This is a genomic window from Sphingobium sp. RSMS (assembly GCF_005406185.4).
Lineage (GTDB): Bacteria > Pseudomonadota > Alphaproteobacteria > Sphingomonadales > Sphingomonadaceae > Sphingobium > Sphingobium fuliginis.
In genome coordinates, this window is sequence record NZ_CM191258.1 from 813,015 (window position 1) to 869,874 (window position 56,860).

Consider the following 56,860-nt stretch of genomic DNA (forward strand, 5'->3'; position numbering starts at 1 on the left):
GACCAGGCAGAGGCGGCAGGAACCGAAGCTTTCGACATTGTCGGTCGCGCACAGCCTGGGGATCGAACAGCCGGTCAGCGAGGCCGCCCGCATGATCGACGTGCCTTCCGGCATCGTCACGGTATCGCCGTCGATGGTGAGGGTCACGCTCCTGCCGGTCGATATGGCGGGCGGGGTTCCATGGTCGGTTTCGCGCGTGTAGCTCATTCCGCAGCTTCCTTCACCGGCGACTTGGCACCGAAATCCTCGGGGAAATGATCGAGCGCGCTCAGCACCGGATAGGGCGTGAAACCGCCCAGCGCGCAGAGCGAGCCATGTTTCATCGTGTCGCAAAGGTCGCGCAGCAAGGCCGTCTGCGCCTCCAGCCCGGTATCGATCCGGTCGGGCGTGCGGGAATTGAGCGCTTTCTGGAGATGCCCCTCCCAGTTGCGTCCGGCCTGAACGACGGTCGCGCTGTCCCGCGCCGCGATGATCCGGTCCATCACCTCGACGCCCCGCGTCGACCCGATCCGGCAAGGGGTGCATTTGCCGCAGCTTTCGACCGCGCAGAATTCCATCGCGAAGCGGGCCATGTGCGCCATGTCGACGCTGTCGTCGAACACGGTGATCCCGGCATGGCCGATCAGCCCGCCAGCCTGCGCGAAAGCCTCATAATCGAAGGGCAGGTCGAACATGCTGGGCGGGAAATAAGCCCCAAGGGGGCCGCCGACCTGCACCGCGCGGACGGGCCGCCCGCTGGCAGTGCCGCCGCCGATGTCGTTCACCAGTTCGCCCAGCGTGATGCCGAAGCCGATCTCATAGAGGCCGCCATGCTTCACATTGCCCGCAAGCTGCACCGGGATCGTGCCGCGCGACCGGCCGAAGCCGACGTCCGCATAGGCCTTCGCCCCTTCCGCCAGGATGAAGGGGACCGCCGCCAGGCTGAGCAGATTGTTGATCACCGTCGGTCGTCCGAACAGCCCCGCCAGCGCCGGGAGAGGCGGCTTTGCCCGCACCTGCCCCCGCTTGCCCTCGATGCTTTCAAGCAACGCGGTTTCCTCGCCGCAGACATAGGCGCCCGCCCCGACACGCACTTCAAGCGTGAAAGGCGCGGTCCGTTCGGCGGAGAGTTGGATCGCTTCCCGCATGACGGCGATGGCGAAGGGATATTCGCTGCGGATATAGATATAGCCGTGGCTTGCTCCCACGGCATGACCGGCTATCGTCATTCCTTCGATCAGGCAGAAGGGATCGCCTTCGACCAGCATCCGGTCGGCAAAGGTGCCGCTGTCGCCTTCATCGGCATTGCAGACGATGAACTTGGCGTCCGAAACCGCATCCAGCACCGTCTGCCATTTGATGCCGGTGGGAAAGCCCGCTCCTCCCCGCCCGCGCAGGCCGGATGCCTTCACCGCATCCACCACCGCCTGGGGCGTCATGCCGCGCGCCGTTTCCAGCCCGCGCCAGCCGCCATGTTCGGCATAGTCCTTCAGGCTGAGCGGATCGATCACTCCGCAGCGCGCGAAGGTGAAGCGTTGCTGCCCGGCGAAGAAGGGCAAGGCCGCCACGTCGCCCAGCCGCGCTTCATGGCTGCCGTCCAGTACGGCCGCTATGTCGGCGGGGCCGACCGGCCCGAAGCCGATCCGCTTCCCCTCGCTTTCGACCTCGACCAAAGGCTCGATGGAAAAGAGTCCCCGGCTGCCGGTGCGCACCACCTCGCATCCTGCGGCTTCGAAGGCGCGGGCGACCTCATCCGCGCCGAGGGCGACGGAGGCCATGTCCCGGCTGACATAGACCCGCTTCATGCCGCGATCTCCTGCGCGATCCGGTCCAGGGTGGCCGCATCGATCCGCGCGACCGGCCTTCCGTCGACAAGGGCGTTGGGACCGACGGCGCACAGGCCGAGGCAATAGACGGGTTCCAGCGTGACCTGTCCGTCCGGGCGCGTCTGGCCCATGGGGACGCCCAGCCGATCGGTTGCGACCTTCTCGATTGCCGTGGCGCCGCGGGCCTGGCAGCTTTCGGCGCGGCAGAGTTTTACGACATGCCGGCCGGCGGGGGTTCGGCGGAAATCATGGTAGAAGGTCACAACTCCATGAACGTCTGCGCGACTGAGGTTGAGTGCGGTGGCGATGACGGGGATGGCTGCATCATCGATAAAGCCTATCTCCTCCTGCAACATGTGCAGCAGCGGGAGCAGGCGGTCGCGGGTGCGGCCATGGGTCCGGGTCCAGTCCTCTATCAGCCTCGTTGCGTCTTCCTGCTGCATCTTTTCCGCCCTTTCCTGCGCGCCATGCTGCGCGCTGGCGGGAGTGGCGTCAAATCGAAGACGATCATGTTTGATAGAGATTATCTATCAAACCGCCGTCACGATCATTCCGTCTTCGACCGTCACGGGCCAAGGGGTCAGTGCTGCCCCGGCGCAGGGACCGCCCCGGCATGCGCCGTCGGATGGCGCGAAGAGGGCGCCGTGCCAGCTACAGGCGATCAGGGCGCCGTCCGGCGTCAGATAATCGTCCAGCTTCTGCGCCAGAGGCAGGCCCATATGGGGGCAGCGGTCGACATAGCCGCGGACTTCGTTCCCGATGCGCAGGACGAAGCCGTGAAAGCGGCCCTTGCGCATCTGGATCACGAAATTGCGCGCCTTGCCGTCCGCTATGCTGTCGAGCGGAGCCAGGGCCACGCCCGGCGGGGTCGCGGTCAGCCGTTCGTCCTCGCTCATGGATCGGCGTCGGGCTGGACGGACGGATGGGCCATTGCAAAGGCGTCCAGCGCCCGCGCCTTTTCCCCCGCCGCGACGAGGGCGGGAAAGGCGGACAGGTCGACATGGAAGCGCTCCGCCGAATAGAGTTGCGGCACCAGATAGCAGTCCGCCAGCCCCGGCCGATCGCCAAAGGCGAAGCCCCGGCCATGGCGCGTCACCAATGCCTCCAGCGCGGCGAAGCCGTCCGTGATCCAGCGGGCGATCCATGTGTCGAGGGCGGGCTGGTCCGCGCCGAAATCCTGCTTCAGCGCCTGAAGGACGCGCAGATTGTTGAGCGGATGGATGTCGCAGCCGATCAGCGCCGCCATGGAGCGCACGATTGCCCGCCCCTCCGCATCGCGCGGCAGCAGGGGCGGTTGCGGCCAGCGTTCCTCGATCCACTCCAGAATGGCGGGGCTTTGCGTGAACGCAAAACCCTGCGCCTCCACGGCGGGGACCAGCCCTTGCGGGGACAGGGCACGATAGTCCGGTTCCCGCTGCGCGCCGGTACGCAGGTCGTGCGTGACCTGATCATAGGCCACGCCCTTCAGGTTCAGCGCGATCCGCACGCGATAGGAACTGGTCGAGCGCCAATAGCCGTGGAGGGTGAGCGCGCTCATCGCGCCGGCTCGATCAGGGCGCGGCATTCCCCGAAGCCGATGGACACATGGCCCTCCGCCCGCGCCACCGCCTTCAGCGCCAGTTCGTCGCCATCCTGCAAAAAGGCGCGTTCCTCGCCGGTCGGCAGGATGATCTTCGTCTTGCCGCCCTCGGTCAGTTCCATGAGGCTGCCATAGCTGTCCGGCGTCGGGCCGGAGAGCGTGCCCGTCCCCAGCAGGTCGCCGGGATTGAGGTTGCAGCCGTTGGAGGCATGATGGGCGACGATCTGCTGCGCGGTCCAGTACATGGAGGAAGCGGGGCCGCGCGAGAGGCGCATGGGCGCGAGGCCCTGCGCCCGCATGTTTGCGCTCGACAGATGGACCTCCAGATCGACGGACAGCGCGCCATGGGCCTGATCCTGTTCATCCCACAAATAGGGCAAGGGTTGCGGGTCGCCCTGCGGCCTTGGAGGCTGGGCGATGCGGAAGGGGGCCATGGCCTCCGCCGTCACGACCCAGGGGGAGATGGTGGACTGGAAATTCTTAGCGAGGAACGGGCCCAGGGGCACATATTCCCATGCCTGGAAGTCGCGCGCCGACCAGTCGTTGAGCAGGCAGAAGCCCGCTATATGGTTCGCCGCCTCGGCAATCGGCACGCGCTCCCCCAGCGCATTGCCCGCGCCGATCCAGATGCCCAGTTCCAGCTCATAATCCAATCGTTGGCTGGGCCCCACCACCGGAGCATCGGCATCGGGGGCCTTGCGCTGGCCCTGCGGGCGGATCACCGGCACGCCTGACGGCCGGATGGAGGATGCCCGTCCATGATAGCCGATGGGGACATATTTATAATTGGGCAGCAGCGGATAGTCGGGGCGGAACAGCTTGCCGATATTGGTGGCGTGGTGAATGCCGACATAGAAGTCGGTATAATCGCCTATCGCGGCGGGCAAATGCAGCGCGCAGTCCGCCGCCCGGTGCAGCAGGGGTTCGACGGCGTGGCGCTGCCCTTCATCGCTGAAGAGGGCGCTGAGCCAGCGGCGCAGCGCCAGCCGGTCCGCCGCCGGGAGCGCCATCAGGGCGTTGAGGGTGGTTCCGTGCAGGACAGCGGCGGCCGCGGCGGGCAGCAGGCCCGCTTCGGCGGCGGCGCGCAGGTCGAAAATCCGCTCCCCTATCGCCACGCCCGCCCGCGCCGTTCCGCCGGGGGGCGAGAAAATGCCGTAGGGCAGGTTCTGGACCGGGAAGTCGGCATGGCCGTCGGCTCCCTCGACCCAGCTCGACCGGGCGGGGTCATGGGTTTCGTCTATCTGCGGGAAGCTCATGCCCCCTCCTCTTCTCTTGAGCCGGCCCCTTGCGGCAGTTGCGCCTTGGTGAAGCCCGACCAGCAGTCGTCATAATCCAACTGGCCCAGCGGCGTTTCCATCGCGAAGCGGGTCGGGCGGAAGGCGAAGCGGCTTTCGAACATGAAGGCCATGGTGTCGGCAATCCGGCGCGGTTTCAACTCGGCGGCCAGCGCGCCTTCATAGCTGGCCTTGTCCGGTCCGTGGCCTGCCATGCAATTGTGCAGCGACGCGCCGCCGGGCGCGAAGCCGCCTGCCTTGGCATCATAGACGCCGTGGATCAGGCCCATGAATTCGCTCATCACATTGCGGTGAAACCATGGCGGGCGGAATGTGTCCTCCGCCACCATCCAGCGCGGCGGGAAGATCACGAAGTCGCAATTGGCGGTTCCCGCCCGGTCGCTGGGGGAGGTCAGCACGGTGAAGATCGACGGATCGGGATGGTCGTAGCTGACCGTGTTCATCGTGTTGAACCGGCGCAGATCGTAGCGGCAGGGGGCGAGATTGCCGTGCCAGGCCGCCACGTCGAAGGGGGAATGGTCCTGCGTCGTCGTCCACAGCCGGCCGGCGAATTTCTGGACGATTTCGTGGGGGCTGTCGTCATCCTCGAACCAGGCGGCGGGGGTTTCGAAATCGCGGGCGTTGGCGAGGCCGTTGGCGCCGATGGGGCCGAGGTCGGGGAGGCGGAACAAGGCCCCGTAATTTTCGCAGACATAGCCCCGCGCCGTTCCATCGGGCAGGTCCACCCTGAACCGCACGCCGCGCGGGATCAGCGCGATCTGTTCCGGCGCGACGTCCATCACGCCCATTTCGGTGGTGAGGCGCAGCCTGCCCTGCTGCGGCACGATCAGCATTTCGCCGTCGGCATTGGTGAAGGCGCGCTTTTCCATCGGGCGGTTGGCGGCGTAGAGATGGACGGCCAGCCCCTCGCCCGCCGCCGGGTCGCCCGCGCCGCAATAGCTGATGAGGCCGTCGAGGAAATCCACCGGTCGTTCGGGGAGCGGCAGGGGGTCCCAGCGCAGGCGGTTGGGCGTCGGGGGAGCTTCGTCGAAGGGGCCGCTGCGCAGGAGGGTTTCGGCCTCATAGGGGCGATAGGGCGGGTGATTGGCCGCTGGGCGCAGGCGGTAGAGCCAGCTTCGCCGGTTTTCCGGGCGCGGCGCAGTGAAGGCGGTGCCGGACAGTTGTTCGGCGTAAAGGCCATAGGGGGCGTGTTGCGGAGAGTTGCGGCCCACCGGTAGGGCGCCGGGCGCCGCCTCCGTCGCGAAATGATTGCCGAAGCCTGTCAGCATGGCGGCTGCGAATGGCCTGCTCTCTCCCATTTCGGCGCGACTCCTATGGTATCAATTGTTACCATCATAGCGCTTTGCCGATGAAGTATCAAATGTTACCAGTTGCGGATGACCGCCAAGACGCTGCGCCTCGATCAGTTCATTCCCTATCGCCTGTCCTTCACGGCGGCGTTGCTGAGCGACACCATCGCGCAAAGTTATGAGAGGCTGTTCGGGATCAGCATTGCGGAATGGCGGGTCATCGCCTGGGTGGCGGAGCTTGGCGGCGTTACGCAGCAGCAGATCTGCGCCCGGAGCCGCATGGATAAGGTGACGGTCAGCCGGGCGGCGATTGCGTTGAGCGGGCGGGGGATTGTTCAGCGCTTGCCCAATGCGGAGGATCGGCGGTCGCATCTGCTGGCGCTGACCGAGGAAGGGTGGCGGTTGCATGGGGCCATCGCGCCCAGGGCGCTGGAGCTGGAGAGCGGGATATTCTCGCATTTCAGCGCGCAGGAGGTGGAGGCGTTCGTCGCCATGTTGCGGCGGATCGATGCTATCCTGCTGAGGGATGGGGAATAATTTTTGTCCGGCCGCTCTACGGGATCAGCCGATCCCGTTCGGGTCGGGCGCGCTGCGTTTCAGCCCAGCCCCATTCCGTCCGAAATGTCCCGCGCCACGGTCAGGACCGCTTGCGCCAGCGGGCCCAGCGGGGCGCGGTCGGAGACGATGACGCCGATCCGGCTCCCCTCCTCCGCGTCGGGCAGGGCGAAGGTGCGCACCCAGTCCAGACCGTCCAGCAGCATCGCATGGCTGTCGGGCACGATGGAGCAGAGCCGCCCCTGCCGCACCAGCGCGAACAGGGCGACATAGCTGTCCGCCGTCACCACCGGGCGCAGCGCGAGGCCCCGCTCGCCCAGCCGGGCGTCCAATATGCGCCGGTTCTGCATGCCCTGATGGAGCAGGCACAGCGGCAGGGCGGCCACATCCTCCCAGTCCGGCGGGCGCTTTTCATCCAGCACGCCGCGCGCCGCCACCAGCATGTAGCGCTCGACATAAAGGGGCGCGGCCAGCATGTGGGAGGGCGGCTCGAAATCCAGATAGGTGAGGCCCGCGTCCAGTTCGAACGCGGCGAGCTCCCGCTCGATCTGGCGCGAGGTCAGCGCCCGGACCGAGATGTTGAGGCCGGGATGCCGCTCCAGCAGCGCCTCCACCAGCGGGCCGACGGCGGGCATAGCGGCCGGGATCGCGCCCAGGCGCAATTCGCCCTGCAAGGGGCCCTTGGCGACCGCCGCCGCCTGCATCAGATTGTCCGCCGCCGCGACAAGCTGCTGCGCCCAGGGGAGGATCGCCCGGCCTTCGTCCGTCAGCCCGGCGTAGCGGCGGTTGCGCTGGATCAGGCGCTTGCCGAGTTGCGCCTCCAGCGCCGAAATGCCGGCCGAGAGCGTGGGTTGCGAGACATGGCAGGCGGCGGCGGCGCGCGCGAAATGCCCTTCCCTCTCCAGGGCCAGGAAATATTGAAGAAGGCGGGTTTGCATGCGCGCTTTGCTCTCTTTTTTCCGGCTGATAGGGCAAAGTGGCGCTCCGTAGAAGCCGGGTCTGGACGATGGGCGCAACTCTCACTATATACCGCTCGGTATGGAAACACAGACTCAGACAGCGAGGGGACGCCCGAGGGAGTTCGATCCCGAAGAAGCGCTCAGTGCCGCGCTGACCGTCTTTTGGCGGCGCGGCTATGAAGGCGCGTCCATGGCGGAACTGACCGAGGCGATGGGCATCACCAAGCCCAGCCTCTACGCCTGTTTCGGCAACAAGGAATCGCTGTTCCGCAAGGCGCTCGACCTCTATGAGCGCGACAAGCTGTGCTACATCAAGTCCGCGCTGGACGAACCCACCGCAAAGGGCGTGGCCGAACGGCTGCTGCGCGGGTCGCTGGCGATCCAGACCGGGACGACCGATCCGCATGGCTGCCTGGGCGTGATCAGCGCGGTTGCCTGCGCCACGCAGGCCGAGTCGATCCGCGACGAGGTCATCGCCCGTCGCGCCTCCTCCGACGCGGCCCTGGTGGCGCGGCTGGAACGGGCGCGGGAGGAAGGCGACTTTCCCGACACGATCGAGCCGAAGGCGCTGGCCACCTATCTGACCGCCGTGGTGCAGGGCATGGCCGTGCATGCGAGCGCGGGGATGTCGCGCGAACTGCTGGAGCAACTGGTGGAGACGACGCTGGCCGTCTGGCCGGGGAAGTGACGGAAAACCGGGCTTTCCGGAATTCCATACCGAAAAATTACCAAACGGTATAAAAAGCCTGTTGACCCTGCTGCTGCACCGCATTATATACCAGTCAGTATTGAATAGACCTGCTCTCCAAAAGGGGTCACATGATGCGGACGTTTCTCAAACCCTGTCGTCGCTGACGACCTGACGCTACCAGCCCAACAGGGCGGCGCGACCTGACCATCATTCCATTGTTCGACGCGCGGCCCGCCGGTCGCGCGGCGGAGAGGTTTTTTTCCACGTTCGGCCGGGATGGCTCGCAGCGGACGACGATGCGTCGGCCCGATTCCCGGTTGCGCGTCATGCACAGGGGAATTGCCATGGCATTTCTGCAACTTGCCACGCTGGCCGAAGATGGCGGAGCGATTGGCGTCAAAAGGGCGGCGAACGCCGGTTTCGCACCCGTCGAATGGCAGATCATCCAGCTTGCGCGGGGGGACGGCCTGTCGTCGCTGCGCGCGCCTGACCGTTGGGACCGGGTGAAAAGCTGGATTTTTGGGGAGCGGGCCAATCCGCGCCTTGCCAACAAGCGGCTGGAGAGCCTGCGCCGTCTGGCGGTCGACGCCTGGCATCGCGGCTATGCGGTCCGCCCTTCCTTCCTGAAGGCCTTTTTGAAGGCCGGATTCAACGAGGGCCAGCTCGAAACATTGCTGGCCAGCATCAGCGCGCAACGGCGCTTCCAAGGTTCCCGGAGCTGACACCATGAACATGCACACCCCCATCGACGTCGACACCAGGTCGGCCACCCCCCTCGCCCGCTGGCGGAAGCGCCATGTTTCGCTGGGCGTGATCGCGCTCGCGATCCTGGGCGGCGTGACGTGGAAGCTGATCGACAGGCCCGAGGCGCAGGCCGCCGCCACCCCGCTGGTCACCGTGGGCGTCTCCGCCCCGCTGACCCGCGCGGTGACGCAGTGGGACGATTATGTCGGACGCTTCGCTCCTAGTCAGACCGTCGAGATTCGTCCCCGCGTGTCGGGGTCGGTGACGGCGATCCACTTCAGGGACGGCGATTATGTGAAGGCGGGGCAACTGCTCTTCACCATCGACCAGCGGCCTTTCCTCGCGGCTCTGGCGGAGGCGAAGGCCAGCACGGCGAGCGCTCGCAGCGCCTTGCTGCTGGCGCAGAATGATTATAGCCGCGTCCAGCGTCTGACGGGGGATGAGGCGGTTTCGGCAAGCGAGGTCGACTCGCTCCGGTCGCGGTTGCAGGCGGCGCAGGCCGCGCTGGCGGGGGCGCAGGCGCGGGAGCGGCAGCGGGCGTTGGATGTCGAGTTCACGCAGGTCCGCGCGCCGATTTCGGGGCGGGTTTCGGACCGGCGGGTCGATATCGGCAATCTCGTCTCGGCGGGTGAAGGGGCGGGCGCGACATTGCTGACGACGGTCAACAAGCTCGATCCCATTTATTTCAACTTCGACGCTTCCGAGGCGCTGTACCTGAAGTCGCAGCGCGACAGGGGCGCTGGCGGGGCGGTCGAGGTGCGGTTGCAGGATGAAGCGGATTATCGGCACAAGGGCCGTCTGGACTTCACCGACAATGGGCTGGACCCGCGTTCGGGGACGATCCGGGTGCGCGCGGTGTTCGACAATCCGGACATGTTCCTGACGCCGGGGCTGTTCGGCAATATGCGGCTGGCCAATGGCGGCAAGGTCAATGCCTTGCTGGTGCCGGATGAGGCGATCCAGTCCGATCAGGCGCGCAAGACCGTGCTGGTGGTCGGGCGGGACGACAGCGTCGCGACGAAGCCGGTGGAGCTGGGTCCGGTGGTGGACGGGCTGCGCATCATCCGCGCGGGGCTGACGCCCGGCGACCGGGTGATCGTGTCGAACATTCAGGCGGCCATGCCGGGCGCGAAAGTCGCGACGAAGCCGGCGGCGATCAAGGCGGCTCCGGCGCCGGTTGCGGCGGTGGATAGCGCCGCTCCCATCGCTGCGCAGGCGACCTTCGCTCGCTGACCGAACGCCGTAGGAAGACCTGCTCCTGCGCGGGCAGGAGCACGCAATGATATAGCCGGTCCGTCTGCCCCGGATCGCGAACCCCTTTTCACGCCATCGAGGAATTCGTCCGATGCGCCTCTCCCGTTTCTTCATCGACCGGCCGATCTTTGCCGCCGTGATCGCGGTGATCATCACCGTGGTCGGCGCGATCGCCTTTGTCGGTCTGCCCGTCTCGCAATATCCCGACATCGTGCCGCCCACGGTCACGGTCTCCGCCCAATATCCCGGCGCATCCGCCGAAACCGTCGCGTCCACCGTCGCCGCGCCGATCGAGCAGGAGATCAACGGCGTCGACGACATGCTCTACCAGAGCAGCCAGTCGACCGGCGACGGCAAGGTCACGATCACCGTCACCTTCAAGGTCGGCACCGATCTGGACGCCGCGCAGGTGCTGGTCCAGAACCGCGTCGCCGTCGCCATCCCGCGCCTGCCCGAAGAGGTGCAGCGGCTGGGCGTCGTCACGCGCAAGACCACCCCGGAATTCCTGATGGTCGTGAACCTCCAGTCGCCGGACGGGACGTTCGACCGCGATTATATCTCCAACTATGCGCTGACGCAGGTGCGCGACCGGCTGGCGCGGCTGGACGGCGTGGGCGACGTGCAGCTTTTCGGATCGCGCGACTATGCGATGCGCATCTGGATCGACCCCGACCGCGCCGCCGCGCTGAACCTGACGGCGGGCGAGATCGTGCAGGCCCTGCGCGCCCAGAATGTGCAGGTGTCCGCCGGTTCCATCGGCCAGCCACCTTATGATCGCGGTGAGGCCTTCCAGCTTGGCGTCGAGATGCAGGGCCGCCTGACCGAGCCGCAGCAGTTCGCGGACATCGTCATCCGCACCGATGCGGACGGCCGTCAGGTCCGGGTGGGCGACGTCGCCCGCGTCGAGCTGGGCGCGCAGGATTATGGCATCAACACCTATCTGTCGAATAAGCCCACCGTCGTCATCGCGACGATGCAGCGCCCCGGCTCCAACGCGCTGGACGCGGCGGAGAAGGTGAAGGCGGAGATGGAGCAGCTTTCCAAGCGCTTCCCCAAGGGGCTGGAATATAGCGTCATCTACAATCCGACCGAATTCATCGCCCAGTCCATCGACGCCGTCTATCACACGCTGTTCGAAGCGGTGATCCTGGTCGTGCTCGTCATTCTGGTCTTCCTCCAGAACTGGCGCGCGGCGGTCATCCCGATCATCGCCATTCCGGTCTCGCTGATCGGCACGGCGGCGATCCTGGCGGGGCTGGGCTATTCGCTGAACAATCTGTCGCTGTTCGGGCTGGTGCTGGCCATCGGCATCGTCGTCGACGACGCCATCGTCGTGGTCGAGAATGTCGAGCGCAATATCGAGCATGGCATGTCGCCGCTGGAGGCCGCCCGCGTGTCCATGGATGAGGTGTCCACGGCGCTGATCGCCATCGTCCTCGTCCTGTGTGCGGTGTTCGTGCCGACTTTGTTCATCACCGGCATTTCGGGCGCTTTCTACCAGCAGTTCGCCGTCACCATTTCGACCGCGACGATCATTTCGCTGATCCTCTCGCTCACTCTGTCTCCGGCGGCGGCGGCGCTGTTGCTGAAGTCGAAGCCCCATGCCCAAAATGGCGGGCATGATCTGGACAATGCGCCGCGCTGGCGCCGGTTGGCCGGGCAGGCGGCCGACCGCTTCAATCGCGGCTTCGACCGGCTGAGCGCTGGCTATGCCCGCCTCACCCGCTTCCTCGTCGCGCGGCCCAAGAAGATGCTGCTGACCTATTCGGGGCTGATCGCCGCCACCATCGCCCTGTTCTGGGTGACGCCCGGCGGCTTCATCCCCGCGCAGGATCAGGGCTATTTCCTGGCCGTGGTGCAGTTGCCCTCCGGCGCTTCGCTGGAACGCACCGACAAGGTGACGCGGGAGGTCGCGGCGAGAATCCTGCCGGTAAAGGGCCTACGCGGCGCGGTGATGTTCGCCGGTTTCCATGGCCCTTCGCAGACGCAGGCGCCCAACAGCGCCGCCATCTACTTCCCGTTCAAGACCTTCGCCGAGCGTCGGCAAGAAGGCGTCACCTATGCCGGGATCATGGAGCAGGCGAACAAGGCCGTCGCCGGTTATGACAAGGCCCGCATCCTGCTCGTGCCGCCGCCGCTCATCCAGGGCATCGGTTCGGCGGGCGGATACCGCCTGATGGTGCAGGATCGTGAGGATCATGGCTATGCCGGGCTGAACAAGGTCGCCCAGGACTTCATCGCCAAGGCGAACCAGACGCCCGGACTCAACATGGTCTATACGCTGTTCGATGTCGGCACGCCCCGCGTCTATGCCGATGTGGACCGGCGCAAGGCCGACCTGCTGGGCGTGCCGCCGGAGCGCGTGTTCGAAGCGATGCAGGTCTATCTGGGCTCCGCCTTCGTCAACGACTTCAACCTGCTGGGGCGCACCTATCGCGTGACCGCGCAGGCCGATGCCGACCATCGCGGCACGGTGGCGGACATTGCCAATCTGAAGACCCGGTCGAACAGCGGGCAGATGGTGCCCATCGGTTCCGTCTCGACCTTCAGGGACAAGACCGGCCCCTATCGCGTGGTGCGCTACAACCTGCTGCCGGCGGTGGAGATCGACGGCGATACCGCGCCCGGATACAGTTCGGGCCAGTCGCTGACGACGATGGAGAAGCTGGCCGATTCCACCCTGCCCGCCGGTTATGGCAAGGAATGGACGGGCGTCGCCTATCAGCAGGTGATCGCCGGCAATACGGCGGGCGTCGTCTTCGCCATGGCGGTGTTCTTCGTCTTCCTGGTGCTGGCGGCGCAATATGAAAGCCTGACGCTGCCGCTGTCGATCATCCTGATCGTGCCGATGTGCCTGTTCGCGGCCATGCTGGGCGTGAACCTGCGGGGCATGGACAATAATATCCTAACGCAGATCGGGCTGGTCGTGCTGATCGCCCTGGCGGCGAAGAACGCGATCCTGGTGGTCGAGTTCGCCAAGCAGGCCGAAGAGGAACAGGGACTTTCGCCGGTGGATGCCGCCGTTCAGGCAGCGCAGACCCGTCTGCGTCCGATCCTGATGACCAGCTTCGCCTTCATCCTGGGCGCGGTGCCGCTGGTGATCGCGAGCGGGGCGGGCGCGGAGCTGCGGCAGGCTTTGGGCACGGCCGTCTTCTTCGGGATGACCGGCGTGACGGCTTTCGGCCTGCTCTTCACCCCCACTTTCTATGTCGTGTGCCGCGCATTGGGCGACCGCTTTTCCCGCAAGGGCAAGGGTCAGGCCCCCGCCGCGCTGCAACCCGCCGAATAAGGAACGGCATGATGATCAAGACACTCCTCCCCCTTCTGCTCGGCGCGTCGGCCCTGACCGCTTGCGCCGCAGGGCCGGACTATAAGGCCCCGGCTACCCCGACCGCTGCTGCCGGGGCCTTTATCGGCGCGGCCAGTCCGGCGGCCAGCACAGCAGTCAGCACGGCGCAGGCCGACGAGCATTGGTGGCGGCTCTACAGCGATCCGATGCTGGACGGGCTGGTGCAGGACGCGCTGAAGGCCAATAGCGACATCCGCGTGGCCGTCGCCCGGCTGGAAAAGGCCCGCGCCCAGTTGCGCGGCGCCCGTTCCGACAGGCTGCCGCAGACGACCCTGAGCGGTTCGCCCAGCTATGGCCGGGCGTCGGCCGCGCAGACGCTGCCGGGGGCCGACCGCGAGAACTGGACCGTCGATGCGGGGTTGAACGTCGCCTATGAGGTCGACCTGTTCGGGCGGGTGAAGCGCAGCATCGAGGCGGCGAAGGGCGACGTCAACGCCGCCGCGGCCGACGCCGACGCGGTGCGCGTGGCGGTGGTCGCGGACACGGTGCGCGCCTATGTCGACGCGACCAGTTCGGCGGAGCGGATCGCCGTGGCGCGGCAGACGGTGGCGCTGCTCGACAACAGCATCCGCATCACCAATGCGCGGTTCGAGGTGGGCCGGTCGGACCGGCTGGACGTGATCCGCGTGACGGCGCTGCGCGACCAGCAGGCGGCGATCATCCCCAGCCTGATCGCGGACCGGGACAGCGCGCTGTTCCGGCTGGCGACGCTGACGGGGCGGACGCCGCAGGAGCTGCCCGCGCCGGTGCAGGACCAGAAGACGACGCCCGGCCTCAGCCAGCCCATACCGGTGGGGGACGGGCGCGCCCTGCTGGCCCGGCGTCCGGACGTGCGGGCCGCCGAGCAGCGGTTGGCCGCCGACACGGCGCGGATCGGGGTGGCGACGGCGGACCTTTATCCGCGCATCACGCTGGGCGGATCGATCGGCACGACGGCGGTGGGCGGCGGCGATATTTTCGGCGGCGGGCCGTTCCGCTGGCTGCTGGGGCCGCTGATCAACTGGGCCTTCCCCAATCAGGAGGCCAATCGCGCCCGGATCGCAGCCGCCAGGGCCGATGCCGACGGGTCGCTCGCGGCGTTCGACGGCACGGTGCTGCAGGCGCTGGAGGAAACCGAGACGGCGCTGTCCGTCTATGCCCATGCGCTGGAGCGCCGCGATACGCTGAAGCCCGCGCGGGAGGCCGCCGGGCGGGCGGCCCGCATCAGCCTTGCCCGGCAGCGGGAGGGGCAGATCGATTTCCTGACCGTGCTGGACGCGCAGCGGACGCTGGCGGCGGCGGAGAGCGATCTGGCGACGGCGAACCGGGTGGTGGCCTTCGCCCAGGTCGACCTGTTCAGGGCGCTGGGCGGCGGCTGGACCAGCAGTTGAGCCCGCAGCGCGGCGGCGGTCAGAAGCGCGCCGAAACGCGCCCATAATAAAAGCCGCCGCTCAGCCCGAACGGCGCGAAATTGCCGTAGGCGCCCGATCCGTCATAGGCGATCACGCCATGGCGGTCGGGATAGACGTCGAACAGATTGTTCGCGCCGACCGACAGCGTCAGCCGATCGCTGATGTCATAGCCGACATCGAGGTCCGCGATCCATTTCGCGCCGAAGCGCCGGTCGCCGGTCGCGACATTGCTCGATTCCACATAGCGGCCGAAGCGGGTCAGCCGCGCCAGCGCATGCAGGCGGCCCAGCGACCAGTCGTTCGTCAGCACCAGCTTCGTGCGCGGGGTCGCGGCGACGAGGTCGCGCTGCGCCTGGCGCCCGAACAGGGTGACGTTGAGCGAGGCGAGTTCCGGCGGCGTGTCGACGACATGGGTGATTTTCGTGCGGTTATAGCTATAGGCCGCGTTCAGGCGGAAACTGCCGAGCGCGCCGGTGCGCAGCGTATATTCCGTCACGACGTCGATGCCGCGCGTGCGGGTGTCGATGGCGTTGGCGAAGAATTGGGCGCTGTCGACATCGTCGATGCCGTTGGCGACCAGGATGGCGCGGATGGCCGCCCCTCCATTGGCCGCCGTGCCGAGGAATTCGGTCTTGACGATGCGGTCGTCCACCGCGATCTGATAGGCGTCGACGGTGAGGCGGAACGGGCCGCGCTCAAAGGACAGGCCGGCCGTATAGTTGAGCGACTTTTCCGGCTTCAGCGGGGTGGCGCCCAGCGCCTGCGCGGCGATGCTGCCGACCGGCAGGAATTTCGATGTGGTGCTGACCCGGTTATTGCCGATGATCGTCGCCGTGTTCTGCGTGGTCGAAAAGCCGCCCTGCGCCAGCGAGGGAGCGCGGAAGCCGGTGTTGACGCCGCCACGGACGGCAAGGCCGGGCGCGAATTCGTAACGGGTCGAGAATTTGCCCGACACCGTGTCGCCCGCGCTGTCGTCATAATGTTCGAAGCGTCCGGCGACGCCGACGAACCAGCCGGGCGTCAGATCGGTCGACAGGTCGACATAGGCCGCGATGTTGTTGCGGCTGAGCGTCGCCTCGTCCGCCGGGGAGGTTCCGGTGAAGGAAACCAGTCCCGGCGATGGCGACCGCCCGCCATAGGCGTTGCCGAAGGGCGTTCCGTCGGCGGGGATCACATAGCCGCCGTCGCGATAGCTGTCCGGCTCCCCCGCGCGGTTGCGGAACTTCTCCCAGCGATGCTCGAACCCGATGGCCACGTCGAGCGGACGGGCCGTGCCGATGTCGTAGCCGCGGGTGAATTCCAGATTGTTGACCCAGAGGTCCTGTATCTGCTTGCCCATGAAGAAGCTTGTCGGGCTGGACGGGCCGAGCGAAGGGTTGAGAGTGCCTTCGGCGCCCAGCTTCACATGGTCGCGCCCATAGCTGGTGGAGAGGTCGAACGACCAGCCTGCCGTCAGATCGCCGCGCAGGCCGATGGCGGATTGCCAGTCCCATTCCTCGATGCGCCGGCGCGCCTGGAAGCCGGAGGGATAGAGGCCGGGAAGGGATGTCTGGCCCTGCACATTCGCCTGCCCGCCATAGCCGGTGGTCGCCGGGAAGATCGCGCCGCGCTTGTCATCGATGTCGCGATAGCTGAGGGTGGAAAAGCTGTAGGCGGTCAGCGCGCCGAGGGGCAGTTCGGCATTGACCGATCCGTTGACGATCTTGTCCCGGTTGGACCGGCCATAGCCGCCCGCGATCAGATGATCCGCATGGGCCTCGCGCGGGTCCGGGGCGCCGTTCACGAAGGGATAGACATAGGGCACGGGTTCGGCGGAGCTGTCGGCGCGGTCGTGATACTTCCCCTCCACGGCGATGCGGACGAAGCCGTCGCCGCCGATGCGGGTGCCGTAGCTTAGCCCCTGCTGCACCAGTGCGCCGCCCTTTTCGTAAAGCTGCCCGGCGGTGGCTGAGAAGGAGCCGCCCTCCGGCGCGTCGTCCAGCAGGATGTTGATGACGCCGGAAATCGCGTCCGACCCATATTGGGCGGCGGCGCCGTCGCGCAGCACCTCGATCCGGCCCACGGCGTTGGTGGGGATGAGGTCGATGTCGACGGGAGTGGAACCGCCCGATATGCGCGAAAGGTTATTGATGAGCGCGGTCGTGTGCCGCCGCTTGCCGTTGACCAGCACCAGCAGATAGTCGCCCGACAGGCCCCGGATGGAGATGGGGCGCACGCTGGCCGAGGTGCCGCCGCCGCCCAGCGCCGGCATGGTGAGGGAGGGGATGATGTTGCCCAGCACTTCCTTGAGGCCCGTGCGGCCGGTGGCCTGCAATTCCTGGGGACTGATGACGTCGATGGGCACGGGGCTGTCCGCCACCGTCCCTCCCCCGCCCCGGCGCGTGCCGGTGACGACGATGGCCGATCCGGCGGCTTCCGCATCGTCGGCGGCGGCAAGCTCCTGCGCGGCGGCGAAGGATGGAAGGACGGCGCCGGAAAGTGCGGCGCCGGCGAGAAGCAGGCTTTTCATCGGAGATCCTTCGAAATGAAAAAGAGGGCGTCAGTCCCGCCGGGCCAGGGTCGTGGCGTTGAAGGACGGGTCATAGGCGCCGCGAATGTCGGGCAGCGCGGGGATGATGCCGGCGCGGCGGTAACGGGCAAAGATTTCGGCCTGTTCGCGAACCAGAGCATCGTTTATCGGTTCCGCCGTGCCGATATAGGCGGTGATGGAGAAACGGGCGACCTTGAAGGGCAGGCCGGTCTCCTGCGCCAGCGTCCGGGCGAAGGCGTCGGGATGCGCCGCCGCCCAGCGCCGCGCCCGGCTCAGCCGCGCCAGGAAATCGGCCAGTATCGGCCGCTTACCGTGGATCGCGGAGTCCGATGCCGCAAAGAAACCCGTCTGGGCGGGAAGGCCGCTGGCATCGGCCAGCACCCGGTCGCCATTTTCCATGACCGCGATGCCGACATAGCTGCCCCAGGTCGACCAGGCGTCGATCGCGCCGCTTTCCAGCGCCGCCTTGGCCGCGCCGTTGTCGAGATAGGTCCAGCGGACATCGGACGACGCAAGGCCCGCTTGTTCGATCAGGCGGAGCGCCAGATCCTGCCCGGCCGAACCGCGCACGGTGGCAAGCTTGCGCCCCTTGAGCTGCGCCACGGACCGGACCGGCGAGTCCTTCGGCACGACGATGGCGGAGGCGCGGCCAACGCCGGGGCCCTGCGGGCGATAGGCGAAGACCGCCTTGATCTTCGCGCCGCCGGCATAGGCGAAGGCGAAGGGCGGAGCGCCGACGCCCCCCACATCGATCGCGCCCGCCGCCAGCGCCTCCAGCAAGGGAGAGGCTGCCGGAAACTGCGCCCATTCGATCCGGTAGGGCAGATCGTCCAGTTCGCCGGCGGCGCGCATCAACGCCTGCGCGCCGCCGCGCTGATCCCCGATCTTCAGGACGGGGCGGCCCGGATCGCCCCCGCCATGCGGGCGGAGCGAGGCGAAGCCGATGGCGGCGAGCGCGATCAGGGCGAAGAGGACGATCCAGGGAAGAACCCTGCGCCGGGAGAGGATGGTGCGCGTCATGGCGTCTCCGGGACCGGCGGCGGCGGCAGCCGCAACCGGCCCGCCAAGGATCAGAGGTTCGCGTAGAGCGGTTCGTCCGCGATCAGGATGCGTTCCAGCACGCGCGGGAAATCGCCATAGTTGCGCACGGCATAGTGAACCGCCGCCCGATTGTCCCAGAAGGCGACCGAGTTGGGACGCCAGGAAAAGCGGACCTGATATTCGGGCCGCTTATATTGCCGGACGATCTCCTCCAGCAATTCGCGGCTCTCCGCCAGTTCCACGCCCAATATCTGCGGCCGCTGGGTATAGTTGACCCAGAGGATCTTCTGCCCGGTTTCGCGATGGGTGCGCACGACGGGATGCGCGACGATGGGATAGTCGTGCCCGGCGCCGACCAGAGCTTCCCGGAAGTCATGGGTGACGTGCAGCCCCTCCAGCCGCGCCTTGACGTCGTCCGACAGCCCTTCATAGGCGAGATGCGCGTCGACCCAGATGGTGTCCCCGCCAACATCGGGCAGGGTGACGGCGCGCAGCACGGCGCCCCAGGTCGGCACCAGCCGCCAGCTCGTGTCGCTGTGATAGGCGTCGCCCGGCCTTACGTCCCGATGGATGCGCTTTTCATATCGGGCCGCGTCGGCCGCCGCGATCTTGTGGATGGGCGCGATCCTGGAATCGGCGGTGGTGCTGGGATGGGTGTAGAGCGGGCCGAAGGCCGCGGCGAAGGCGGCATGCTGTTCATTGGTCAGCGGCTGGTCGCGGAAGAACACGACCTTGTAGCGCAACAGGGCGGCGCGGATCGCGTCGCGCTGTCCGGGGGAAAGCGGCCTGCTGAGATCGACGCCGTCGATTTCGGCGCCGATGGTCGGTTGCAGGGGGCGGATGCCGATGATCCCATCGGCGCGGTCCAGAATATCTGCTGCTGCGGAGGACATATCATCACCTTTCAAGGTCGCCGGACGATTTCCGTGCAGGACCATTGCTAAGGGATGGATGCGCCGTCCGGTTATGATGATTGGTCGGCATGCTTTGAATATCCGAATATTATTGGCAATACTCATCCATGTGGAAATACGGGTCCTTCAATATCATTGCCTTGGCGGAACAATTGATCGGTCCTCCTATTCCAATCATTCATGGTTCTTCGGGCAGAGAAAATAACTGTTCGCCGTCCGAAGCCTGTAGATCGGAACGGAAGGAGCGTCGCCACATCCGGTCGGGATCGTGGCAATTGCCGGAATAACGGAGATCGCGCCCATGGATTATGTGACGATCGATTTCGAAGCGAGCTGCCTTCCCCGTCATGGCCGGTCCTTTCCAATCGAGGTCGGGATAGCCGATGCGAAGGGCGCCCGGTCCTGGCTGATCCGTCCCCTGACCGACTGGCGCGCATGGGACTGGACGCGGGAAGCGCTGGACCTGCACGGCATAAGCCCGGAGCAGCTGGAGCAGGAGGGCATGCCGGCCGATCGGGTCTTCGCCGAACTCGACCGGGCGGTCGGCGGACGGCGCCTTGTCGCGGACAGCGGCATCGACGGTTATTGGTGGGATATGCTGGCGAAGGCCGCCGGCCGGGAAAGCGCCCGTCCGATCGAGCATGTCTCCGCCATCCTCGACGCGCTGGCGGTGACGAGCGAGGACATATTCGCGGCGCAGCGGCATGCGGACCGGCTTTGCCCGGCCCGCCATCGCGCGGCGAACGATGCGCTGTGGCTGTGGACAGTGTTGGCGAAGCTGGAACCGCGCGCCGGGGAGTTGCCGCATCCGGCATATTTGCCGTCGCTGCCCAATTACGAGCCGCGCTCAATGGTTTTGCAAAATCGATAAATGGCCGACCATTATGCGTTGGTCGGCCGATGGGCGGAATAATAGACCGGTCCGCGCCAATCATTGAGCGAGAACCGATCATGTCCCAGCACCGTCATATCAAGCTCGGCTTCATCCTGCACGGCGTCGGCCGCACCTGGAACGACTGGCGGCACCCCGGCCGCGACGTCAATGCCAGCACCAGCCTGGCCTTTTACCAGAAGCAGGCGGCCACCGCCGAACGCGGCAAGTTCGATTTCCTCTTCGTCGCGGACAGCCTGTCGATCACGGAGAAGTCCAGTCCGCATTATCTCAACCGCTTCGAGCCGATCACCATCCTGTCCGCGCTGGCGGCGACCACATCCCGCATCGGGCTGGTGGGAACGCTGACGGTCAGCTATTCCGAGCCGTTCAACGTCGCGCGCCAGTTCGCCTCGCTCGACCATCTGAGCGGCGGCCGGGCGGGATGGAACATCGTGACGTCCTGGCTGGGCGATACCGCCGCCAATTTCAGCAAGACCGAGCATCCGCCCCATGCCGTGCGCTACCGCATCGCCGGGGAATATCTGGACGTGGTCCAGGGCCTGTGGGACAGCTGGGAGGAGGACGCCCATGTCGCGGACAAGGAAAGCGGCCAGTTCGTCGATCCGGAGCGGCTCCACCGGCTGGACCACAAGGGCGAGTTCTTCCAGGTGCGCGGGCCGCTCAACATCAAGCGGACGCCGCAGGGCCAGCCGGTCATCTTCCAGGCGGGCGCTTCGGACGACGGGCGCAATTTCGCGGCGAAGCGGGCGGAGGTCATCTTCACCCATGCCGAGGACGAGGAGGCGGGCCGGGCCTATTATGCCGATGTGAAGGCGCGGGCCAAGGGTTTCGGCCGCGATCCGCACCAATTGTTCATCCTGCCGGGAATCGCCCCGATCGTCGGAGAGACGGACGAGGATGCGGAGGCGCGTTATCGCGAACTGGCGTCGCTGGAATCGATCGATACCGGCCTTGGCTTCCTGTCGCGGACCTTCAACGATCATGATTTCCGCCAATATGATCTGGACGCGCCCTTCCCGGACGTCGAGCATATCGGCATCAATAGCCAGCAGAGCGCGACGTTGCGGATATTGGCATTGGTGCGCGCCGAAAAGCTGACCCTGCGGCAAGTGGCCGAAAGGCTGGCGACGCCGCGCGGCGCCTTCGTCGGGTCGCCCGAGACCGTTGCCGACCGGTTGCAGCAATGGTTCGAAAGCGGCGCCGCCGACGGCTTCGTCGTGTTCGAGCCGCTGCCCGGGCAGCTCGACCTGTTCGTCGACAGGGTGATCCCGATCCTGCAGGCGCGCGGGCTGTTCCGCACCGAATATGAAGGCACCACCTTCCGCGAACATCTGGGCCTTGCCCAGCCGGACAATCGCTACAGCAGCAAAGCGGCCGAAAAGAGCGCCGCCTGATCGCCCGCGGGCCGGGCTTTGACGGAGGGGAGCGGCAAGGTCGCTCCCCCTTGCAGCCGGTCGGATCGCGAACCGGAGCGGGATCGATCGTCCGGAAATCGCCCTATATTCCGCACCGTTCCATCTATGACGAAAACTCGATTGCCTCAATAATCTACCGATATAGTAGATAATTCAGCGCAGGGATGGGGCCGAAGCCATGTCCCGCCCGCGCGGATCATGCGACAAATCATAAGCAGGGGGACTTCATGCATTCGGTGAAAATCTGGGCCGGGGCCGGCGTGGCCCTGGCGGCGGTGGCGCTTGCCCAAGGCGCGCAGGCGCAGGTGCAGCCCGCCGACAATGCGGCGGCGGCGGCCGCGAGTGAACGCGACGCGATCATCGTCACGGGTACGCGCCGGACGGATCGCACGGTCAGCGAATCCGCCGTGCCGGTGGACGTCTTCAGCGCCGGCGACCTGGCGTCGCAGGCGACCAGCGACATCAAGGCCGCGATCAAGAATCTGGTTCCCTCCTTCAACCTTCAGCGCAACGCGCTGTTCGACGGATCGGCCTTCGTCCGGCCGCCGACGTTGCGCGGCCTGCCGCCGGACGAGACGCTGGTGCTGATCAACGGCAAGCGCGTCCACCGTTCCGCGCTGGTGCAGGTGAGCGGCGGGTCGCTCGCCGCCGGGTCGCAGAGCGCCGACCTGTCGCAGATTCCCGGCGCGGCGGTCCAGCGGGTCGAGGTGTTGCGCGACGGCGCCGCCGCCCAATATGGATCGGACGCGATTGCCGGCGTCATCAACTTCGCGCTCAAGAGCAATGCGGAAGGGCTGAGCCTCAACGCACGCTATGGCGAATATTATGAGGGCGACGGGCGCGACATCCAGTTGTCGGGCAATTGGGGATTGAAGCTGGGCAATGAAGGCGGCTTCATCAACCTGACCGGCGAATATATCAATGCCCATGACACCAATCGCGCCGTACAGCGTCCGGACGCGGTGGTTCTGGAAGCGCTGGGCTATGACGTCAAGCAGCCGGTGACGAGGTTCGGCAGTCCCGATACCGAAGCCTATCGCTTCTTCGTCAACGCGGAACTGCCGCTGGGCGACGACGCGCTCTATTTCTTCGGCAATTACGGCTATTCGGATCAGGTCATCGACTTCAACTATCGGCGTCCGATCGCCGTGACGACGACAGGGCCGGCCGGCAGTCCCTTCACCTTCGGCAAGTCGATTTCGCTCTATTATCTCGACCGCAATGCCGATGGGACATGGAATGCCGATGGGCGGACCTGGAATGACGCCAATATCTTTCCCAATGGCTTCACGCCGCGGTTCCGCAGCACCAATACGGACATTTCCGCTGTCGGCGGCTATAAGGGCGAAATCGGCGGACTGCATTATGACGCCAGCATCGGTTACGGCCAGAACCGGATCAAATATTATATCAGCGACACATTCAACCCGTCGCTGGGGCCGGATTCACCGACCGACTTCTATGACGGGTCGCTGGAGCAGCGCGAGCTGAACGCCAATCTGGACCTTAGCTATCCGCTGGAGATCGGCCTTGCCAGCCCGCTCAACATTGCAGGCGGCTTCGAATATCGGCGCGAGAGCTTCCTGATCGGCGCGGGCGACGCGGCGTCCTATACGCAGGGCATCTATGCGTCCCAGACGGTGCGGCGCGCCGACGGTTCGACCTTCCTCGTCACGCATCCGGTCGGCTCCAACGGCTTTCCCGGCTATGGCCCGACATCGATCGTCGACCGGTCGCGCGCCAGCCAGGCGGCCTATCTGGACCTGGAGGTGGACGTGACGCCGCGCTTCACCCTGGGCGGGGCGGTGCGTTACGAACATTATGACGACTTTGGCGGCACCGCCAATGTGAAGGCGACGGCGCGTTATGCGTTCAGCGACGCCATCGCGTTGCGCGGGGCGGCCAGCACCGGCTTCCGCGCGCCGACGCCGGGGCAGCTTTACCTGCGCAACCTGCAGACCGCCTTCATCGGCACCAATCCGGTGCCGGTGCAGATCGCCACATTGTCGCCCGAAGACGCCGCCGCCAGATATTATGGCGCGACCGCATTGAAGCCCGAGGAGTCGGTCAATTTCAGCGGCGGTCTTGTCCTGACGCCCACACCGTCCTTCACCATCACGGCGGACTATTACAATATCAAGGTGACGAACCGCATCGGACTGACCAGTCGGGTTTCGGTGACGGATGCGGATCGGGTGCAACTGGCCGCGCTGGGCGTGGTCGATCCCAATTCGCTGGGCGCGGTCCAATATTTCACCAATGGTTTCGGCACCCGGACCCAGGGCGTGGACTTTGTGGCGAATTATCGGGCGAATACGGGCTGGGGCAAGTTGGGATCGTCGCTGGCGGTCAATTACAACCGTACGAAGCTCAGCTATCGCCGGACCATCACCTTGCCGGGCGGACGGTCCCTGCAACTGATCGACGACGAGCGCAAGCGCGACATCGAGACGCTGCTGCCCCGCTGGCGCGGCGTGTTCACCCAGACGGCGGAGGCAGGACCGGTCGATGTCGTCGCCCGCGCCAATTATTTCGGCAAGTTCACCAATAACCAGCTTGCCTCCAATGGCGGGAACAAGACTTTCGGCGCGGAAGTCTCCTTCGATCTGGAGGTCGGCGTGAAGGTCGCGGACAAGTTCCGGATCGCCGTGGGCGGGGAGAATATCTTCGACAATTATCCCGACCGCGAGACCCGGCTGCTCTATCCTTCCACCGGCGCTCCGGCGAGCGGGTTCGTCTATCCCGACGCCTCGCCACTCGGCGTGCTGGGCGGATTCTGGTATCTCCGTGTCTCGGCGGAGCTTTAAGGGCGTGGCGCCGCTCGACCGGCGCGCCCTGCTCCGGTCGCTGGGCGGCGCCACGCTCGCGGCGGCGCTTCCCGCTCCGGTCGTTGGTGCGACCCGGACGGACGGGGTGGGGAGCGTCGTCATCCTGGGCGCGGGGATCGCCGGGCTGGTCGCCGCAAGGGAACTGGAGCAACGCGGCGTCGACGTCACCGTGCTGGAGGCGCGCGAGCGCGTCGGCGGGCGGGTGTGGACGCTGCGCGGCGGCGACAGCTTCACCGACACAGACGGGACGACGCAGCGGGTCGGCTTTGGCGACGGGCTGTACCTGAATGCGGGCGCGGCGCGGATTCCCAGCCATCATGACGGCGTTCTGGGCCTCTGCCGGGACCTGCATGTGCCGCTGGAGGTGCTGGTGAACAGCAGCCGCAGCGCCTTCATCGCGGATGCGGACGGGCCGCTGCGGCTGCGGCAGGCGGCGAACGACCTGCGCGGGCATCTGTCCGCCCTGCTGGAAAAGGGGCTGCGCGCCGGGTCGTTCGACCAGACGATCGATGCGCCGACGCGCAAGGCGCTGGAAAGCTTCCTCACCGGCTATGGCGACCTGGCGGCGGACGGCCATTATGGCGGCAGCGCGCGGTCGGGGCTGGCGCGGCCGCCGGGCGCGTTCGACGAGGTGCAGCAGGCAGTGGCGCCGCGAACGCTCGACCAGTTGCTCGCCAATCCCAATCTGGCGGGCCTGCTGTTCGAGGAAGAGATCTACATGCAGGCGACCATGCTGGCGCCCGTCGGCGGCATGGACCGGATTCCCCGCGCGCTGGCCGCATCGCTGCGCAAGCCCGTCGTCACAGGGGCGGACATAGTGGAGATCAGGCGGGCCGGCGCGGGCGTCGGCATCGTCTGGCGCGATGCGAAGGGCGGCGCGCAGGTCGTGCGGGCCGACCGCGCCATCATCACCCTGCCCCTGCCGGTGCTGGCGGGCATCAAGGGCGATTTCAGCGCGCCGGTGAAGCGGGCGATAGCCGCCGCTCATTATCAGGATACGGTCAAGGTCGCCTTCCAGAGCCGTCCCTTCTGGGAAGAGCAGCAGATTTATGGCGGCCTGTCCTTCGTCGGCGGCGAAACCTCCGTCATCTGGTATCCGTCCGACCGTTTCCAGCAGCCGCAGGCGGTCCTGCTCGCCGCCTATATGGCATTGGACGCGGCGAAGAGCTTTGCCGCGCGGCCGATCCCGGAGCAGATCGCGCTGGCCCGCGCCGCCGTCGATCGCATCCATCCCGGCCATGGCGCGGACCTGCAATCCCCGGTCGTCGTCAACTGGCGCAAGACGCCCCATAATCTGGGGCCCTGGCTGGACTGGCATGCGGACGGCAACAGCCTGGACGATTTTCGCCTGCTCAACCAACCCGATGGCCCTTTCCTGTTCGCGGGCAGCCATTTGTCCCAATATTCGGGCCATTGGCAGGAAGGCGCGGTGCTTTCCGCCCGGCGCGCCGCCGATGCTCTGGTACCGTCGCCCGCAAACGTCACCCCCCGTCACGCCTGAAAGAAGGAGTTTCATCATGTCCCATCCCCTCATCCGTCCCCTCGCCGCGCTGGGCCTGCTGGTCGGCGGCGCCGGCAGCGCCCATGCCGCGTCGGAGGTCGTCCGGCATGGCGCCGAGGGCCCATCGCCCATATTGACCGGCGTGACCGTGCCCGCCGGGGCGGAGACGCTCTATCTGAGCGGGCAGGTGCCGCCCGTGGCCGACAAGGCGGCCGACCCCACGACACCCGCCGCCTATGGCGACACGCGGACGCAGACGGTCGGCATCTTCCGCAAGATCGAGGCGCTGCTGGCGGCACAGGGTTATGGCCTGCAGGACGTGGTCAAGCTGACCGTCTTCCTGGTGGGCGATCCCAAGCTGGGCGGGAAGCAGGATTTCAAGGGTTTTTCCGAAGGCTATGCCCAGTTCTTCGGCACGGCGGCGCAGCCCAACAAGGTCGCCCGGTCGACGGTGCAGGTCGCCGCTCTCGCCAATCCGGGCTTTCTGGTCGAGATCGAGGCGGTCGCCGTCAAGGCGAAATAAGCGGTTCCGTTCAGAAGCTTCAAACAGCCTATGAGAAGGCCTCGTTGGTCACTGTCCCACCGCCTGGTCTAGACTTTTCCCATATTCGGAGGATTTGGACATGGCGGACACGGCGCAGCGGCAATTGCATCTTGGCGCGATATTGGAAGGGGTCGGGGCGGATCATGTCAGTTGGCTCGACCCCGAGCTGCCGGGCGACGCCAGCATCGACATCGACTGGTATATCGACAATGCCCGGGCGGCGGAGGCGGCGAAGTTCGACCTGGTCTTCATCGTGGATTCGCCCTTCATCACGCCCGATACCGCGCCGCATTTCCTGAACCGGCTGGAGCCGCTGACCCTGCTGTCGGCGGTGGCGGCGTCGACGTCGCGCATCGGGCTGGTGGGCACGCTCACCACCTCTTACTGGGAACCCTATAATGACGTTCCCACAAATCCGATAAGCAATTGGTTATTATAAGATTTTAATGCATGCTATATCGTGAAAGCCAACAAATTGCCAACAAGCACGATATGCCACTTCTTGGGACGGTGCGGGACAGATGTCAACCGCGGTAGGGCCGCCCGAAGCTGGTCCCGCCCCCAATGTCCATCGTCGAGGCCATATAGCCGCACCAACCTTCAACACCTATCACTCTCGCCGCGAGCGCGGAACTCTACCGAAGGGGAAGGAAATTTCTCATCCCAGGCTCCGATCGTTTGATTAATCCCCCGTTGGCTCCTCGCCGAAGGGAGACCTAAAGTGATCGATCGTCATCTTGTTCGGACAGTGCTTATGCGCCAGCGATGGAATAGTCGCCCGTCTCAGTGACAAGACCTTGCCAAAACACGCCTCCACCCGGGGAGGTCGCCCGCTGCGCTTTACAGAACTGGTCGGCATCGGCGAAGACACCGTCCTCGAAGTCAAAGTCGAGTGAGGTGTATCTCGAGGAGCGAATCCTCAATGTCTGCTGTGCCATCATCAGCCGCGAATACGAGTACGGTAACGAACTGCCCGTTCGCCCCCCATCTCAGCAAGCTTAGCATGATAGCCCCAGCGAGTTTCGGATTCGGCAACCAAGACAACCTTAATGCCAGGGACTTAATGAGACTTCCTAGCTCCTCTTGAGACGGGAGCAGGATTCCAAAAACACACGCACATCGCTGGACATTCAAAATAATTTAATAACTACAAATTTCGAGACCAACAAAATATCCAACAACTATATTGGACTCTTAACGACATCATGGGACCGCATGACACCGAAGTCAATATTTTCTCGATCCACGTCTTTCATGGACGGATTTTTAATATCCACCGATACTCAAAATCCGTCTTCCAATTTCTTTGATCGATTGGAAACCTCGCGATCACAGCCGCGGCTGGCATGGAGATTTCAAGAGACCGCCTCACCGGTACCTGGCCGTTCAGACCCCTTACCACGGCCCGCTGGTTGGCGGTTTCGATTTGAAGTGCGACGCCCGAGGTGATGCGTAGCATTTCATCCGGGGTGGGGCGAGCCCCACCCCGGATGGCAAAATTTTATCCGGCCTTGAGGAGGGCGATCTGCTCTCTCAGAACCTCATGCGGGGTGCGATAGCCCAAGCACTTGCGGGGTGTGCTGTTGAGGCGATCGGCAACGGCCTGGATCTCCTTGTCCGATAGCAACGCAATGTCAGTGTTGGAGGGCAGGAAGCGCCGTATCCGTCCATTGCAATTTTCCACGCCGCCTTTCTGCCAGGGTGCTGACGGCAAGCAGAAATAGCTGGTAATGCCGAGCCTGTTTCGCAGCGTCGCAAAGGCGGCAAATTCCGTGCCGCGATCAAAGGTGATGCTGCGCCGGAGGGAAGGGGGCAGAGCATGCAAATGCCGATCGATGCCGGCCATGACGCCTGCGGAGTGGCGGCTCGGATTACGCGCGAGGAAGGTGAAGCGGCTGCGGCGTTCGACCAGCGAGGTAAGATTGGCTTTGCCATATTCCCTCCTGAAGATTAGGAGATCGCCTTCCCAATGCCCGAAGCTGCTGCGATCGCCTATTTCCTGCGGTCGTGCACCGATCGTATTGAGCAAGGGAATATGGAGCCCGCGTGGCTTTCGGCCATAGCGTTGCCGACGCGAACGGCGGGCGACAGGCAGATGGCGCCACAGTTTCTGGTGCCGTCCATCAGGTCCATAGACATATTGGTAGATGGTTTCGTGGCACACCGCCTCGCGCATACCGCGATGGCGGCGAAGGTAGCCGGCAATCTGCTCGGGCGACCAGGCCGCCGACAACCGGTCAGCGATATAAGCGGCGAGTTCTGGCCTGCGCGCGATCTTGCCGCCACGCACTCGACGCCCACGGGCCATGGTCTGTGCAACCGTCGGATAATAGCCTCGAAATATCGGATGCTCATCCAGATGCCGGTTGCGCTTGAGCTCTCGATAAATCGTCGCAGGATGACGCCCCAGGACATCCGCGATTTGCCTTACAGATCGTCCGGTTGCCATCAACCGATAGATATCCCGCCGCTCATCCAAACCCAAATGCTGATAGCCGTTCATCGCGTGCCTTCCTGGAAAAGGGATCAAACCCTTACAAACCCTAGGATTTCGCACTTCGATTTAGAATCCACCGTTCCGCGCAGAAAAGTGCGTGAATAAGCATTATGTTAAGCGGAAATGAGATTATGAATAAGAATTATTGTCGTTTCCCGAAGATCGCAAGACTCTGACTGAATCTGGCTGCAATTACCCGAGTTCGCGAGACAAAAATTACCCAAGATCGGTAGACTTTTACCTGAGATCGCAAGACTCCGATGGCGCCAGATTTTGGCCTGCAATGTATCAGCAGATAGTATACCGCAGGGCCTTGCGTGCCATCAAGCGACAAAGTCCGGTCACAACATGGAAGATGGCACGGGCCTAATATTGTTCACTATCAATTTTGAGTCGGTCTATCAGTTGTACCATCAAATCCATGCGCTCATGGAGAAGTGCCACAACAAGAGTTGGTGCGTCATCGCGCGGCACACAGAAAATATAATGATGCTCGCAATGGACCATGCGCAATGCCGGATAAAGCGCGCTCATGTCCTTGAAAGTGCCGTGGCCGACCGCAATGCGTTCAATGCCGCGCTGCAGCTTGCCGATATAGGCTCGGACCTGTGCTGCACCCCATCGTTTCCGCGTGTATCGGATAATCTCCCTAAGATCGGCTTCCGCTGCGCTTGTGAGAACATAGGTGACAGTCAAGCGCGGCCGTCTCCGCCCAACTCTTCATCCACGATCGTGCCGATGCTTTTGGTCGATACGCTCCCGCTCAGACCGGCGGCGATCCGCTGCTCCAGCATCGATTTCAAGTCCTGCCACGCCTGATCGCTATCTGCCTCGCCGGGGAACAGGCGCTCGATCGCATATTGCTTGATGGTTTTGCCCTGAAGAGCGGCCAGCGCCTTTAGGCTCTGGTGCTGTTGATCGGTGATATCGATGGTCAGACGACTCATGGGAACCCTCGTGGAAACGCAACAAACCCACATTAGCACAAATATGGGTTTGTTGCTAATCGACGCATGGCGGCGGAAACGCACCCCATCCGAATGGCCAGGAAATGGTTCAGCTTCGTATCCGTGACAGGACGCGTGCAGCGACATTGCTCTGGACAGCCAGCTTGCGGCCGTAGCGCAGGGCCGTTGTCGGCGAACTCCACCGCAGGGCCTGGGCGATGCCGACGCCATCTTCGCCCGCGGCAAACAGGTCCTGGGTCAGGCCGACCCGGAGCGAGTGGGTGGAGAGCGCCTTCAGGGCGTGTGTGACCTTGGAGATGGGCAGAGTCACGAGCCCTTTGTCATGGGCGGAGAGCGCGACGCGCCGATAAATCCCATTCACGCCTTGTCGTGTCAGTGACGCGGTCCCGATCGTGTAGGTGGTGCGGGCCATCTCGGTCGTTTTATCCTCGCTTCGGGCGCGGCGGCGATCCACGCCAACCCGTCGGAATATCGGACCTTCGTGAATGCCGCTTGCCTTAAGCCACGCACCGACGCGCCGCATGGTTTCCGGCGATAGCCACGCCCATGCGCCGATCTTGTCCTGATCGGTCTTCGATGACGGAATGAACAGCGTGGCCGAGCCGTCTTCCTGCGGTTCAATGTGGCGCTCCTCGACGGCCACGAGTTCGCTGACGCGAAGCCCGGCATCATAGCCCAGCGACAAAAGCGCGGCATCGCGCAAGCCCTGGAGGTCACCAGGGCACGCATCGAGCAGCGCCGTAAGCGTGAAGCCTTTGGTGACAGTCCGATCCAGCGCTTTCCCGAACCTGAGGGGCGCAGCTTGCCGCTGGTGGGCGCCTTTGCGTCGGCGGACAGCCTTCAGCGCCGCGCGGACCATCGGGCTATTGGTTGCGAGCGCCAGTCCTTCACCTTGGTCAATCATCCGATCGACCGTTGCCAGACTGGCCATGCGGCGGGCGATGGTGGACGGTTTCTTGTCCATGCCATCCAGCGCTCGGATGTACAGCACGAGCGTTTCCGGCTCGGCCGGCAGGATCGACCGCTGCTCCTTGCGGCACCATGCGGCATAGCAATCGAGATCCGCCGAAAGAGCCCGTTTGCTGTTGTCCGCCATGGCACCGAGCTGGGCTTCGAATCCAATCTCACTGATAGCAACTGCGTCGGCCGGCAACGTCGCGATGATGGCATCGATCAGGCGCTGGTCTACGCTCTCCGAATCTGTGCGTTTCCGCCGCAACGGCAGCGAGGCATCCGTGCGCACGACGACAAGTTCACCCAGTTTATCAACTTGTTCGTCCACCGAAAACGCCCCCTGCCCTGTCGATTTTAGCCCTCTGTTAATGCCATAACATGCCATTATCGATAGTGACATGGAGGATAAACCGAGCCTGCAAGAAGGAGTTCTGCCCTATTTTTCGAATGCCGCCGGCCCAAACCGTGCAACAAGCCGCCTGCCGACATTTTGGATATAGCGTGTATTCGTCCATCGAACTCGACTATGATAATGGCCGATCGCTTTCCAATAATCTTGGACGCTCTTTAATTCGGTCAGGAATATCCAGCGGGCGGCGTACACATTGAAGCAGGCGTCATGTTGAAGCCAAGTCCACACGTCGGATTCCGATCGATGAACCAAGACTGAAATTCGAGGCACCCACCAACTGTTGATCTGCAGTGGGCCCAAATCGTAACTGCCGTCAGCGTTCCTGATCTTGGCTCCAACCCACCCCGCTTCCTGATCGCGCAGCCCCCAAAGCGTCTTTTCCAACCAGCCCTTTCCATTTGATGCAAGCCGAATACACCGTGCCACCTCGACATCCCCCGCAAGCAGCGTTGCCTTAGCGGGAGTTGCATGCACGATTGACGCGCTCATGGCGATCATGGCTGCCGTCAGCAGGCCCCAAAGCCTGCTCATCGATCCTGCCCCCTCGTCTGATGACGCCCCTGATGATGGGTCTGCTCCGGCGTAGGCCGGTCACGTTCGATGAATGAACGCAAAAATGACTCGATCTGCTCGGTGACCGATCGCGCGCGACCCGCCAGCTTTTCGGGCAAACTCAACCCTTCCGCGCGCGATCTGGGTTTTGCCGAACCCAAATGTTCTCGCCTCTCCCGCCTCTGGATTTCCTGATCAATGCGCTGACGACGCAATTTCTCCCCATGACGCTCCATGAAGCTGCGCGGGCTGTCTCGATCAAGGCGGCCAAGACCTTCCAGGGACGACGTCTTTTCACCAGAGTTCCGTTCCAATTTCTTCGCGAGCTTTTCCCTGTCTTCCGTCCAGAGCTTCACACCGAAGCGCGCTCGGGTAATCGCCGTGTAGAAGTTTTGACCATTGACGAGGCTTGATCCAACGGGGGCCAAAACATAGGCCCGCGCATAGGTCTTGGACTGCGACGAATATACGGTTTCGGCGTAGCCATGATCCCAAGTCTTGTGCATCGACAAGTCTACGGTCTGGATTCTAGCCTCCCGATCCCACCTGATCGTCGCAAACGATCCATCGAGCTTTTCGACCGTGCCCCGCTCGGCATTCTTCAGATCAAGCTCCTTGTTGGCCAGTCGCCACTGAACACGATCCCCCGCCGCCAGATCGCGTTCGCCCTGCTCGAATATATTGACCTGCCGGGGCCGCGTCGAACGTGGGTCCCACCGGATAACGCGTCCCTGCTCATCGGTCAGGCGAACGATTTGCCGGCCGTTCTCATTGCGACCAAGCCCTGCCACGCGATATTCCGCGTCCCGGACGATGCCGATCTCGGCGATGTCGCGCCCAAATTTCACGACCTGCCCACCTGAATAAAAGCGCGCGAACCGCTTCTCTTCATCGGACATCCCCGCCGGCGACAAAATCTGGAGACGACTCTCCTCGATGGCGATGCCCCCCTCCTTCTTGAGCGCTTCCCGTATCTGGGCGTTCACAGCCAAGCGGGTGGCATTTTCAAGCACCAGTATATTCGTGCTATCGCGATGCTCCGGTTTGAGGCGGGTCCACTCCCTCACCATGTCCTTGGCGAGTATGTCCACGCTCTCCCCGCTTACGACCTTATCGAGTGCGGCGATCGAAGCGGGATAGTCACCCTCGCGCGCGTATGTTACCGCCGCCTTCATCGACCTGGTTTCCTGCCGTACCGACTCCTTGAGTTCCGCGGTCGGCAATCCCAGTCGTTGCAGCAACCAGAAGGCTTTGCCCTGCTCGATGGCGCCGGTCTGGTGATCGTCACCCAGGAGGAGAAGGCGAGCCCCCGTTTTCCGGCTGATCTCCAGCACACGGGCCGCTTGCCGATTGCCGAGCTGCCCGGCCTCATCCAGCACAAGAACATGGCGGTCGCTGATTCCATGACCGCCCCCGGCAAGCAGGCTGGCAACGGTCCGGGACTCGATGCCGGCATCCTGCCCAAGCTTCAAGGTCGCAGACGAGGTCGGTGCGGTCGCGATGAGGATGGTCTCTGGTTCTGCAGCCTCTTTGAGCGTCTTGACCAGCGTTGATTTCCCCGAACCGGCGACACCATGGATGCCATTCACCCGATCGCGCGAGATCGCGACGGCCACCAGCGCCTGTTCCTGGGCAGGCGTCAAACCGGCCTTTCCTAGCGCGTCCAACAATCGGTCCGCAGACGCGATGGGCCGAGCGTCGTTCAACGCGAGCGCCAGATGCTGCGTCAATGCCTGCTCAAGACGGGCGGTTTTTCGCGTCGTGCGCCCCCGGGTCAGTATCCGGTCGCCCGTTTGTTCGCGCGTTGCCAGAAGCTTGCGCCGTGCCTCATGGACTTCGATTATCGGACGGACGTCAGACAAGCGCACTTCCCCGACATGGGAGGCGAGGCCAAGACGGAATATGCGTCCCAGATTGTTCACCGCTTCGCGCGATTCCGCCTGTCGCATGCCGAACAGGGCGGCCCGGCCGACGTCAGCGGCGCGCGGAACGATCTCCCTGCTCTCCTTTCGGCTCAATAGGTCAAGACCTTCGCGATACCGTTCCGATCGCTGCTGCCATTGCTCCCGAAGCGCCTCGATGCCGATCTTCTGTTTGTGTGGCCGGGTCGCATAGAAGGAGGCCTGGCGTCCGGCCTGCCCGGTCAGCCCCTCTTCCCGCGCATGGGCATCGATCTGCTCGGCGCGCTGGGAAAATGCCTTCACCAGATCCTGCGGGACTCCCTTGATTTCAAAAAGGCCGGTGCGCGGATCATGGTCGATCGCATAACCCAGCTCTCGAAGGCCATGGGCGAGATCATTGCGATACACCTGTCCTGCCGTCATCTGCTCAGAAAACATGGCGCGCGTTTCGAGACTTGCCATTTGCGCGTCACCGTCCCGGCCGGTGATGTTCATGACAACCACATGGGTGTGGAGATGGGGGTCGAGTTCCCGGCTGGCATGTTCGGTGAAGCGAGCAAAAATCAGCCGTCCAGTCGTCTCATGCACGATCTCACCTTCGACCCGACGGCGCAGGGCGGCATGTTCCTCCAGATAGTTCAACGCCGTCCCGACCGACTTTTCATGGGCGGCCAGTATCCGTTCGTCTCCTGCGACCAACGCCATGATGGAAACCGACTTGGGCGCGCTCACCGCGAAATCCCAGCCAGGATGATGCTCGATCTCCCCGCCCCCGCGGTGCCTTCCAAGCTGCTGCTCCCCAACCCGGCCGGAGAGCAGTTGCTCGAATATCCTGGAATCCACCTTTCCTTCCAGACCAAGGTCACGCGCTATCGCCCCTCCCCATTCGGAATGCTCATCAGGCCCCTTTTTGTAATAATCACCGAGCGCATAATAGCGCGCGACATTGCCGGGTTTGCCATATAGGCGGACGGGATTGATCATGCCGGCCTTGCCTCTTCGCGGGGACCATCGGCGCGGCCATGCTGGACAAGGTTCGACTGGATGCTGCCCTGTCGCGCCGCCAGCAAGGTCCAGGCATCGCGTGGCGGGATCGGCAATTCGCCCTGCTCCGCGCCAAGGATGGCATCGACCTGCGAGGCCCCAGTCTCGACCGCAGGCGACCCACCTACGCTCGGTGTGCCGGTAGCAGAAGCACCGGAGCCCTTCCCCTCTTTAGCGGGAGGACGCAGGTCATCACCCTGCTCCCTTTCCCGCTCGAGCGCGTCGCGCACCCGTGCTTCGGCCTGGGCCAGCTTGACCAGTTCGCTCGCCTTGCTGAGCCGTTCCGGCGGCCCTACACGCTCGACAAAGGCGGGTTCGTCCGACGAGACGTCATTATATCGGTCCGCGAACTTGACCACCGGAAGGTCACGCCCGAACCGGAGGAAGCCGGACAGGTTGGGAAGATTCGTGACCTCCGTATGCATGACAAGCGGACGGGTCACCTGCATCCGGGAGAGATTGACGCCGTCCCGCATGTCATTGACGCCATAGCTCATGCCTTCATTGGCTTCGACCTGTTCGACCTGGCCCAGATTTTCGGAGACATGCCTGGCGGTGGGGGTGTCATTGGCGCGCAAGGCCACCCAGGTCGAGCAATAGCCGGTGATGGCAGCGGCATCCTGAATGCCATAGGTCGCCTCAAGCTGAGGGTAGCTCTGATAACCCAATATGCCGCAGCCGCCATATTTGCGCGCCCGCGCCAAAAAGTCGCTCAGCGAGGGCAGCTTCTGAAGCGTCGGCAGTTCGTCGATGACGCAATAGAGGCGCCGGTCGCGATCCGGCATCAGGCTCATGATCGCGCTGATGGCAATGTCGAGCCAGACCGTGATCAGCGGGCGGAGCGAGGGGAGCTGGTCTGCCTTCACGGTGATGAACAGCCAGCTTCCCGGTTCCCCTTTTTCCACCCAGTCACGGATGGAGAAACCATCCTCGGTGTCATCGAGATAGGAGAAGCTGCGCATGACCGAGGCCAGTTCCGCCTGGATGCCGGCCGATGTCCGGTCCCCTTCCATGCTGAGAAAAGCGGCGGCATCGGTCCCCGCCACGAACGCCACGAGATCCTTGAGCTTGGACCGGAGCAACCGGTCCAGGAGCAGCGAGACATAGGTGTGCTTCTGCCGGGCGAGCTTGCGCAGGACCGCGACCAGCGTTCCTCTCGCCGCCTTCGCCCAGAAGGGATCACCGCCCTTATCCGGGATCGTGGACTCGGCGATCTGATCATAATGATAATCGCGCGGGACATCGACCCAGGGGGACCATCGAGCGGTCCGCTGGTCGAGGGGATTGAGCAGCGTGTCATATTTAGGGCGATAGAATTTCTCGACGAAAGTGCCTGCGGTATCATAGACGATCGCCCGTCGACCCGAGGCGCGAATACCCTCCAGCATCTTGACGATAAGGTTGGTCTTGCCCGTGCCGGGTGCTCCGCAGAGGAGAATATGCTCGGGCTCGAAAGCCTCCGGCACGGGCACGCCCCCGATCATGAGCGCCCCCTTTTTCTGCCACAGAAGCGCGCGCTTGAGCTGACCCACGGTGCCGAAGCGGGCGCCGCGCAGGAACTGATTGGAGCCAAGACCGTGTCCGGTGCGGGTGAAATAGAACCAGGCCCAAAGCAGCATGGCAAGCGCAAACACTCCCGACAGAGCGGCCCCATGCAGGAGATAGGTTTCAAAGGCCGCAAGGGTCTTGTGGGCAAGCCTGGATTCGAGCAGCGCCTTAGGCGTCGTCCAATATTGCTGGCCCGTCGGTGTCCTGAACAGGATCGGTGTCACGTTGCCGGGAACGGTATCGCCCATGAAGGTCGCCTGGGCGATCTTCACCAGTACGAAACGCTCATAGTCGGAGGATTTTTCGAGCGCATACCAGATGATGCCGCCAATCCAGATCACCAGCCCGGCAAGGCATGTCTGGTAGAAGACCTGGGTGGTCATGCGGACATTGTGCACGATGGCCTGTCCACCCCTCGTCCAGCTACCGAGCGTGTCGTTGCGGAAGATACTCATGAGCGCCCCTCCTCAGCCAGCAGGCCCCGCTCATCGAGCAGTTGGCGGGCATAGCCTTGCCCCTTTTCCAGGGCCTGTGGCGATCGTTCGCCGATCGCGGTCACCAGGATGGCGAAAGTCTGGATTGCCACCGCGAGGATCTCGTCTTTCGACGAGTAAATATAGGTGCGATCAGGATCGGCGGCCCGGCTCAGGACCGATCGGATGAAGGCGGAAAGACTGAGATCGGCCCCATGGGCGCGACGCAACAGGCGCCGATGGAGAGCGTCGTCGAGACGAAAAGTAACCGTGACCATGCAGAAGCTCCGATGATGCGGAGCTCCTGCCGGGGAGGTGAAGCACGGCCTTTATAGTTGAAATAACCCGATTTTTCAATGCCTCGACGACGCGGCATTTGCCATGTCAGGAGACGGCAACCGAATACAGGTAATACCGCATGATTTCAGTATGTTATCGAACAAAAGGAGTGGTTCGGTCATACCCGTATTACATTTAGCAGTGGACGGGTAAGACAGGTATGACGCCGGCAAAGCCGTAGAAATGCTGGGAAAAACGCCGCGCAGCATCCGTGCGTGGGGTGCATTACAAACGGCCTGCGGCCGTGCGTCCTGCCTTACGCAGCGACAACGTCGCTGCGCAGCCTCGTCCGGGCACGGGCGGGGCCTCTTTTCTGCTGCTGGTGGGGATTGCATCGCGCGGACTTACCGGGAAGAGTGGGTCGGTGGCGGGCAGACCATGTTGCAAGGAAGATGGTCATGCCGAAAATGTCTGAACGCGAGAAGCTCGCCGATCTGGTCGAGCGTCAAAAGCGGATGGATACGGAGATAGAGGCGGCGCGGCATAAGCTGCGCGAGCGCTATGCCCGGATCGTTGCTGAACTGCCCGTCGAGGGGTTGAGCGAGCGCGAATTTCGGGACGTACTTGGTCAGGTAATTCGCGTTGGTGGTGCCGCAGCGTTTGCCGCACTCAAGCCCCTGCCCAATGCCGGTTGATGGTCCTATATCCGTTTCATCCATAGCGGAAAGGGGAGCAACGTTGGCGGGCCGCCAGGCCCGTCAAAAGGTGCGGCGTGGGGGAAACCGTTCGGGTTTCCCCCACCTGCCGCAACGGCACGGCAAAGGACCGACGCGGGCGTGTTCGCGCCGGTCCTGCCGGGATCGAAATGGGGACAGACGCTTAGGGCGGGCCTAGAAATTCATAACCGCTGCTATGCCCGCAATGGTCGCAATCGATGGTGTGATAAAGATTGATGCGACCGCCATCGAACTGCTGGAAATAGTGATGACAAGCGAGTTTCTCGCAAGTGGGGCATGGTAACCCAAGGCATTCATCATTCAGCTCCATGTCGCCCGGTTCGATGCATCCATCATAGACTCTGACCATGGAAAATCTCCTGTAGGTAGGTGGCCCGCCCTCGAAGAACGGGCCGTGGGTCAGGCTGCAAGGCGGGCCTTGCGTTCGCACTTGGCGGCGCGGATCGCTTCGATCCCCTCGGTGTCGGGCTGCTGGCGATCAATACGGAAAGCGTGGGTAGGGATGCCTGCATCCTTGAGAAGGTCGAGCAGGTTCGCCTGTATGCCGGAGCCTTGGCATATCAACGCTTCGACGGGACGGAGGTTGACCAACTTCTCGTTACGGACGAACCCGGCGCGACGGCCAAGGCGGTTTTCCGGGGTGAAGGCGACAAGCGGGACGCCTGCCTCTGCGGCCCATGCAGCGGCGATGGCGTCGGCTCCCTTGCGCTGCGCGGTGGTTACAAGGGTCATGTGCGGCACGCGGGTTTTGATCTGGTCGAGCTTGTCCCAAATCATCGGCCAGTCATGCCATTCCTGCCCGCCCGAAAAGACGACAATGGGGCCTTGCGGCTTGTAGCGTTCGCGCGCTTCAAGGGCACGTTCGCGCAGGAAGTCGGCGGCGGCGATCTGGCTTGCGGTGGTCACGCTCGACGCTCTGGAACCGCGTGCCGCGCTCCACGGGAAGCCGGTTTCGGCACGATAGACAGCGGCGGCATAATCGCGCATCGCCTCTATCGCGGCGCGCTGTTCCGCGACCGTGTAGCAACGGACCTGCAATTCCTCGACATTGCTGTTCCAGACTTCGCCCGCTTCGGGATCGCGGACCATCTCCCCCAGCTTGAAGGCTAGGCTATCCTCTATGCCCGCCAGCTTCCGCGCCTCATGATGGAAGCTGTTGACGAAGCCCCATGCGATTGGCTGGGCGGTTGCCTCCATTCTCGTATCCCGGAAAAGGTCGAAGAGGGTTGCGATGATCGCCCCGCAATCCTGCTGCGCCTGCATCGGGCGCGGCATGTCGAGTTCTTCGGGGTCGCGCGCGCCTTCGATGATGGCGAGCGGCTGGACGTCGCCAAACGCGGCTTCGATTTCAGGGATGGCGGTTTCCTCGGCATAGACTTCACCAACATCGCTGAAATGGCCGAGACGCTGGCGGGTCGCTTCGGCATCGTCGGGTTGAAGATCGTCCAGCGGATCGCCTTCGCGGGCCGGGTCATCGGTCGCGGACGGTTGGGATGCCCTGAAGGCTTCGCGCATGTCGGCAAAGTTGCTATAGCGGCGTGAGGTCGTTTCCTTGCTCATGGTATCAGCACCTATCGAGGGGGTTTCGGCTCAGGGTCGGGGGGAGCGCGGCTAACGCTTCCCCCGCCCGTCGGACGGTCGATCAGAACGGGATTTCGTCATCGATCCCCTGCCGTTCGGTGAGGTTGCCGCTATCGTCGGCGTTCCCCTCAAAGCTGTCCGCCTTGCGGCTGCGACGCGCACGGCGGGGGGCCGGATCATTGCCGGGTTCCGCACCGAACGGATCGCCTCCGCTTTCATCGGGGCCGCCTTCGGCGTCGTTGAAGTTGTCCTCCTCACGCTTGCGGCGACGGTTCCACGCGACGTTAAAGCCAGCCTCGCCGTCCCCGAAAAGCGCGATCGGCAGGGGGGCGTTGAAGCTCGGGTCGTCAACCTGTCCTTGGTAGAAGGTTTCGCCGGTCGAATTGGCGGTGGCCTCCCAAAGTGCGCCGATCTGGACCCAGCGCCGCGCAGGATTGAGCGCCATCACCTCGAAGGACGGGGCGCGCTCATGGTTGCTCTGAACGGGTTTGAGACCAAGGCGCGGAAGATGCAGGCTGGCGGTCGAAATGGAACCGAACAGCGTGCCATTATTGGGCTTGAAAGAACCGATCTGCATGACAATTACTCCAAGATGCCGGGTAGATTACCCTGTCTTTAGGGACCATTCCCTTCCGACATCTTCTTTATACTCCCTCCCCTCTTGTCGTTACAGGCCATTGATTTCTTGACAGATTTCCATCGTACCTGGTGAGTCCGAGCATAAATCTCCGCGAAGCGGAACCAATACAAAGACGCATTGACCGCGCCAGCGGGCAATTCTTTCGATCGACCGCGTCGTGGAGCGAAGCGCGCCCTCGATCCCATCGCACCCGGAGCCGTCCTCGCAGGGTCCCAAGGGCCGCGCGGATTTCTTGTCGCCAAGAAGCACGGGAGGGGGGATGTTAGCGCAGCTTGGCAAAATGGGGCCGGCGCTGCTCTTGAAACAGACAAAACGCCGCCGGCCCCATTTTGCCTAGCGGAGCTTCCCCCCGACGCAATTCTTGGCGACGAAAATCCGTGTGGCACGCCAGGGACACTGGGAGGCGGCGAAGGGAGCGATGGGATCGTGGGCTCCAAAGACGCTATCGCGCGCCAGCGCGATTCCTCAGGCGAAGCCTGCCTTGCGGTGCCGGTGCCGCAGTGGTGATATCGGCGGGACTTGACGCCCTCGCCGCGCGCGCCGCGGAAGGGATCGTTACCGAAGGACGGAACCGCGGAACGCGGGTCCGGTCGGAGCGAGCGCAGCTCGCGGAGATAGAGCCCGTTCCCGGCTTGCCGGGATCCGCCCTCCCTTCTTCCCTCCCTCTGCCCTACCAAACTCCGCCCCGCCCGATGCGCCGCCACTTCCCAATCCGCGCCATGCCCTTGCCGATCACCAAGGCCACCTGTGCAAGGCCCGAGAGGTCGCGCTTATCCTCCTCGGGGAAGGCGACGACTATCGGTGACGGTTTGACTATATCCCGTCGGAGCGGACGGTGATGGACGCGTTCCGGGATCTCGAATGGCTGACCGATCTCCCCCATAGACGCGCTCGGATGGTGCGGACGCTCCGCGAAGCGGGTGCCCGCATCCCGCGAAAGCCTGGTGCCGACCGTCATATAGAAGAGAAATCGGGCGGGCCGATCGCTGGCCGCCCCTTCGGATTCAGACCTTGGCAGCATAAAAAATGGCATCCCGACCGATGCCGGGATGCCATTTTCAGGGCGAGTATCCACACTATGTCGTGGGGACCGTACCGCTGGACGCACGCGGTCGCCAATCCCCCTGAGAGGCAGTCTGCCGGGGCAACCGTCGCCTGATCGGGAACACCTCATATTTGATCCTTCCAGCGGCGTCCGCGATGACAATATCGACCTTCACATACCATCCGCAGCCGCCATCGGCGCCTTGGATATGCGGCAGCTGGCAGGGCACGGTGAGGCCGTGGAAGTTGATCCGGAGCTTTTCGCGGTGGACATGATATTTGTCGGCGAAGATGCCGATACGACAGCCGTTCCATTCCTCTATCCGTGTCGCTTCGCGAAGGAAGCTCTCCTGGGGCTGCAGTTTTCCATCGAACCAGATCGGGACCAGGCAGAAGCGCGCGGCATCCTTCACCGCCTGTTCAAGCTGCTGCGCCCACGCTTCGGGCAGGTCGATCTGGATTTCAGTACCCCTGTCGAGGGCGGAAGGGGTGACATCGAGCGGCTTGCCGCTTTCCCACGCGTCAGGCGTGATGGTCACCTGCCAGGCTGCACCGCGTTCGGCGGCGTGAGAGTGTACGGTCACATGGCGGCCCGCAAGGCTGAACACACCCATGCCCGCGGGGTCTTCGGAGCGCGCGATATTCTCATCCCAACCGGAATCCCCAAGGGTCAGGAACTTGGCGGGATCGGCGATGCCGCGCCCGTCGTCGCAGATGTGCAGCACGGGGCCTCGATCCGTCACAGTCAGGCCGATATCGATGCGCGTCGCGCCAGCTCTACGTCCATTCTGAATGGTTTCGAGGAGCATATCCAAGGCACCGCCATTATGGAATCTTCCGATCCTGGTGAGCAGGGACTGGCTAACCGAGGTGTGGATCATGGTGGGAAAGGTCATGTGAGCCTCCAGGATTGCTGCAACCTAGTCGTTGCCCCTCACTGCGACCTTCCTCCACTCCATCGCCCAGACTCACCTCCGGGATCTGGCGGCATGAAGGGCACGACTGATGCGAATTTGCGAGGCGACCGCGATTGCCTGATCCCGCAGTCAGGCGGCGATGCGCCGATAGATCGCCTCGCCGTTGGAGAATGTGCCGAGACGGACGAGCGTTGCGAAACGCTGCTCGAATTTCGCCGCGATCCGGTCGAACCAGCTTTGTGCCAGCCCCTGATGATCAGCGTCGATATCCTCGCGCAGCACCACCCAGTAAGCGATGCAGCCGCAATATTCCGAGATGCCGAAGGTGGCGTAGCGGTTCATGGCGACAATCAGGTCTTCGCGGCCAATCCAGCCGTTCGCGATCCAGGCCGAAGGATAGTGCACGAGGATTTGCTCGCGGAAGTCCTCGACGATGAACTGCCAGTCGTCCTGTGCGACAAGTTCGTCAACATGCCCGCTGGCGGGATCATCGTCGTCGGCGATCCAGCCTGCGTCCCATTGCGCGAACGCGACATGCGCCCCGCTGGGATAGGAAACCGAGCGTCCCATGGTCAAATTCCTTCGCTTACAGGCGTTTCGGAGGTAGGAGACGTAGCGGGCAGAAGGACCGGCTCCGTGAGCAGCTTGCCACCCTTCGGCAGGGGCTGCGCTCTGATCGTGGGATGGGCGGGGTCGGACCAGTCGATGTGGTGAACGATCCACTCCGGCACGAAATCCCAGTCAAAGCAGAGCGGATAGGTTCCGCTGACGTCCTGCCAGGCTTTCTTGACCGCGCTCGTCCAACCCACGGCGATAAGGCGCAAGGCGGCGGTCCCGACGGTCTCGCAGCTGCGCACGATCGCCGCAGCCAAAACCCTTGCGGCCGGATCGCCGCTGGCCTGATCCCGCAATGCCAGCACGGCTTCCCAGAGGCACGCCGCGGTTTCGAGACTGAACTCTTCACGCTGGTTCATATGCCGATCCTTTCGTGTGAAGCTCAGGCCGCATTTTGGGCGCAGCCCTGGTAATGTCCGAGATCGCATGCCATCAGCACGTCGAGAGCCGGCTCGAGCCGATCGAACGCAGTTGCGAGGTCGATAATCGGAACGCAATGGCAGGCATCGCCTGTCTCATGATCGCCGCGATAATGGATCGGCAGGATATCGGCGGTCATTTCGGGAAAGACAGCTCGAACGACCAGCGTCTCGACCCGCCGGGCCACCAGGCCAATGCGGCGGGCCAGATAGGACCGCTCAGGTTCCCGCATGGCGAAATAGCAATCGGGCGCGATCAGCGGTGCAAGGCGTACACATTGAGGCCGGCCCGCAATATGAGGGCCAAGGACCGAGGGAAGGATAGCCTGTCGGTCAGTTGCAAGTGCCGTCCATGGCACCAGCGCGCGATATTCGAATAGGAGCGCCGCGCCCGGAAGCCGGACGCGGGTAACGATAATGTCCATAGTTGAACCTCCAACGAAAGGGGGGACTACGCCACGAATGACTGACGAGGACGGATCGATCAGATGATCGCTGACCGCTGGCAGAAGTCGCCGTTGCCGTCTTGCTCATCAGATACTATTCTCAGCGCATGCCGGACTCGGCGCCGATGGCAATTGCGCCCGCCCCGGCCATGCTCCAGGATTTCAATCACCCTCTGGATCGACACAGATCGGGGAGGATTTATGCGTGAACTTGACGAAGAGGAACGTGAGATACTCCGTATATTGGACAGCGGAATCTCCACACGGGATCTGATCACGATTGTTCGTGATCTTGGCGATGTGCTGCGGCAGCAAGGCTATGTGATCCAGGCGAATGTGGCTGAGCTTGCCGCCGACCGCTTGATCTATCTTAACGCTCGCCTGAAGGCGCTATCGGCAGGACCAGCCGATTACCCGTCGTGAACGGGCAGTTCCGCGAGCACCGGACCGTCGCAGTCGAAATGCAGCAGGCCGATTCCGCGGCTGCGTGCCAGGCGGATCGCTTCCAGAAGATCGTTGGGAAGCGAAAATTCGCGCGCGGGGTCGGCCTGCGGTGTTGCCACGAACCAGCCACGCGCGTTTCGAGCAACGATGATCGGCGCCTCATGCGCATGGCCATTGGTCCAACTGTCGAGCAGGGCCGCTGTCGCGATAGAGAGATGGGTGGTGGCAAGGACGCAGTAACGCCCGATTTCCGACCCTGGCAGCGCTGGGAGTTCGCCGTTCGGACTTCGCAGCTCTGGATGGGTTCCGGTTGAGGATGGAGAAGCTGACAATAAGGATGCCAGCCCACGTGAGGAACGGGACATGGGAAATGCTCCGGATTTGAGGAGTCCGACGCAGACGCAGAAGGGGGACCGATCGCGAGCGATCGGTTCCCGCTTCTCAGACCTGCCTGGAAACAACGCGACGACGCAAATCAGGGATCAGCGGATTGTCATAGACGCTCTCGCCCGAGCGTTCGAGCGCATGCTGTTCGGCGCGATACCAGTTCGGCGCGTCGATCGTGTAGAGTTCCATCCCATATTGCTCGTCGCCGCTCAGGAACTGGACTTCGACAAGGAAGGTCTGGATTTGAGGGGAAGCGCTCATGGCGGGTTCCTTTCGCAAGAGGCATTGCGGTCCCGGCGGGCGCCGGAGCCGAAGGGGATCGAAAAAGCGGATTTACGTCGGGCGCTCAGCGCGCCTTTTTCAGGAGCTTGCGCCCCTTGGCCTCGACGTCGAGGCGTTTGTCCTTATGGGATTTCTTCCGCGCATGGGCGGTGATGCCCTGGACGAAATCGAAAAGACTGGCGGGCGCTTGAGCAAGCGATGCCATAGGAGTTTCTCCGTAGAAGGTGGATTGCAAGATCGGCCGGTTCGTGCCCATCAGCACCATTCAGCCGATCCCCCACTTCCCCCTCCCTCCAATCGCGATGGGATGGCGGCGTGGCCCCTGATGGGGGCCGGCGGCCGGTCAAGCCGCTTGCGACAGCGGCTTGCCATCGATGCCTTCGCGATCGGTCACGGGGGCCTCGCCATCGTTGCCCGGTTCGAATTCACCCTTGGTACTCGCCAGTTCCTCCTCAAGCGCGGCGAGTAACTGGAGCTTGTCTTCCAGCAATGCGGCGTCAGGGAATGTCTGGCCCAGCCGTGCCTCAAAGGCGGGAAGGTACCGTTCGTTGGCTTCTGACATGGGCTGGCCCATGGACCTCATAATCCTCCTTCCGGCCGGACCAGTCGTCATCCTCCAGTGCGGCCTCGCAAGCCTGTTCGGCAGTGTCAGCCTGATAGGTGCGCCGGCGATAGGCCGGCAGCCGGAAGGTGGTTTCGATCGTGAATTCGGGCATGGTCGATCCCCTCTCAGTGGATCTGCTCAAGCAGCCCGCGGGCTTTGCTTTCGAGGTCGAGGCGCGCATCCTGGTGCGGCCGGGCGCGTGCCAGCGCGGTGATGCCGTTCACGAAGTCGAAGACGCTCTCGGGGGGCTTTCCTTCTTCGGCCAGCACGGCCTCGATCACCTTGGAGGTGTCGGACTTGGAGAAGCCGCGCCTGCGCAGGAAATCCACGCGATCCTCATCCTTGCGCGCGACGATCCGTTCGCGTGCGGTCCTGATCCCGTCGATGAAGGTTCGAGGTGAAGCGTCGGCATAATGCGCGAGCGCCGGTTCAGCCTGATGGGCGAAACGTCCGGCCGCGAATTTCGAGTGCCGGATCTTGATCTCCTCGAAATTCTCGACGCCCCACAATATCCTGTTGGCGCACACCGCGCGCAAGTAGAAGGTCGCGATGCCGAGGGTTTTGGCGCCGACCTCGCTGTTCCACGCATAGAAACCGCGAAAGAACAGATCCGGTTCGCCATTCGGCAGTTTACCCGCCTCGATCGGGTGCGTATCATCGACCAAGAACACGAACACATCGCGGTCGGATGCATAGAAGGTCGTCGTCTCCTTGGTGACATCGACATGGGGATTATAGTTCATCGTTCGCCAGTCCAGCACGCCCGGCACTTTCCAGCGCGTGTCGCCGGTGCCGTTGCCCGCAAAGCGCATGATCGCTTCGATGAGACGGTGGTCCCAGACCCGCCCATAGGATTCACTGGTCACGGAGCGCAATTCCGTGCGTCCCATATTTGTCTGGAGGAGCTTTACATGCTCGTTCCTGTGATTTTGCAGACCATATTGAAGATTGATGCCGGCAAGCGGCGCGGGCAGCTCGCGCATATAGGAGGCGGGCGCGCCCACCAGACTGCATAGCTGGCCGAATGACCAGTTGGTGGGCGCAACCGGCATGTCGTTGTCGGGGAGGATCAGCGCGAGACGCTCGGGCTCGTCACGACGGGCTTCAACCTTGATGGCGCGGCTCTCGATGATGCGGGTATGCGACTGTTCGGCTCGGGTCCGGACGCTGTCGTAAAGATCGCCAAGGGAGAGAAAGCGCTCGTCGTCCGGCCTGGAGAACCATTCGGAGGAAACGCGGGTGTTTGGACTTGTAACGGTTTTGTGCCGGTCACCTATCTCATTATGCCACCTTGGCTTCGAACGCGAGCGGGCTGATGCCGCCTAGGTTTCGTGGACAAAGGTTGACAGCAGGATCGGGCGTTGATTCAAGGCTGCCTTTTGGAGGTGGCGTTGGGCGAGCGTATTGGGCTGACGGAGGACGAGTGGGGGATCATCGGCACACTACTGCCATCTGAGCGTGGTCGTGGCTGTCGTCCAGCACAGGACAACCGGCTGTATTTCGAAGGCATGATGTGGATCGCCCGCACAGGTTCGCAATGGCGCCACTTGCCGGATGAATATGGCAAGTGGAACAGCGTTTTCCGCCGCTACCGGCGCTGGGTTACGACCGGGGTGTTCGAGGCGATGCTCGAGACACTGGGCGAAATGGTGGCTCGTGATGCCACTGCGGACATGATCGACAGCACCGTGGTCCGAGCACATCATTGTGCCGTCGTCATAAAAAAGGGACTCAGGAAACCGAGGCGCTTGGCCGATCGCGAGGCGGATTCAGCACAAAGCTCCACGCCCGCTGCGATGCCAAAGGCCGACCGCTCGGCTTTGTCCTGACGCCGGGCCAGAGCCACGATATCCAAGGCTTTGGCCCGCTGTTCCGTTTGATTGCTAATAAGATCGAGGCATTGTTGGCGGACAAGGGCTACGATGCAGATGCCATCCGCGAGGAATTGGCCAATGCTGACGTTGAGGCTGTCATTCCCGCCAAAAGCAATCGGCGCGATCCAATCCCACACGATTGCGAAAAATACCGTTGGCGCAATCTTGTCGAACGCCTCTTCAACAAACTCAAGAACTGGCGGCGTATCGCAACTCGATACGACAAAACCAAAGAGTCCTACCTCGGCTTCGTCAATCTCGTCTCAGCCCTGCAATGGATACCCTTTGTCCACGAAACCTAGATATGAATGGCGGCGACGGGTGTTGTAGAAGCCATTGATGTACTGAAAGATGGCGGCTTCTGCCTGACGCCGCGTCGGCCAGCTCTGCCGCCAGATGAGTTCCGCCTTCAGGGATTTGAAGAAGGTCTCGACGGACGCATTGTCGTAGCAATTTCCCTTGCCGCTCATTGATGGACGCAGGCCATAGGCCTGCAGCTTTTTCTGATAGTCGGGGACTGTCAGGAATTTCGTGTGCGGCGAGGCATAATGGGTAACAAGGAGACCCAGTATGTCACGACGGAAAGCCCCCTCGATACCGAACGACATTCTTGACCAGCTGCTGGCCGGCACTGACGCGGCATCGGCGTTCAGCCAGGGCGGCCTGCTCGATTCCCTGAAGAAAGCGTTTGCCGAACGGGCGCTCAATGCGGAGATGGATCACCATCTTGGCCAGGAGGAGCAAGGGACCAACAGCCGGAACGGCTATGGCCGCAAGACGGTGACGACCGACGGGGGACGGATCGAGATCGAGGTGCCGCGTGATCGGGCCGGCAGTTTCGATCCGCAGCTTATCGCCAAATATCAGCGCCGTTTCCCCGGTTTTGATGACAAGATCATCTCGATGTACGCGCGCGGCATGAGTACCCGCGAGATCACCGGGCATCTGCGCGAACTGTACGGCATCGAGGCCTCACCCGACCTGATCAGCACGATCACGGACGCTGTGCTGGAGGAGGTCACGGCCTGGCAACAACGCCCGCTGGACCCAGCCTATCCGCTGGTTTTCTTCGATGCGATCCGGGTCAAGATCCGCGACGAAGGCATGGTCCGCAACAAGGCGATCCATATTGCCCTGGGCGTCATGGCCGACGGCACCAAGGTGGTCCTTGGCTTGTGGCTGGAACAGAATGAAGGCGCCAAATTCTGGCTGCGCGTCATGAACGAACTGCGCAACCGCGGTGTCGAGGACATCATGCTGGCCGTCGTCGATGGCCTCAAGGGTTTTCCCGACGCCATCACCGCCGTCTTCCCCGAAGCGATGGTTCAAACATGCATCGTCCATCTGCTGCGCAACTCGATGGATTTCGTGGCGTGGAAAGACCGTAAGGCGCTCGGAACGGCCCTGAAGGCCATCTATCGTGCTGTCGATGCCGCGGCCGCCGAGGAAGCGCTGACGGCCTTCGAAGCGAGCTTCTGGGGGCAGCGCTATCCTGCCATCGGCCAGAGCTGGCGTCGGGCATGGCCCGAGGTCATCCCATTTTTCGCCTTCCCCGACGAAGTCAGGCGGATCGTCTACACCACCAATGCCATCGAGGCCTTGAACTCCAAGCTTCGCCGCGCTGTTCGTGCGCGGGGCCATTTCCCCAATGATGAGGCGGCTACCAAGCTGCTCTATCTGATCTTGAACCGATCGGAAAAAGAGTGGAAAATGCCGCCGCGCGAGTGGAACATGGCGAAGGCGCAATTTGCCGTTCTCTTCGGCGAACGCTTCATCAGGGCCATGACGGCCTGATGGTCAACCGCCTCGCCGCACACGAAATTCCTGACAGTCCCGATAGTCGTAGGAGCAATATTGGCTACCGCGATCCGAATGGAAAAGGCAGCCCTCGGGAGGCTGGCGCAGGCGCACCGCCATATCCAGCGCCCTGATCGCCAGGTCTTTCTTCATCCTGTCGCTGACTGCCCAGCCTACGACGCGACGGCTATGCAGATCGAGAATGACGGCAAGGTAGAGCCAGCCTTCGGACGTCCAGATATAGGTGATGTCGCCGGCCCATTTACGGTTGGGCGCATCTGCGGCAAAATCGCCGTCCAGCCAGTTCGCTGCGACACCCAGGCGATGGTGGCTGTCAGTCGTAACCTTGTGCTTGCGCGTGCGGACTGGCTTGATCCCGTTGATCTTCATCAGCCGCCCGACCCGGCGCTCGCCAACATCGAGCCCTACCTCCTTCAACTCCATCGTCATGCGAGGACGGCCGTAGCTGCCAAGGCTCAGCCTGTACTGTTCCCGGATATGGGCCAGCACTTTCATATCTGTCCGCTCCCGCCTGCTGATCGGGCGCGAGCGCCAGGAACGATAGCCGCGTTCACTGACATCCATGACACGGCAGAGCAGTTCAACGGGCCACCGGTGCCGCCAGCTATGCACAAATGCGAACTTCACGGCCTTTGGCTCGCGAAGAACTGCGTGGCCTTTTTTAGCACTTCCCTCTCCTCCCGCAGCACACGGTTCTCAAGGCGAAGGCGTTCATTCTCACGCGCCAGATCTGCCTGCGGCGCTGAAACCAGATCACTGGGCCGATACTGCGATACCCACTTGCCCAGCGTCGACTTCCCTATCCCCAAATCCGATGCAACCCGATCGCGCGGCAACCCGCTGGTCAGCGCGATCCGTACCGCCTCTTGCTTGAACTCTTCTGTATGCTTGATCATCTCGTCGGTCTCCTGTTGCGAGCTCTAATCGCTCAGGTGACCGGCGCAAAACCGTTACAAGTCCAGACGGATGTACCGCGCGAGACGTCTACGTGATAGGCGCCGGACGGGGCGTGGGAAATTTGCGCGGGCGCTTGAGCAAGTGATGCCATGGGAGTTTCTCCGGAGAAGGTGGGTTACAAGATCGGCCAGCCCGTGCCCGAAAGCACCATCCAGCCGTCCCCCCTCTTCCCCCTCCCTCCAATCGCGATGGGATGAAGGAAAGCTGCTGCGCCGGCGAAATCGGCACGGACCTCACGGTCGGAGAGGCGATATCGCCGCCGCTTTGCGATTATGTTGTCGAGGACAAGGCGGACGTCATTGTCGTCAGGCTTGGGATCGAGAGGCTCCAGGTGCCAGCACCAAAAGCAAGGAGGGAACGGGGATCAGATTCCGTCCTTGGCGCGCGATAGCGACCTCGCTGACCCGGGACTGCCGCGATTCACTATGGCGCCGGTCAGTTCCAGTCCTCTTCGCGCAAGCGATAGCGCTCCAGCTCCATTGCGTCGTAAAGGACGCGACCAATCTCCAGGATGTCGGGATTGGTAGCTCGAAAGAGGATGAAATGGCGCGGACGACGGACGGCCCCGACGTCGGTCCGTGCCCGCTCACGACTAAGGCGCAGATGCCAGGTGCGCGCATCTTTCCCCAATTCGGGACGGTCAACCGCACCAGGCCGATCAGGCTCGACCGCGATATCCCGGATGGCGGTTGCGAGCAGCACCTCATAGCGCTCGCGCGCTGCGTCGCCGAAGCGGGCCTGCGTCCATTCCAATATGTCGATGATGTCGGCTTGCGCCGAGGCAGACAGCCGATAGCCCACCATTTATTGCGCCACGCGCGCCCGCTTCTTCGCTCGCCGACCCAAGCCGGCAATGAATTCGCCGAGTTGATGCTCTTCAACATCGACAAAGCGGCCTGCATCGAGATCATCCCACCCGGTTTGCGACGCCTTTTGCAAGGCATCGAGCCTTGCGGCGTCTTCGGCCGCGTTTCGTTCGACCAGGCGGAGCCCCTCACGCAGGACTTCGCTCGCATTCTGGTAGCGTCCAGAGCGAACCAGCGAATCCACGAGTTCAGCCTGATGGTCGGTCAGCACCACATTGCGAGTCGGCATTTACGGTATCTCCTCCGGCGGTGAGGTCATAGCATCTTATGGCAGATTATGCCAATGGGTGAGGTCTGTGCTCGCCGTTGCTATCGGTCCGATTGCCCAATTCCACCGTACCGAGGTTCCAGTCAGTCGGGCTATGAGGCGGAATAGCCCTGGAGCGTGGACGGTTCGGAGCCGACCGGACTATGGATTTCCGCAGGTGTTCAGCAAGATCCGGCAATCGAAGGCAGGCCGCACAGTAGAGATATCCTGTTGGTACCGTTGGCCTACTGCCTGGTAGGCGCCGGGAGCCGGTCAAGCCGCTTCCGACAACGGCCTGCCATCGATACCTTCGCGATCGGTCACGGGGGCCTCGCCGTCGTTGCCCGGTTCGAACTCGCCCTTGCTATTCGCCAGTTCCTCCTCAAGCGAGGCGAGTAACTGGAGCTTATCTTCCAGCAATGCGGCGTCGGGGAATGTCTGGCCCAGACGTGCTTCAAAGGCGGGAAGGCGCCGTTCGTTAGCTTCGAGGTTGGTCCGCACGATGGCAAGATCGGTGTCGAGATTGCGAAGGGAGGACTCGATCCGGCCAACGACCGTGCTCGACCGCGTCTTGTCGGTGACCTCAAAGCCGCGTTGCTCCCCATGGTGCAGCATGGCGATAGTGGTGCAGATCAGGCTGTCCTCTTCGTCGTCAATGGCGTCATAGCCCGTGATTTCCAGGTCGATGCCATTGAAGGTGCCGAGCATCTCGCGCGCCGCCACGCCATGCGTCCGCATCTGGTACGCTCGCAGGAGGATTTTTTCACCGACAGCCTTGCGGTCGGTGATGATCGTGCCGCCGGTATCGAATATGACCTCTTCGCCGTTCGTCGGGATACGCCGGGCAATGTCGGATTCGAGCCTCGCGATCTGCCTGTGGCAGTCCTCGATGCTATCCGTGGTCCGCCTGATGGTCCGGCGGATGTTGAACTGGTCGTCGACATGCGCATCACGCAGGCGCAGCAGCCTCGCAACCTCGGCGTCGAGACCGGCCTTCTTCATCAGGCGTTCGTCTCCGGATGCGAGAGCCTTTGCGAGAGCGAACTGGTTCACATTGGAACCGACGTCCTCGATCCGCCGGATAGAGCGGTCGCCCGACATGGCCATGTTGATGAAGCGTGCCTTGCGCTCAAGCATTTGCCAGTTGGTGGCATCCATCGAGCCGCTGGTGGCATATCCGTAAAGCTCGATTTCGTCATTCTGGTTCCCCTGCCGCTCGATCCGGCCCTCACGCTGCTCGATGTCGGAGGGAATCCAGGGGACATCAAGATGGTGTAGAGCCTTCAAACGCTGCTGCGCGTTGACGCCGGTGCCCATGGTCGCCGTGGACCCCAGAACGAAGCGCTTGCGCCCCTGGTTGAGGTCGTTGAACAGACGCTGCTTCGCGCTGTTCTTCTTATAGTGCTGCATGAATGCGATCTGGTCGGCGGGGACGCCCATCTCGACCAGGCGATCGCGGATCCAGACATAAGCGGAAAAACCCCGCGTTTCGAGCGCGGCCTCGGTGCCCAGATCGGAGAAGATCATCTGAACGGCGCCGGGCAGCGGATAGGGTTTCCCGGTTTCCGGATCGGTGTAGCGATGGTCGCTCGTCTCGTCCCAGATGCGATAGGCGTTCTCGATCAGGAGATTAAGCTTGTTGCCCTCTTCGTTTCCAACACCCGTATCGACGAAACGCAGGTCGATCGCGGAATGCCTGCCATCGGTGATGACAGACAGGAGGATATCATCGCCCTTTTGCGGTCGGCCAGTGCGGTTTTCGATCGCCTTGATGCGCCCGGCGAGCACCCGCTGATAGGCTTTGAAGGGTGCGCCGGACTTTGCGACAATGATCTGCCGCTTGCCGCCCTTGATGGTGGGCAGATGAACATATTGCCGCAGATCGTCCTTCAGCACCACGTCCGCGACGGAGCGGTACATCGCCATCAGGTCGGCGACGTTCACGAATTCGCAGAAGCGCGTGACCGGCTTGTAGCTGCCGCTTGGCTGGAGTTCGAGTTCGGTACGCGTATCGCCGAAATTCGCCGCCCAGGCGTCGAACTCGTGCAGGCCCTTGGCGTGGAGTTCGTCGGGCTGCATATACCGCTGCAACGTGTACATTTCGCCCAGCGTGTTGGTGATGGGCGTACCCGACGAAAGGATCAGTTCGCGGCCGGGATTGACGTCAGCGAGATATCGGCTCTTCACATAGAGGTCCCAGGCCCGCTGCGACCCTTCCGGGTCGACGCCCTTTAGCTCGCCGAGATTGGTCGCGAAGGTCAGCTTGCGGAACTGCTGGGCTTCGTCGACGAGAATCTGGTCGATACCGATCTCGCCGATATGCACGAGGTCGTCCTTGCGAGCCTGGAGACTTTCGAGCCTCCGCTTGAGCCCTTCCTTCAGCCGTTCCACCCGCTTGCGGGAAACACGATCGTCGCTGTCGATGCCCGTGATCAGCACCTCATAGCTGGCAAGCTGATCTTCGATGAGCTGTTTTTCGAACGCCTGCGGCGTTGGAATGAACTTGAAGGCATCATGCGTGATGATGATCGCGTCCCAGTTACCGGTCGTCGCGCGCGCCAGGAACCGTTGGCGCTTTTCCTTCACGAAGTTCGTATCGTCGGCGACAAGAATCCGTGCCGTGGGATAGAGCATCAGGAATTCGCGCGCGATCTGTGCCAGGCAATGGTTGGGCACAGCGACCATTGGCTTGGTGGCAAGGCCGAGCCGGCGCTGCTCCATCACGGCGGCGCACAGGCTGAAGGTCTTGCCCGCACCGACACTATGGGCGACATAGGTCGAGCCGGCAGCGATGATCCGCCAGACGACGCGCTTCTGGTGATCGCGCATCCTGATCGCGGTGGACGCGCCGGGCAGCTTCAAATGCTGGCCGTTGAAGCTTCGGGGTACGAGGTTGTTATAGGCATCATTGTAGATGCGGACGAGCCGATCGGCGCGCTCGCTTTCCTGCCAGACCCAGGTCTCGAAGGTCGACTTGATGCCTGCGAGCTTCTCTTTCGCCGCTTCGGTGTCCGTGGTGTTGAGTTCGCGGCGCTCCGAACCATTCTCATCCCGATAGGTGTCGTAGATCTTGGGAACATGGGAGTTGAGCGCGTCTTCGAGCAGGTCCGCGGCGCCGCGGCGCGCAGTGCCTCAGGTCGAGGAGGAGCTGACATGACCGATGAACGGGATCTTGTCGACCGTCCAGCTCGCAAGCTCCACGGTGTGATGTATGCGGGTCTCGACCTCCATGATTTCCAAGATGAACGCTTCAATGACATCCACCGGAATCCATGGGGCACCAAGACGCGCCGTGATCTCGCTGGGTTTGAGATCGGCCGGCTGGACGGCCTCGAGCGCGGACGTGACGCCAACGAACCGCGGATCGGTTTCGGCTTTCTCGCGCGCGAGGCTGAGCTTGGTTCGCACAGGGCCAGAAAGGACCTCATCGGCCGTGACCCAATTGTCGAAATGCGGCGTGCTGCGGACCGGATCGAGATAGACGTCATCGGCAAGGTCGGCGAGCGCCTCGGCCTCGGTAGCCCCGAGCAGGCCGGCGATCAGCGGGACATCGACGCGGCCGCGGTCGTGAAGCGATAGCGCAAGGGCATCCTGGGCCGAGTGGATTTCGTGGGCAACCGGCGGCTTGACGACGCGTTCGGTGAAGATCGCGCCCGGCGTGCCGGCGTCGTTCGCCTCGTCATAATTTTCGATCGAAGCGACCAACCAGACGTCGGGATCATCAAGGAAGGGCTGGAGGTTGGGGCGCCGCTGATATTCCTTCTCGGCGCCGGTGTCCGTATCCTTGCGGATGCTCGTGACGGCGTGGTTGATCGGCCCATGCTTCCGGGTGAACTTCCTGTAGTGGGTGAGGAGTTTCTCCTGAAGGTCGGCATAGGGCCGGTCGTTAAGCTGGGCGCGCAGGATGGCGCGGACCGTGTCACGAATGGGTATGAGGCCCATGATGATGTTGGCATGCTTGGGAAACAGGCCGATACCGCCGCGTCCGGTCTTCACGCCGACGCGGGTCGGAATGCCATCCACGATCTGGTACAGCGTGCCGCCTGAGTTGAGGTAGCTGCCTTCCTTGAAGTCAGCCTCGTCTGCTGCCGTGCCGATTTCAATGTCGAGGGTGACATCGAGCGTGTCGCGCAGCGAGGTGGTGCGAGGCGTGGCTGTATAGGCGCCTGCATGCCGTAATGCGACCGCCGACAAGGTGGTTGTGAGCGCGGTCGCGACATCGACGTCAGGTGCGGCGGTGCAAACATAGTCCATGCCGAACTGACCGTTTCGCCATTCGTGCGCACCCAGGACGTGATCAGGATTGTCGAGGAAATAGCGGTTGATCCGGAGCGGTCCGAACCCCTCATCGCTGTCGGGGAGATCGGCCAGCCCGATCCAGTCTCTCCCGGCCCGGGCAGCGCCGGCCGCGCGTTTCTGGAAGAGCAGGATATCAACGACGACATCGGTGCCGACCTCTTGCCGCATCGCCTTGGCTGGAAGACGGACAGCTCCGAGGAAATCCGCGATGCCGTCAATATGGAGACGCGCCTTGGGATCGCTCTTGTCCAGCGAGTATCGCGACGTCACGAAAAGCGCGATGCCGCCCGGCCGAAGATGCTCGAGCGATTTCGCGATGAAGAAGTCGTGAAGTGACAGGCCGAGCCTGCCGAGAGGGGTCTTGTTCTGGATGGTGAGGTTGGAGAAAGGCGGGTTACCGATCGCGAGGTCGAAATCGCCCGGCAGTGACGCCTTGTCGAAGTCGATGCAGCGGATGATCTGGCCCGGATAAAGTGCGCTCGCGACGCGGGCGGTGACAGGATCGTTCTCGATGCCGACGAAGACGGTGTCTGGCGAGAGATGGTCTGGGCGAAGTCCCATGAAGAGGCCGCTACCGCACCCCGGCTCAAGTATCTGTCCCCCGGTAAAGCCGAGAATATGGGCGGCTTCCCACATGGCGCGGACGATATATTCGGGCGTGTAATGGGCATATTGCGTCGCGCGCTTGAGCGACTGGAGTTCATGATCGGTCGTTGCAGCGACCAGGCTTGCCCCGAGATCCTCCCAGCCGGGGCGGAATTCATCCGATCGGCGGGCAAAGATGTTGTTCGCAAGCTCGGAAGCGCCAAAGCCGACAAATCGTGCGATGATCGCCTGCTCAGCAGCTGTTGCCGGCCTTTGTTCGCGATCCAGAAGATTGAGTAGCTTGATGACCTCGACATTGTCATGTCCACGCTCTTTCCAGGATGGTGCGAGGTTCCGCCCCGCGGAGAGAGAAAAATCCACCATCGCCGCGGGCGACGGGCCGACATCGCGGCGTAGCGCCGCCAATCCTGGGGACATGGTTTCCCGAGTGACGCGAGCGGTAGGGTCGACGACAGAGGCGACGATCTGATCGAAGTCGAGGCTCAACTGGAGAGCCAGCGCGGATGCACTGTTTCGCATGGGGAGCTTCCTTTTCTGGGTGTTTTCGAAGGGCGCCGCGCGGCATCCGGGTTCATGGCGGACACCGGGCGGCGATGTGGTCGGATGGACAATGGATGGATTTGCGTGCCTGGATTCCGGCACAGGAGGCGAAGAGCGGGGTCTGCCCGCTATCGGCGGTCGTGATCCACCGGCAGGGTCACGATTCCGCGGTCCGTGGTCCTGGCCCCGCTTCGGTTTTGCAGGATCAGCGGCTGGCGAGAAGCACGTCCAGGGCGCGGGCAAACAGTTCGTCACCGGCATCGTTGATGACGACAGCGTCGGGATTGGTGGCGCGCACCGCGCGCGCGACGACCGTGAGGGGCCGCTTTC

51 protein-coding genes and 4 pseudogenes (2 of these 55 only partly in view) are annotated in these 56,860 nt (G+C 63.4%); 16 read left to right on the forward strand and 39 right to left on the reverse strand.

From position 1 onward, the window contains the following. From fdhF to hmgA, 7 genes are all read right to left on the reverse strand, one after another. Positions 1–207 carry the start of a formate dehydrogenase subunit alpha gene (fdhF, locus tag EGM87_RS21600; RefSeq protein ID WP_137708864.1) on the reverse strand. 2,640 nt of this gene lie to the left of the window's left edge, so the window shows 207 of its 2,847 coding nt (coding positions 1–207); the start codon lies at positions 205–207; its stop codon lies off the left edge, out of view. Continuing rightward, positions 204–1,784, reverse strand: a complete 1,581-nt coding sequence (locus EGM87_RS21605) for a formate dehydrogenase beta subunit (protein ID WP_137708863.1) — start codon at positions 1,782–1,784, stop codon at positions 204–206. Before EGM87_RS21605 ends, fdhF begins: the two co-directional genes overlap by 4 nt. After that, the gene (locus EGM87_RS21610) at positions 1,781–2,248 is read right to left on the reverse strand and encodes a formate dehydrogenase subunit gamma (protein WP_137708862.1); all 468 of its coding nucleotides are present in this window, start codon (positions 2,246–2,248) and stop codon (positions 1,781–1,783) included. The genes EGM87_RS21605 and EGM87_RS21610 overlap by 4 nt, the downstream gene beginning before the upstream one ends. A gap of 87 nt (positions 2,249–2,335) precedes the next feature. After that, the gene (locus EGM87_RS21615; RefSeq protein ID WP_099186540.1) at positions 2,336–2,701 is read right to left on the reverse strand and encodes a Rieske (2Fe-2S) protein; all 366 of its coding nucleotides are present in this window, start codon (positions 2,699–2,701) and stop codon (positions 2,336–2,338) included. Next, positions 2,698–3,342 (reverse strand): maleylacetoacetate isomerase, encoded by a 645-nt coding sequence (gene maiA, locus EGM87_RS21620; RefSeq protein ID WP_137708861.1) that lies wholly within the window; start codon positions 3,340–3,342, stop codon positions 2,698–2,700. Before maiA ends, EGM87_RS21615 begins: the two co-directional genes overlap by 4 nt. Then, entirely contained in the window at positions 3,339–4,640 is a 1,302-nt protein-coding gene (gene fahA / locus EGM87_RS21625) for a fumarylacetoacetase (protein ID WP_137708860.1), read from the reverse strand. Before fahA ends, maiA begins: the two co-directional genes overlap by 4 nt. Then, complete coding sequence (gene hmgA / locus EGM87_RS21630; protein WP_137708859.1) at positions 4,637–5,947, reverse strand: homogentisate 1,2-dioxygenase; 1,311 nt, start codon at positions 5,945–5,947, stop codon at positions 4,637–4,639. The genes fahA and hmgA overlap by 4 nt, the downstream gene beginning before the upstream one ends. A 108-nt stretch (positions 5,948–6,055) precedes the next feature. Between hmgA and EGM87_RS21635 the strand changes: the two genes are divergently transcribed. After that, positions 6,056–6,505, forward strand: coding sequence for a MarR family winged helix-turn-helix transcriptional regulator (locus EGM87_RS21635; RefSeq protein WP_137708858.1), 450 nt, complete (start codon positions 6,056–6,058; stop codon positions 6,503–6,505). Positions 6,506–6,564: 59 nt separating this feature from the next. Here EGM87_RS21635 and EGM87_RS21640 read toward each other — a convergent pair whose 3' ends face one another. Then, positions 6,565–7,461, reverse strand: a complete 897-nt coding sequence (locus EGM87_RS21640) for a LysR family transcriptional regulator (protein WP_137708857.1) — start codon at positions 7,459–7,461, stop codon at positions 6,565–6,567. A gap of 100 nt (positions 7,462–7,561) precedes the next feature. On the opposite strand from EGM87_RS21640, the gene EGM87_RS21645 reads away from it, so the two are divergent. The 5 genes from EGM87_RS21645 (at position 7,562) to EGM87_RS21665 (ending at position 14,890) form a co-directional block, all read left to right on the forward strand. Next, positions 7,562–8,170 carry a TetR/AcrR family transcriptional regulator gene (locus EGM87_RS21645; RefSeq protein WP_025549485.1) on the forward strand — a complete coding sequence of 203 codons (609 nt, stop codon included), beginning with the start codon at positions 7,562–7,564 and terminating at the stop codon, positions 8,168–8,170. Positions 8,171–8,517: 347 nt separating this feature from the next. Beyond that, the gene (locus tag EGM87_RS21650; RefSeq protein ID WP_025549484.1) at positions 8,518–8,895 is read left to right on the forward strand and encodes a hypothetical protein; all 378 of its coding nucleotides are present in this window, start codon (positions 8,518–8,520) and stop codon (positions 8,893–8,895) included. 4 nt (positions 8,896–8,899) lie between these two features. Further along, positions 8,900–10,150: an efflux RND transporter periplasmic adaptor subunit gene (locus EGM87_RS21655; RefSeq protein WP_137708856.1), complete on the forward strand. Its 1,251-nt coding sequence runs from the start codon at positions 8,900–8,902 to the stop codon at positions 10,148–10,150. A 112-nt stretch (positions 10,151–10,262) separates the two neighbouring features. Next, complete coding sequence (locus EGM87_RS21660) at positions 10,263–13,460, forward strand: efflux RND transporter permease subunit (RefSeq protein WP_044661086.1); 3,198 nt, start codon at positions 10,263–10,265, stop codon at positions 13,458–13,460. 8 nt (positions 13,461–13,468) lie between these two features. Then, a complete protein-coding gene (locus EGM87_RS21665) occupies positions 13,469–14,890 on the forward strand; it encodes an efflux transporter outer membrane subunit (RefSeq protein ID WP_410483121.1) in 1,422 nt (473 codons plus the stop codon). A gap of 19 nt (positions 14,891–14,909) precedes the next feature. On the opposite strand, the gene EGM87_RS21670 is transcribed toward EGM87_RS21665, so the two are convergent. From EGM87_RS21670 to EGM87_RS21680, 3 genes are read right to left on the reverse strand one after another with little or no spacing between them, the layout of a single operon-like run. Continuing rightward, the gene (locus EGM87_RS21670; RefSeq protein WP_137708853.1) at positions 14,910–17,420 is read right to left on the reverse strand and encodes a TonB-dependent receptor plug domain-containing protein; all 2,511 of its coding nucleotides are present in this window, start codon (positions 17,418–17,420) and stop codon (positions 14,910–14,912) included. Between the two features lie 30 nt (positions 17,421–17,450). Continuing rightward, the gene (locus EGM87_RS21675; RefSeq protein WP_137708852.1) at positions 17,451–18,461 is read right to left on the reverse strand and encodes an ABC transporter substrate-binding protein; all 1,011 of its coding nucleotides are present in this window, start codon (positions 18,459–18,461) and stop codon (positions 17,451–17,453) included. 50 nt (positions 18,462–18,511) lie between these two features. Continuing rightward, a complete protein-coding gene (locus tag EGM87_RS21680) occupies positions 18,512–19,375 on the reverse strand; it encodes a TauD/TfdA dioxygenase family protein (protein ID WP_044661083.1) in 864 nt (287 codons plus the stop codon). Between the two features lie 322 nt (positions 19,376–19,697). Here EGM87_RS21680 and EGM87_RS21685 point away from each other — a divergent pair, with 322 nt between their 5' ends. The 6 genes from EGM87_RS21685 (at position 19,698) to EGM87_RS21710 (ending at position 27,018) form a co-directional block, all read left to right on the forward strand. Further along, entirely contained in the window at positions 19,698–20,267 is a 570-nt protein-coding gene (locus EGM87_RS21685; protein ID WP_193989141.1) for a 3'-5' exonuclease, read from the forward strand. Between the two features lie 80 nt (positions 20,268–20,347). Continuing rightward, positions 20,348–21,685, forward strand: coding sequence for an LLM class flavin-dependent oxidoreductase (locus EGM87_RS21690; protein WP_048576877.1), 1,338 nt, complete (start codon positions 20,348–20,350; stop codon positions 21,683–21,685). Between the two features lie 248 nt (positions 21,686–21,933). Then, the gene (locus tag EGM87_RS21695) at positions 21,934–24,513 is read left to right on the forward strand and encodes a TonB-dependent receptor plug domain-containing protein (RefSeq protein ID WP_137708851.1); all 2,580 of its coding nucleotides are present in this window, start codon (positions 21,934–21,936) and stop codon (positions 24,511–24,513) included. 4 nt (positions 24,514–24,517) lie between these two features. Further along, complete coding sequence (locus tag EGM87_RS21700; RefSeq protein WP_171407218.1) at positions 24,518–26,035, forward strand: flavin monoamine oxidase family protein; 1,518 nt, start codon at positions 24,518–24,520, stop codon at positions 26,033–26,035. A 16-nt stretch (positions 26,036–26,051) separates the two neighbouring features. Beyond that, positions 26,052–26,558, forward strand: coding sequence for a RidA family protein (locus EGM87_RS21705; RefSeq protein WP_025547998.1), 507 nt, complete (start codon positions 26,052–26,054; stop codon positions 26,556–26,558). Positions 26,559–26,658: 100 nt separating this feature from the next. Continuing rightward, on the forward strand, positions 26,659–27,018 hold the full coding sequence (locus EGM87_RS21710; RefSeq protein ID WP_253719172.1) for an LLM class oxidoreductase: 360 nt from the start codon (positions 26,659–26,661) through the stop codon (positions 27,016–27,018). A gap of 1,062 nt (positions 27,019–28,080) precedes the next feature. Here the strand turns inward: EGM87_RS21710 and EGM87_RS21715 are convergent. The 8 genes from EGM87_RS21715 to EGM87_RS21750 form a co-directional block, all read right to left on the reverse strand. Beyond that, positions 28,081–29,082 carry an IS30 family transposase gene (locus EGM87_RS21715; protein ID WP_137708849.1) on the reverse strand — a complete coding sequence of 334 codons (1,002 nt, stop codon included), beginning with the start codon at positions 29,080–29,082 and terminating at the stop codon, positions 28,081–28,083. A 360-nt stretch (positions 29,083–29,442) separates the two neighbouring features. After that, a complete protein-coding gene (locus tag EGM87_RS21720; RefSeq protein WP_137708848.1) occupies positions 29,443–29,772 on the reverse strand; it encodes a type II toxin-antitoxin system RelE/ParE family toxin in 330 nt (109 codons plus the stop codon). Beyond that, positions 29,769–30,023, reverse strand: coding sequence for a type II TA system antitoxin, ParD family (locus EGM87_RS21725; protein WP_137708847.1), 255 nt, complete (start codon positions 30,021–30,023; stop codon positions 29,769–29,771). Before EGM87_RS21725 ends, EGM87_RS21720 begins: the two co-directional genes overlap by 4 nt. Before the next feature lie 109 nt (positions 30,024–30,132). Further along, positions 30,133–31,326 carry a tyrosine-type recombinase/integrase gene (locus EGM87_RS21730; protein ID WP_253719173.1) on the reverse strand — a complete coding sequence of 398 codons (1,194 nt, stop codon included), beginning with the start codon at positions 31,324–31,326 and terminating at the stop codon, positions 30,133–30,135. A gap of 108 nt (positions 31,327–31,434) precedes the next feature. Further along, the gene (locus tag EGM87_RS21735) at positions 31,435–31,941 is read right to left on the reverse strand and encodes a lytic transglycosylase domain-containing protein (protein ID WP_253719174.1); all 507 of its coding nucleotides are present in this window, start codon (positions 31,939–31,941) and stop codon (positions 31,435–31,437) included. Continuing rightward, positions 31,938–34,847, reverse strand: a complete 2,910-nt coding sequence (gene mobF / locus EGM87_RS21740) for a MobF family relaxase (RefSeq protein ID WP_137708846.1) — start codon at positions 34,845–34,847, stop codon at positions 31,938–31,940. Before mobF ends, EGM87_RS21735 begins: the two co-directional genes overlap by 4 nt. Beyond that, positions 34,844–36,910, reverse strand: coding sequence for a type IV secretion system DNA-binding domain-containing protein (locus EGM87_RS21745; RefSeq protein ID WP_137708845.1), 2,067 nt, complete (start codon positions 36,908–36,910; stop codon positions 34,844–34,846). The genes mobF and EGM87_RS21745 overlap by 4 nt, the downstream gene beginning before the upstream one ends. Then, a complete protein-coding gene (locus EGM87_RS21750; protein WP_137708844.1) occupies positions 36,907–37,206 on the reverse strand; it encodes a CopG family transcriptional regulator in 300 nt (99 codons plus the stop codon). Before EGM87_RS21750 ends, EGM87_RS21745 begins: the two co-directional genes overlap by 4 nt. Before the next feature lie 459 nt (positions 37,207–37,665). Here EGM87_RS21750 and EGM87_RS21755 point away from each other — a divergent pair, with 459 nt between their 5' ends. Continuing rightward, a complete protein-coding gene (locus EGM87_RS21755; protein WP_137708843.1) occupies positions 37,666–37,902 on the forward strand; it encodes a hypothetical protein in 237 nt (78 codons plus the stop codon). Positions 37,903–38,086: 184 nt separating this feature from the next. Here EGM87_RS21755 and EGM87_RS21760 read toward each other — a convergent pair whose 3' ends face one another. From EGM87_RS21760 to EGM87_RS21790, 7 genes are all read right to left on the reverse strand, one after another. Further along, positions 38,087–38,293, reverse strand: coding sequence for a hypothetical protein (locus tag EGM87_RS21760; protein WP_137708842.1), 207 nt, complete (start codon positions 38,291–38,293; stop codon positions 38,087–38,089). Between the two features lie 50 nt (positions 38,294–38,343). Continuing rightward, positions 38,344–39,504 (reverse strand): DUF2493 domain-containing protein, encoded by a 1,161-nt coding sequence (locus tag EGM87_RS21765; RefSeq protein ID WP_137708841.1) that lies wholly within the window; start codon positions 39,502–39,504, stop codon positions 38,344–38,346. Between the two features lie 82 nt (positions 39,505–39,586). Beyond that, positions 39,587–40,102, reverse strand: coding sequence for a DUF736 domain-containing protein (locus EGM87_RS21770; protein ID WP_137708840.1), 516 nt, complete (start codon positions 40,100–40,102; stop codon positions 39,587–39,589). A gap of 1,139 nt (positions 40,103–41,241) precedes the next feature. After that, positions 41,242–42,105 (reverse strand): ATP-binding protein, encoded by an 864-nt coding sequence (locus EGM87_RS21775; protein WP_216614590.1) that lies wholly within the window; start codon positions 42,103–42,105, stop codon positions 41,242–41,244. A 150-nt stretch (positions 42,106–42,255) separates the two neighbouring features. Further along, positions 42,256–42,696, reverse strand: coding sequence for a hypothetical protein (locus EGM87_RS21780; RefSeq protein WP_137708839.1), 441 nt, complete (start codon positions 42,694–42,696; stop codon positions 42,256–42,258). A 2-nt stretch (positions 42,697–42,698) separates the two neighbouring features. Beyond that, positions 42,699–43,100 carry a hypothetical protein gene (locus EGM87_RS21785; RefSeq protein ID WP_216614591.1) on the reverse strand — a complete coding sequence of 134 codons (402 nt, stop codon included), beginning with the start codon at positions 43,098–43,100 and terminating at the stop codon, positions 42,699–42,701. A gap of 23 nt (positions 43,101–43,123) precedes the next feature. Next, positions 43,124–43,585, reverse strand: coding sequence for a hypothetical protein (locus EGM87_RS21790; protein ID WP_171407219.1), 462 nt, complete (start codon positions 43,583–43,585; stop codon positions 43,124–43,126). A 222-nt stretch (positions 43,586–43,807) separates the two neighbouring features. Between EGM87_RS21790 and EGM87_RS21795 the strand changes: the two genes are divergently transcribed. Beyond that, positions 43,808–44,029 carry a hypothetical protein gene (locus EGM87_RS21795; RefSeq protein ID WP_137708837.1) on the forward strand — a complete coding sequence of 74 codons (222 nt, stop codon included), beginning with the start codon at positions 43,808–43,810 and terminating at the stop codon, positions 44,027–44,029. Here the strand turns inward: EGM87_RS21795 and EGM87_RS21800 are convergent. From EGM87_RS21800 to EGM87_RS21825, 6 genes are all read right to left on the reverse strand, one after another. Beyond that, a complete protein-coding gene (locus EGM87_RS21800) occupies positions 44,017–44,415 on the reverse strand; it encodes a DUF5983 family protein (protein ID WP_137708836.1) in 399 nt (132 codons plus the stop codon). The genes EGM87_RS21795 and EGM87_RS21800 overlap by 13 nt on opposite strands. Positions 44,416–44,491: 76 nt before the next feature. Continuing rightward, a complete protein-coding gene (locus EGM87_RS21805) occupies positions 44,492–44,698 on the reverse strand; it encodes a hypothetical protein (protein WP_137708835.1) in 207 nt (68 codons plus the stop codon). Between the two features lie 85 nt (positions 44,699–44,783). Continuing rightward, positions 44,784–44,984: a hypothetical protein gene (locus tag EGM87_RS21810; RefSeq protein WP_137708834.1), complete on the reverse strand. Its 201-nt coding sequence runs from the start codon at positions 44,982–44,984 to the stop codon at positions 44,784–44,786. A 78-nt stretch (positions 44,985–45,062) separates the two neighbouring features. Then, positions 45,063–45,293: a hypothetical protein gene (locus EGM87_RS21815; protein ID WP_171407220.1), complete on the reverse strand. Its 231-nt coding sequence runs from the start codon at positions 45,291–45,293 to the stop codon at positions 45,063–45,065. Next, on the reverse strand, positions 45,244–45,435 hold the full coding sequence (locus EGM87_RS21820) for a hypothetical protein (protein ID WP_137708832.1): 192 nt from the start codon (positions 45,433–45,435) through the stop codon (positions 45,244–45,246). The genes EGM87_RS21815 and EGM87_RS21820 overlap by 50 nt, the downstream gene beginning before the upstream one ends. A gap of 13 nt (positions 45,436–45,448) precedes the next feature. Next, the gene (locus EGM87_RS21825) at positions 45,449–46,600 is read right to left on the reverse strand and encodes a DUF932 domain-containing protein (protein ID WP_137708831.1); all 1,152 of its coding nucleotides are present in this window, start codon (positions 46,598–46,600) and stop codon (positions 45,449–45,451) included. A 108-nt stretch (positions 46,601–46,708) separates the two neighbouring features. On the opposite strand from EGM87_RS21825, the pseudogene EGM87_RS21830 reads away from it, so the two are divergent. Next, a pseudogene (locus EGM87_RS21830) lies at positions 46,709–47,499 on the forward strand (IS5 family transposase). Here EGM87_RS21830 and EGM87_RS21835 read toward each other — a convergent pair. Next, positions 47,461–47,712 (reverse strand): annotated as a pseudogene (locus tag EGM87_RS21835) (IS3 family transposase); the annotation flags it as partial. The pseudogenes EGM87_RS21830 and EGM87_RS21835 overlap by 39 nt on opposite strands. Before the next feature lie 55 nt (positions 47,713–47,767). Between EGM87_RS21835 and EGM87_RS21840 the strand changes: the two are divergent. After that, positions 47,768–48,991 (forward strand): IS256 family transposase, encoded by a 1,224-nt coding sequence (locus EGM87_RS21840; protein ID WP_137708830.1) that lies wholly within the window; start codon positions 47,768–47,770, stop codon positions 48,989–48,991. A gap of 39 nt (positions 48,992–49,030) precedes the next feature. On the opposite strand, the pseudogene EGM87_RS21845 reads toward EGM87_RS21840, so the two are convergent. From EGM87_RS21845 to EGM87_RS21870, 6 genes and pseudogenes are all read right to left on the reverse strand, one after another. Further along, positions 49,031–49,911 (reverse strand): annotated as a pseudogene (locus tag EGM87_RS21845) (IS3 family transposase); the annotation flags it as partial. A 496-nt stretch (positions 49,912–50,407) separates the two neighbouring features. After that, positions 50,408–50,776: a type II toxin-antitoxin system RelE/ParE family toxin gene (locus tag EGM87_RS21850; protein WP_137708829.1), complete on the reverse strand. Its 369-nt coding sequence runs from the start codon at positions 50,774–50,776 to the stop codon at positions 50,408–50,410. Then, on the reverse strand, positions 50,777–51,067 hold the full coding sequence (locus tag EGM87_RS21855) for a type II toxin-antitoxin system ParD family antitoxin (RefSeq protein ID WP_137708828.1): 291 nt from the start codon (positions 51,065–51,067) through the stop codon (positions 50,777–50,779). A gap of 291 nt (positions 51,068–51,358) precedes the next feature. Further along, positions 51,359–53,947, reverse strand: coding sequence for a helicase-like domain-containing protein (locus tag EGM87_RS21860; RefSeq protein WP_253719175.1), 2,589 nt, complete (start codon positions 53,945–53,947; stop codon positions 51,359–51,361). A gap of 90 nt (positions 53,948–54,037) precedes the next feature. Next, positions 54,038–56,791, reverse strand: a pseudogene (locus EGM87_RS21865) (DUF8437 domain-containing protein); the annotation flags it as partial. Further along, positions 56,736–56,860: the final stretch of a hypothetical protein gene (locus EGM87_RS21870; protein ID WP_137708827.1), read on the reverse strand. Its footprint extends 352 nt past the window's final position; only the last 125 of its 477 coding nucleotides appear in the window; the start codon falls outside the window, past its right edge; its stop codon occupies positions 56,736–56,738. The gene EGM87_RS21870 and the pseudogene EGM87_RS21865, both read right to left, overlap by 56 nt.

Bases quoted from the DNA above. Each gene is read 5' to 3' on its own strand.
- EGM87_RS21645 (WP_025549485.1), top strand. From the start codon at position 7,562: ATGGAAACACAGACTCAGACAGCGAGGGGACGCCCGAGGGAGTTCGAT.
- EGM87_RS21665 (WP_410483121.1), top strand. From the start codon at position 13,469: ATGATGATCAAGACACTCCTCCCCCTTCTGCTCGGCGCGTCGGCCCTG.
- EGM87_RS21750 (WP_137708844.1), bottom strand. From the start codon at position 37,206: ATGGTCACGGTTACTTTTCGTCTCGACGACGCTCTCCATCGGCGCCTG.
- EGM87_RS21655 (WP_137708856.1), top strand. From the start codon at position 8,900: ATGAACATGCACACCCCCATCGACGTCGACACCAGGTCGGCCACCCCC.
- EGM87_RS21635 (WP_137708858.1), top strand. From the start codon at position 6,056: ATGACCGCCAAGACGCTGCGCCTCGATCAGTTCATTCCCTATCGCCTG.
- EGM87_RS21850 (WP_137708829.1), bottom strand. From the start codon at position 50,776: ATGGTGGGCTATCGGCTGTCTGCCTCGGCGCAAGCCGACATCATCGAC.
- EGM87_RS21765 (WP_137708841.1), bottom strand. From the start codon at position 39,504: ATGAGCAAGGAAACGACCTCACGCCGCTATAGCAACTTTGCCGACATG.
- maiA (WP_137708861.1), bottom strand. From the start codon at position 3,342: ATGAGCGCGCTCACCCTCCACGGCTATTGGCGCTCGACCAGTTCCTAT.
- EGM87_RS21820 (WP_137708832.1), bottom strand. From the start codon at position 45,435: ATGCCCGAATTCACGATCGAAACCACCTTCCGGCTGCCGGCCTATCGC.
- fahA (WP_137708860.1), bottom strand. From the start codon at position 4,640: ATGAGCTTCCCGCAGATAGACGAAACCCATGACCCCGCCCGGTCGAGC.
- EGM87_RS21755 (WP_137708843.1), top strand. From the start codon at position 37,666: ATGCCGAAAATGTCTGAACGCGAGAAGCTCGCCGATCTGGTCGAGCGT.
- EGM87_RS21725 (WP_137708847.1), bottom strand. From the start codon at position 30,023: ATGAGTCGTCTGACCATCGATATCACCGATCAACAGCACCAGAGCCTA.
- EGM87_RS21775 (WP_216614590.1), bottom strand. From the start codon at position 42,105: ATGACCTTTCCCACCATGATCCACACCTCGGTTAGCCAGTCCCTGCTC.
- EGM87_RS21605 (WP_137708863.1), bottom strand. From the start codon at position 1,784: ATGAAGCGGGTCTATGTCAGCCGGGACATGGCCTCCGTCGCCCTCGGC.
- EGM87_RS21805 (WP_137708835.1), bottom strand. From the start codon at position 44,698: ATGAGCGCTTCCCCTCAAATCCAGACCTTCCTTGTCGAAGTCCAGTTC.
- EGM87_RS21735 (WP_253719174.1), bottom strand. From the start codon at position 31,941: ATGAGCAGGCTTTGGGGCCTGCTGACGGCAGCCATGATCGCCATGAGC.
- EGM87_RS21795 (WP_137708837.1), top strand. From the start codon at position 43,808: ATGCGTGAACTTGACGAAGAGGAACGTGAGATACTCCGTATATTGGAC.
- EGM87_RS21710 (WP_253719172.1), top strand. From the start codon at position 26,659: ATGGCGGACACGGCGCAGCGGCAATTGCATCTTGGCGCGATATTGGAA.
- EGM87_RS21780 (WP_137708839.1), bottom strand. From the start codon at position 42,696: ATGGGACGCTCGGTTTCCTATCCCAGCGGGGCGCATGTCGCGTTCGCG.
- EGM87_RS21695 (WP_137708851.1), top strand. From the start codon at position 21,934: ATGCATTCGGTGAAAATCTGGGCCGGGGCCGGCGTGGCCCTGGCGGCG.
- EGM87_RS21760 (WP_137708842.1), bottom strand. From the start codon at position 38,293: ATGGTCAGAGTCTATGATGGATGCATCGAACCGGGCGACATGGAGCTG.
- EGM87_RS21790 (WP_171407219.1), bottom strand. From the start codon at position 43,585: ATGGACATTATCGTTACCCGCGTCCGGCTTCCGGGCGCGGCGCTCCTA.
- hmgA (WP_137708859.1), bottom strand. From the start codon at position 5,947: ATGCTGACAGGCTTCGGCAATCATTTCGCGACGGAGGCGGCGCCCGGC.
- EGM87_RS21680 (WP_044661083.1), bottom strand. From the start codon at position 19,375: ATGTCCTCCGCAGCAGCAGATATTCTGGACCGCGCCGATGGGATCATC.
- EGM87_RS21660 (WP_044661086.1), top strand. From the start codon at position 10,263: ATGCGCCTCTCCCGTTTCTTCATCGACCGGCCGATCTTTGCCGCCGTG.
- mobF (WP_137708846.1), bottom strand. From the start codon at position 34,847: ATGATCAATCCCGTCCGCCTATATGGCAAACCCGGCAATGTCGCGCGC.
- EGM87_RS21650 (WP_025549484.1), top strand. From the start codon at position 8,518: ATGGCATTTCTGCAACTTGCCACGCTGGCCGAAGATGGCGGAGCGATT.
- EGM87_RS21840 (WP_137708830.1), top strand. From the start codon at position 47,768: ATGTCACGACGGAAAGCCCCCTCGATACCGAACGACATTCTTGACCAG.
- EGM87_RS21610 (WP_137708862.1), bottom strand. From the start codon at position 2,248: ATGCAGCAGGAAGACGCAACGAGGCTGATAGAGGACTGGACCCGGACC.
- EGM87_RS21640 (WP_137708857.1), bottom strand. From the start codon at position 7,461: ATGCAAACCCGCCTTCTTCAATATTTCCTGGCCCTGGAGAGGGAAGGG.
- EGM87_RS21810 (WP_137708834.1), bottom strand. From the start codon at position 44,984: ATGGTGCTGATGGGCACGAACCGGCCGATCTTGCAATCCACCTTCTAC.
- EGM87_RS21715 (WP_137708849.1), bottom strand. From the start codon at position 29,082: ATGAACGGCTATCAGCATTTGGGTTTGGATGAGCGGCGGGATATCTAT.
- EGM87_RS21690 (WP_048576877.1), top strand. From the start codon at position 20,348: ATGTCCCAGCACCGTCATATCAAGCTCGGCTTCATCCTGCACGGCGTC.
- EGM87_RS21745 (WP_137708845.1), bottom strand. From the start codon at position 36,910: ATGAGTATCTTCCGCAACGACACGCTCGGTAGCTGGACGAGGGGTGGA.
- EGM87_RS21705 (WP_025547998.1), top strand. From the start codon at position 26,052: ATGTCCCATCCCCTCATCCGTCCCCTCGCCGCGCTGGGCCTGCTGGTC.
- EGM87_RS21685 (WP_193989141.1), top strand. From the start codon at position 19,698: ATGGATTATGTGACGATCGATTTCGAAGCGAGCTGCCTTCCCCGTCAT.
- EGM87_RS21855 (WP_137708828.1), bottom strand. From the start codon at position 51,067: ATGCCGACTCGCAATGTGGTGCTGACCGACCATCAGGCTGAACTCGTG.
- EGM87_RS21670 (WP_137708853.1), bottom strand. From the start codon at position 17,420: ATGAAAAGCCTGCTTCTCGCCGGCGCCGCACTTTCCGGCGCCGTCCTT.
- EGM87_RS21675 (WP_137708852.1), bottom strand. From the start codon at position 18,461: ATGACGCGCACCATCCTCTCCCGGCGCAGGGTTCTTCCCTGGATCGTC.
- EGM87_RS21770 (WP_137708840.1), bottom strand. From the start codon at position 40,102: ATGCAGATCGGTTCTTTCAAGCCCAATAATGGCACGCTGTTCGGTTCC.
- EGM87_RS21615 (WP_099186540.1), bottom strand. From the start codon at position 2,701: ATGAGCGAGGACGAACGGCTGACCGCGACCCCGCCGGGCGTGGCCCTG.
- EGM87_RS21815 (WP_171407220.1), bottom strand. From the start codon at position 45,293: ATGGGCCAGCCCATGTCAGAAGCCAACGAACGGTACCTTCCCGCCTTT.
- EGM87_RS21785 (WP_216614591.1), bottom strand. From the start codon at position 43,100: ATGAACCAGCGTGAAGAGTTCAGTCTCGAAACCGCGGCGTGCCTCTGG.
- EGM87_RS21800 (WP_137708836.1), bottom strand. From the start codon at position 44,415: ATGTCCCGTTCCTCACGTGGGCTGGCATCCTTATTGTCAGCTTCTCCA.